Here is a 57671-nt window from a genome sequence, read left to right as displayed (position 1 = left end):
AAATGTTTGGGTCGAAAATAATGTCATTGGGATCAAATCCAACTTTTTCTGTCAGCACTTTATAAGCGCGCGTACAGATTTCGACTTTACGGTCTGCTGTGTCAGCTTGCCCGACTTCATCAAAAGCCATAACGACCGCTGCAGCCCCATAAGACATGACTTTGCGTGCTTGTTCGATGAATTGCTCTTCGCCTTCTTTCAAAGAAATCGAGTTTACAATCGCTTTCCCCTGAACACATTGAAGGCCAGCCTCAATCACGTGCCATTTGGATGAGTCAATCATAATCGGCACACGCGCAATATCAGGCTCCGCCGCAATCAAATTAAGGAATGTGACCATGGCCTTTTCGCCATCAAGCATTCCTTCATCCATATTAATGTCGATGATTTGGGCACCGTTTTCGACCTGCTGACGCGCCACTTCAACAGCAGCAGCATAATCATCATTCAGGATTAATTTCTTAAAACGTGCAGACCCAGTGACGTTGGTTCGTTCTCCAACGTTGACGAAAGTTGCTGTTGTTTCAGTCATATTTATTTCTTTTCAGTTTCGTCGTCTTGGTCTTCATAACGCAGGACAGCTGGCAACCCATCAATGCTCTGCGCATTCGTTTTTAGACGTTTTTCTTTCCAGTCTTCAAACGGCATAACACCAACATGCCTACGCAATTGGTCACGTTCGGACTGAAATTCATAAAATGGTACAGACCATCCACAACTGTCTGCGATGCGAGTAACTTCTATTTTGATAACACTTCTTGCGCGTTCAATATCAGGGAATGATTTCATTGCTTCCGCAAATCCAGGCTCGTTAAACTGCGTCACTGTCGCCTTTCCATAAAGACGAAGGATCAAAGCAGCACCTTCAAATGCACAGAACATTATCGTAATGCGTCCATTATCTCGAATGTGGGCAATCGTTTCCGCACCAGAACCACCCAAATCGCAAAACGCAACTTCATTCGGCCCAAGTATAGCGAAACTATCATACCCCTTGGGCGACACATTTACATGCCCCTCATGAGTCAGAGGCGCAGTCGCAACGAAAAACATCTTTTGACGCTCAATAAATGAAATCAGCTTATCATTAAGCGCATCATATTCCTTACCCATCAGAATCATCCTTTTTAGACGTATTCTCAGTGGAAGCTTGGTTTTCTGGGCCGTAATTTCCAAGAGCTTGGATGAATGAAATAACTGCCATCACCGAAGCAAAACCTGCCAACAAAATGCGCATTGTGTTTGAAATTTCAAATTGCTCAGAGTTGAAATAAACAATCCAAGCAGCAAAACCCCACGCAACGACAAGCGCCATGCGGAGAATAAACCTCCCCATTTTCGCTTCGCCGGATTGAAGGTTTGATTTATCTTCTGACATTACTAAGCTCCTTAGCCTAGAACAAACGGTTCCAAACCTGATAAACGCATCGCTTCATTCACTTCAGGCACTATTCGTGGCTTGCTCGATTTCACGGATTTGGCAATAGCATCAATATGAGAAGGTGTCGTTCCGCAACACCCACCTAAGACATTTACGATACCATCTTCAGCCCAACCTTTAAGATGCTTTGCCTGCTCTTCAGGGGTGACATCATATTCTCCAAATTCATTGGGAAGTCCGGCATTTGGATAGGCCAACACGCGGGTATCAGCGACCCGTGACAATGCAACCACATACTGCCTCATCAGATCAGCACCAAGAGCACAGTTTAGGCCTACCGCCCATGGCTTAGCATGCCGCACTGAATACCAAAACGCCTCTGTTGTTTGCCCTGATAATGTGCGACCAGATTGATCTGTAATCGTACCTGAAAGCACAATGGGACGGCTCTCCCCACTTTCGAACTCCCAATCTTTTACCGCCTTAATAGCCGCCTTAGCATTGAGCGTATCAAAAATAGTCTCGATCAGAAAAACATCCGAAAACTCAGCCATTGCAGCTATCTGCTCTTTATAAGCTTCAGCGACATGCTCAAATGTAACTTCACGATAACCAGGATCATTTACATTTGGAGATAAAGACAAAGTTTTGTTTGTTGGCCCTATTGCCGCCCACACTGCTTTAGGTGAGTCTTCTGTCTCGAATTCATCAGCAACTTCGCGCGCGAGCTTTGCACCTTCCCGCGCAATCTCGGCCGCTAAAGACTCTAACGCATAATCTGCCTGCGCAATTGTTGTTGCAGAAAAAGTATTCGTTTCTGCGATATCTGCACCTGCTTTAAAATACCGACGATGAACCTCTTTTACCACATCAGGCTTTGTCAGATTTAAAAGATCATTATTGCCTTTCAAAAAAGAATTCACATCCTTGAACTGCTCACCTCGAAAGTCTTCTTCAGTCAGCTTAAAGGTCTGCAATTCCGTTCCCATTGCACCATCTAGAATAATTACTCGTTCATCGGCAGCTTGGGTTAGTTTTTCAAGTCTCTGTTCGCGGTTCATGCTTGCGGTCCTTTAACAGGCTTTACTCCAAGAAGACGACATGTCGCCAACGACAATCCGGCACGGTTCATTGTGTAGAAGTGGAAGTCCTTCACCCCCTCTTGTACCAGTGAATTACAAATCTCGGCAGTTAAGTGTGCTGTTACTAAATCTCTTGTTTCCCAATCATCATCGAGGCCTTCATAGAGTTCGGCATACTTCGGCGGTAAATAGGCTCCGCACATCTCAGCCATTCTCGATAGTCCTTTGAAATTCGATTGAAGCATAATACCTGGCACGATTGGCTTATCCATTCCAGCTGCCTGCGCCTTATCACGAAAACGAAGATATGTTTCCGGTTCAAAAAAGAACTGGGTTATCGCACGGTCAGCACCAGCATCAAACTTTCGTTTCAGATTTGACAATTCGTCGGACATACTTCGAGCTTCGGGGTGGCCTTCAGGGTAACACCCAACCGATATATCAAAGTCGGCAATTTCCTTTGCCCCTTCAATCAAATCTGACGCATAAGAATACCCATCAGGGTGCGGAATATATTTAGCACCAATACCTTCAGCAGGATCGCCCCGCAAAGCCACAATGCTCGTCACGCCGCGGTCCCAATATCCCTGAAGAACGCTGTTAATTTCGGATTTGCTAGAACCTACACAAGTAATATGCCCTGCCGCCTTGATTGAATTGGACGTGTCAGAAGCAATACGACCCACAACATCAAGTGTGCGTTCACGAGTCGATCCTCCCGCACCATAAGTGACAGATACAAATTTGGGCTGGAGAGGAGACAGTCTTTCAACTGAATCCCAAAGGCGTTTCTCTACCGCATCTGATTTTGGCGGAAAGAACTCGAAAGAGATATTTAAATTGCTCACACGTTTAATTCCTTAGAGTCCGGTTTATTAGGGGTCAAACTCGGATTGTTAAGTCAGTTAGTTTTCTGTGCAGTCCAGATATTTACTGCTATTCCAGCCTGCTCAGTTTCTATAGTTTTGGCCGGCGCATCAAATTTTTCATGTGGACCGACTAATAGTCCCGCACTGTCGCACCATTCCTCGAAGTGTTGATCAGCAAACCCGAGGTGACGGTGCGCTTGGTCTGTTCTGAGATACTCTAGATTATGAGGAGCAAAATCTACGACCAGCAGTCTTCCACCCGCTTTTAACAATCGATTTGCTTCTAAAATCGCTCGCTCAGGTTCATCTAGAAAATGCAAGACTTGATGAATGATGACAACATCCGCACTCTCATCTTCAAATGGGGTATTGATCGCATCACCATGACGCACATCCACATGCGCATATTGCTCTGCAGATAAATTCGATCGAGCGATGGTCAGCATTTGATGCGAGAGATCAATTCCATCTGCTGACTTGGCGAAGGGCGCAATAAGAGACAGCATCCTGCCGGTTCCTGTCCCCATATCGATGACACGCTCAAAAGGGCCTTTGCCTAGTATTTTAAGAACAGCCGTTTCAATATCCGCCTCTGGATAATGCAACGCACGTATAGCATCCCATTCTTTGGCAGAACGTTCAAAAAATGCTCCGGCTTCCTTCTGACGAAGCTGTCGAATTTCATCCAATCGCTGGAAATCTCTCTTCAACGCATTATCGTTCAAATCAACTAAGGATAAAACTGTATCCACGAGTTCACGCCCAACTCCTTTGCGAGGAAGCTTGTAAAATACCCAAGCTCCTTCAGGCATGCGTTCTACCAAACCAGCTGATGTAAGATATTTCATATGACGAGAAAGTCTTGGCTGGCTCTGCCCCAACACTTGAGCAAGCTCACCAACGGACAGCTCACCGCGGCTCAACAACGCCAGCACGCGCGCACGTGTTGCTTCACCAGCAGCACGCAAACTATCAATCATCTCATCTATGTTAATTTTTGTCATATCACCATATAAACATATCTTTATATGATTTTTCAAGGTGAAATTATTGAATTTATTTCCCTAAGGCCCTCATTAACTATAATTATGGTAAGAGACTGCTGACAAAAATGAACATTTTCAGCATTTATAGTGACCTTTTTGAAACAACACAAAAAGACTTAATCAAACGTCTATTGTAAATCGATAAAGTCAGACTCATATGCATGGCTAATGTGAGGGAAAAATCAGGTTATGAAAAAAATCGCAAGTATTTCTGCCCTGGCAATTGTTGGGCTCACCGGCTGTGCATCCACTAGTGCAACTTCCGAAAATGCAAATGATCCTTTCGAAGGCTTCAACAGACGCATGTTCGCAGTTAACAACGCATTGGATAAAGCAGTTCTAGAACCCGTCGCCAAGGGATACAGAACAGTTACAACGGACGATATGCGTGAAGGCGTTTCAAATGCTCTTGCAAATTTGAAAGAGCCAGTCACATTCGTCAATGAAGTCTTACAAGGTGAACTCGTTTCTGCTGGTCACACTGTGGGACGTTTTGCTATGAACTCGACACTTGGTGTTGCAGGATTGGTAGACGTTGCTGGACACCTAGGCGTCGAACGCACCAAAGAAGATTTCGGACAAACCCTCGGAAAATGGGGTGTCGGCGATGGCCCCTATTTAGTTCTACCTGTTATCGGGTCTACAAATCCTCGCGATTTGCTCGGGTCCGGTGTAGATAGCGCTTTCCAACCTTTAAATTATGCTCAATTTGAAGGAGACACAGAATTTAGAATCGGCCGTTCGGTACTGGGAGTTGTCTCAGGGCGCGAAAAGCTGATCGAAACTGTGGAAGAATTACGCGAGCAACAAGCCGACCCGTATACAGCTGTAAGGCGGATTTATGGCCAAACTCGGGACGCAGCAATCAGAAATGGGCAAGAAGACCCCAATGCCTACGAAGATTTGCCTAGTTATGATGAATACTAACAATACACACTGTTGAAAAAGGGGCCTCTAGGAGGGCTACCATGAATATTTTAAAGAAGATTGCCACATTTACATTGGCTGGCGCATTGATCACCAGCACAGCTTGGGCGGATGAAAAATCTGAGGCTTATGTCGAAGAAAACGCCAACACCGTACTTAATACATTAAACCAGCCCGACCTTACTGAAGCCGATCGCACTGCTCAATTCAACGAGTACATGAACACTTTCGCCAATATGGATAAAGTGGCGCGCTTTGCTGTTGGCCGTTATGGACGTCAATTCACTAAAGATGAGTTTGAAGCCTACTCCGACGCCTTTATTACATATGCACTTGCTGTTTATGAAGTTCAGCTTGACCGCTTCCGTGGTGAAAAAATCGAAGTTGTTGGATCCGTAGACCTCGGACCTGGCGATTCAGTGGTGAAGACCAAAATCTTAGCCCCTAATGCCGGCAAAAAATTCAATGTTGAATGGCGCGTACGCTTGGACAAAAACTCAAATGAGTACAAAGTTTTAGATGTCGCTTTAAACATTGACGGCAGCCAAATCTGGCTAGCTCAAGAGCAACAAGCCCAATTTGTATCGCTTTTGGATCGCTCCAATGGCAGCGCTAAAGTTCTAATAGAACGCATAAACGCAATGACAGCAAAACTGCAAAGAGAGAAAGAATTGGCGCAGAACAGTTTAAACCTCTTTGAAGAAGGCTAATATTTGCCGCCATAAACAAACTAGAAAAAGCCTGCTTTATATTCGAGCAGGCTTTTTTATTGGCTAAACATCTAAATAGACATTGTCTCCGCCATTAGACTTCTTTTTTGCGGCGGACGGGAGCTGAATAAATTTCTCGCCATATTTTTCTTTTTGCTCTTCGAGTGCGTGACGACAAGCGGCCAGCATTTCATCTGCCCCATATGGCTTAAAGAGCAGTGCATTAGCACCATGATTTTTGGCAGATTTCAGCTCACGGCCAGCAATATCAGAACCTTCCGTACCACCCGTCATAGCGACTATCGCCACGTGCGGCCAAACATCACGAACAAGTTTGATAACTTCGTGCCCATCAGTATCAGGCATAAACAGGTCTGTAATGACTACATCGACATGATCATAACTCAAACGCGCAATTGCATCTTGAGCATTGTCAAATACTGTCACGCGGTAGTTATTGGGTCTTAATACTCCTGCCGCGACTTTCCCGCATGTCCGGCTATCGTCTATTACAACAGCATGCAGAAGCGTTGCGCCTCCCGCCTTCAATGACGCAACATCTTTGACCGCAGCTTGCGCTTCTTCGACACCAAATGGTTTGCGAAGTACAAGTTTAATTCCACGCTCTCTAGCCTTTACAAGGCCACTATAGTTATCCGTGGAATCTGCTGTCATCACGCCAACCACAGCATTTGGCCATCGTTTTTGAACATCATCAATGAGTTCTAATCCTGAAACGCCACCGTAATTGATATCAATCAAAACAAGATCAAATTCAGCGTCAAACAGTTCTGGCTTGCCCTTATATTCCCTTACGGACAACGCAATCATACACTCACAGCCAACTTGCTTCATGATCGAAGACATGATCTTGGCTTGTGTAGCACTATCTTCCAATAATAAGCACTTCAGCACTGGCATCGTTTTGCCCCCAAAACTCACACAAAATAGCTTGTTGGCGCTGGATACTAATCAAATAGCCCTAATATACCCCTAACAACATCTAGAAAATGATACTCCATCAGTTGAAACATCTTTCTTCTAATAAATGTCAGAGTAATCAGACAACGTTAACATTAAATACTCAAGTAATCATACTGACCTTTACTCAACTGGCCGCGTTTGAATAAAGCTTGCACGTTTCTTTATGCGACTAAACCAATTTGAAAGCTCGTTGCGCCCTGCCATCCAATTTAAATCAGGCATCCTAAGTTCAATAAAACCAATAGCTGCAGCGAATGCCAATTGCCCCAGATCGATGACCTCACCCGCATCTGTGATCCTGCTTTCCATAGCATCCAATGAACGAAAAATGCTCTTGGTGTGTTTTTCCACCAATGTTCGAGGAAGCTCTTCACCAGAGTGTTTTTTGAACGCGACAATAGCAATCACCGCGTCCAGAAGACCGTCTGCGAGCGCCTGGTTTGTAAGAACTTCAAATCGACTTTGTTTTTCGGCAGGGATTAAAAGTGTGGAATGATCGAGCAAATCAATAAACTCACAAATGACCGGGCTATCATATAAGACCTCTCCATCCGACAAAACCAGCGCTGGAATTTTTCCCAACGGATTTACCCCTCGAATAAACTCCGCATCTTGCAGAGTATTCACCTGATAAAACTCAAAATGATCAACGAGCCCTTTTTCAATGATCAACATGCGTGCTTTCCGCGCATATGGAGAAGTCGTGGAATAAATCAATTGCATAGAAGCCACCAAAAATGAGAAATTGCGTGAATTTCCTACACATTAAAAAAAATCAAAAGTCGAGTAAGAGTCTTTCTTTTTATATCTGTTATTCCGCTGAATGATTAACCAAAAACTTCTATTTATTAACCCTCTGTAGACAAAAACAGGAATAACACTGAATGCACCTAGACAGGCACGAAATGCGTAGTCCATAAAAGACAAAACGTTCAGGAGACGCCCCATATGCAACACGCAGGTCAGGAAGTCCTGATAAAAGATACAATCGTATTTCTATTTGCTGCAGGCTTAGTTATCCCAGCACTACGATATCTGCGTGTTCCACCTGTTCTCGGATTTATTTTAGCTGGAATTGCTCTCGGCCCCATCGGGCTTGGGGCTCTTGTTCATGATTTCCCGCTTTTAAGCCTATTTACAATGAGCGACGCTAAAGCCGCAGCTCCCTTTGCAGAACTTGGAGTGTTGTTCTTATTGTTTCTATTGGGATTAGAACTATCATTTAAGAAACTGTGGCAAATGAGACGTCTGGTCTTTGGCGCCGGAGCAATGCAAGCCAGTGTCAGCGCCCTGCTTATAGGAATTGGAGCCTACTTCATAGGCTTAACAGCCCCTGCTGCTACTCTTGTTGGATTAGCCCTAGCCCTATCTTCTACAGCTATCGTCATGCAATTGCTGATAGATGATCACAGAGCAGCGACCCCGGCAGGCAGAACCGGACTTAGTGTTCTTCTATTTCAAGACATTCTTGTCGCGCCGATCCTAATCCTTGCAGGCTTTCTATCAAGAGACGCGACGCCAGCACTTTCAGGCGCTATTTTTCAAGCCGCCTTTAATGGGTTTGCCGCCCTAGTCGTGATCTTGTTCATTGGCCACTTTTTACTACGCCCTCTTTTTAGATTAGCAGCAACAACTGGCGGCCGAGACTTTCTTATAGCCACGACTTTTCTAACCGTCGTCGGCGCAGCAGTCATAACAGCTAGTGCAGGTTTATCACTTGCCCTAGGTGCATTCCTCGCCGGCCTGATGTTGGGTGAAACAGAATTCAAGCACCAAACAGAAGTTGATATTGAACCATTTAAAAGCCTCTTACTCGGTCTGTTCTTCATGACCGTAGGAATGGGATTGGACATCCCGACAATGTTTGCACATTGGAGCACCGTTCTGCTTGGATTGATCGGCCTGCTCAGCATAAAACTAATTGTAGCCATTATCGCATGCCGAATATTCTCCGGAAAACTCTCGACAGCACTGGAGGCTGCGTTCCTTCTTGCACCCGCGGGTGAATTTGCTTTTGTCGTTCTAGCAGCAGGCGCGGATGGAAATGTTTTATCCGAAAAGGACATCGCCCTCATTACTGCGATCGCAGGGCTTTCCATGATGATCACGCCCCTCATGTCAAAGATCGGGCAAGTTCTGGCAGCAAAAGTTGAAGCTGGAGAAGACGAGGAAGAGCAAGCTCAAGGCATTAATAATTATTCCGACCTTGAGGGCCACGTCATCATAGCTGGGTTTGGCCGCGTCGGCCGCACAGTTGCAAGAATTCTTGAATCAGAATCAACAGAATTCGTCGCGCTTGAAAGTAGACCTAAACGCGTGAACCTCTCTCGAGAAGAAGGTTGGCGTGTCTATCTCGGGGATGCCGCTCGCAAAGAAATTCTAGAAAAAGCCGGCATCGAAGGAGCCGCTATGGCAGTTCTCACTCTAGACGATGCTGGTTCTGTAGAATCTATTGTGCGCACTATGAGAAACCTTCGACCACAAATGCCGATCATTGTACGCGCCAATGACGCCATTCATGCAAGAGATCTGTATGAAGCCGGAGCGGATTTTGTTGTTCCTGAGACCATTGAGGCTGGATTACAGATGGCCTCTCGAACGCTTCAAGAATTTGGTTATGACGGTGAAACAAGTCGAGGCATCATCGCGCACGAGAGAGATAGAGAATACAAGCTGGCAACACAAAAAAAAGAATAGGTCTGTAACATGCAGGATGTTCCAAATGATATCGTAGAGTACTTTAGAAGCTACGCAGAAGCTTTTGGTAAATTCGATGCCAAAGCAGTTATGGACCATTGGAATCTTCCCGTTCTTGTTTCAACGAAAGAAAACTCCGCGTCATTTCATGAAGATCGAGATTTTGAGACCAACATACAGAAGCTGTTTAAATTCTATCAGTCTTTAGGTACGGATTCACTGATTGAAAACATCGTTTCCTACAATGCAATTTCCGAAATATCGTGTTGTGTCACTATCAATTTCAAAGCCTTAGATGAAGAGAGAGCACCAATCCTTGAGTGGCAGCAATCATACATTCTCAAAAATATAAATGGAGAATGGAAGACGAAAATGACAATTGCCGATACTGAAGTCACTAAATGGGCAGTCAAAGATACTTCACTCCACGTATCTCCAGCCAGCAAAGACAACATTTATCTCGACTAATGATTCATCCAATAACTATTCCGCAAGATAATTGCGGGTATGCTATTGTAAACAACGGCACCCATAGAAACATCAGGTGTCACAGCCAATGAGAACTAGTTTTATAGATGATGAAAGCATAAGACATGACAGAGGCCAAAATTCCTAATGGCTCTTTGATTACGCCAGAAGCTAAAACTGAGATTCACAGCTTTTTCGACAAATATGCTCTAGCATTTTCAAACTATGATCTTGAGACGATTTCAAACCTTTGGTCTTTTCCTTGTTTGATAAGTTCAAATGAACAAAGCCTCCCTTTTTTTGATAAAGTTGAATTCACAGCGAACCTCAAAAAGCTCTGTGATTTTTACAAATCAGTCGGCATGGAAAAAGCTCAAAAAGTTGTTCTCGACATTCAACCAATGACATCAAATTCTGTGAGTGCAAAAACACGCGACACAGCTTTCAACAAAGATGGAGATGCAATTGTCAGCTGGGAGCAAGCTTACGTTCTCCATTTTGAAGGCGGAGAATGGAAAGCTCTCACAACTCTCGCAGATGGTGAAGTTACCACTTGGGCAGCAAAAGGGACTCCACTGGCTGCACGGCCTGCCTCATCTGATAACTTATATCTGGACTAAGACGTCCAAATCATGCAGCTGGAAACTCAACACTATACGAAAACCGCTGGGTTTCTTTTGCCTGAAGAGTGAAAGTCGACGGACGAGCCATTATATCTGTGCCCTTGCCATCAACTCCCGCCATTCCGTGCCAAGGCTCGATGCAAATGTAAGGCGCTCTGGGTTTTTGCCAGAAGGCTAGATTTGGCAGGTTCTCAAATTCAAAATGAAGTTTGGGGCCCACATCGGTGCCGTAACTCAATTTTGTGCCTGCACCTTCTGGAAACACCATTGCGTCATCAAAGTATTGAGAATGATCTAGCTGAAGCTTTCCGTCTTTAAACGGAGATGGCAGAAGTTCTTCTGAAAACAAAGCTGTCTCATTCAACCGCATCATTGCTGGTTCTGCGCCATTTGCAAGATCTATGAAGTGTGGCTCATCGGCTTCTGCGCCCGGTAATGGCCAATTGAACGCGGGATGGAAGCCAAAACCAAACGGCATCTCCTGATCGTCCTGATTCACAATCTCAACGCTGTTTGTTAGTTTTATCCCATCCAAAACATAGGTGACACGCATAGAGAATTTAAATGGGTAAACTGCCAAAGTAGCATCAGACCATTCAAGCTCAAATGTACAGCTTAATTCTGTCTTCTCAACTAAATTGAACTCGCTCTTTCGCGCAAATCCATGACGCTGAAGTGTATAATCTTGCCCTTTTACAGAGACGGTATCATTTAAAGACCCACCGACAATCGGAAACAAAAGTGGCGCGCGGCCGCTCCACCATTCCTCGTCGCCATTCCAGAGCCATTCCCGTCCATCTTTAGACGAGATAGACTGAAGCTCAGCCCCGAATGTCGAGACCTCAACAACAAGCGCTTCGTTTTCGATTTTTATGAGATCAGAGACCACGCAATTTCACCCTGTTGCATCTTCAGTTTTATTGTTTTTGTTGCATTTTCGCTTTGAACTTCCAAACTTCCGCCTCGCATACCCACAAATCATTAGTCATAGCTACTTGATTAGATTGCAACGAGTGAACAATCGCAAAAAAACTCTGAATTTGGGTTTGGTTTTTAGGGTCAATCAAGAATAAAAACTCACTATCAAGGACATACAAAAAAAGTCCCTCAAGATCGGGAGTGCAAGCTCCTTCCATCAATGGCCACGCCAGCGTAATTCCATTTACAGAGGAAATAGCCGTTAAATTCTCGTAAGTCTCAATTCTTACTTTACCAAACAAATCAGGAATATTCTTAACAGCAATTTTATAGGCTTCTTCTGTGGTTAAACCTAAGTCGCTTAGCATTGTTGTAGAAACAGTTCGTACTGCTGTATCTGTGTCTAGAAACAAAACAATATCCAGATCGCCTTCTGTTGCATAAAACACATGTGAACCGTCAGCCCCTGCATATCTTTCAATTTTGTTTGCAACTTGACCGACGTAGTCATCTGGACGCAACATCACAACCAATCGACTTAAAAAATCTTCCTTATCTGCATATACTTCAGCGTCAACTTGAAGAAAAACCGACAAAAACTTATCCAGAATATGTTCTAAATTAGAAGGTTCCGCGAGATATTCATTGTAGGCATTTACGACATCAACAACATAGCCGCAGTCATTCTCAGCACCGTATTCAAAACTCTCATCATCAGCGACCTTAAGACAATTTGGTTCCAACTCTTTGTCGACCAGTTGCATATAAGCGTCTCTAAACTCTACCAAGCTCATTAGAGTTTGCTCCGCAGATGCATTGAATGCAAAACAGATGACAGCCAAAATCGGAATCAAATTCATAGTATTCATTTCACTTCCCCCAAAGTAAAAAAGCCTCCAGTGGAGGCTCTGAAACTTAGTCTCTTGAGAACTTCTGGAAAGTTGGTCGCTTCGGCGCAGCTCCGTCTTCACCCAGACGCTTCTTCTTGTCTTCAAGGTAAGAGGAGAAATCACCCTCAAACCACTCCACGTGTGAATTACCTTCAAATGCTAGAATGTGCGTACACATGCGGTCAAGGAACCAACGGTCGTGCGAAATAATAACGGCACAACCAGGGAAGTCATCCAAACCAGCTTCAAGCGCTTGAAGTGTTTCCACATCAAGGTCGTTTGTCGGTTCGTCGAGCAGGAGAAGGTTTCCACCCTCTTTAAGCATTTTTGCGAGGTGAACACGGTTACGCTCACCACCAGATAGCTTGCCGACAATTTTAGACTGATCAGTTTTGCGGAAATTAAACGCAGACACATAAGCACGCGAAGACATCTCCACACCGCCAATGTCGATATAGTCTAACCCGTCAGAAATTTCCTGCCAGACATTGTTTTCATCATTCAAGCTGTCACGGGATTGGTCGATATATCCCATCTGAACAGTCTCACCGACTTTGAAAGTCCCCTCATCTGGGCCCTCTTTACCAGTGATCATTTTAAACAGTGTTGTTTTACCCGCACCGTTTGGCCCAATCACACCGACGATCCCACCCGGTGGCAGACGGAAGCTTAGGTCTTTAATCAATAGACGGTCGCCAAAGCCTTTGTGTAGGCCTTCAGCTTCCACAACAACACTACCCAAACGCTCTCCCGGTGGGATGCGAATTTGCGCTGTTGTGATTTTTTCTTTTTCCGCTTTTGCCGCTTTTTCTTCATAAGCAGACATACGCGCCTTAGATTTTGCCTGACGCGCTTTGGGAGATGATTTTACCCACTCAAGTTCTTTAGAAAGAGAGCGCTTACGGCCAGCTTCTTCGCGAGCTTCCTGCTCTACACGTTTAGCTTTTTGTTCCAACCAGCGGGAATAATTACCTTCGTATGGAATACCTTGTCCGCGATCCAGCTCAAGCATCCATGTTGTGATCTGATCCAGGAAGTAACGGTCGTGCGTTACGAGGATCACACATCCCGGGAAATTCATCAGATAGTTTTGAAGCCAGTCAACTGTCGCTGCATCAAGGTGGTTGGTAGGTTCATCCATCAATAGCATGTCAGGCTTAGATAGTAGCAGCTGACAGATTGCGACACGGCGTTTCTCACCACCAGAAAGCGGCGCGACTTGCGCATCACGTGGCGGACAACAAAGTGCATTCATCGCCATTTCGATCTTGGAATCAATATCCCAAGCATCCATCTGATCGACCTGCTCTTGTAGAGCTGTCATCTCTTCCATCAATTCGTCTGAGTATTCCTCAGCCATTTTGTTGGAGATCTCGTTGAACTTATCGAAGGCTTCCTTTTCAGGACATCCAACAATCACATTTTCCCAAACAGTGTCACCTGCATCAAGTTGTGGTTCTTGCGGCAGATATCCAACCTTCACCCCATCAGCGGCACGCGCCTCACCACCAAATTCTTTATCAACGCCCGCCATGATGCGCATAAGCGTTGATTTACCGGCACCATTGGAACCAACAACACCGATTTTCGCATCCGGCAAAAACGACAAGTGAATGTTTTCAAATACTTTTTTGCCACCCGGATACGTCTTCGACAAACCTTGCAGCTGATAAATGTATTTAATGGACATGTGCGCTGATAACTCTTCTAAATGGGGGATAATTTCAGAACAGAGTTAATGCAGGAAATGAGCTGGGATTGCAAGAACGAATTCCGTTTACCTAACGCGCCAACACAGAATTGAATGCTTCCGACCACAACTCAAAACTGCAATTTTGGAACTTTATTAACATATTTTAGGTCAACATTAGCAAATTCATCCCAAAGGTTTGCACGAGCATCTACTATGGAAATTCAGAATTATTCCGAAAATGACCACCAAATCCTACAAGCGATAAGAGGTTCTCAAGCCCTTCTTGTTCTGGATTTGGAAGGGAATATCCACCAAGCTACAAGCAAGGCTGAACAGCTTTTTGAATGCAGTGAAAGTTATCTAATTAACAAATCCATCACAACAGAATTAGCTACTCGCTCTTGCGAAGAAAATACGCGTTTTCATAACGCTTGGCAGCAAATATCAAAGGGTGAATCTAATACTCATGAGATACTTTGCAATACTGCAAACAATAAGACGGTTTGGGTAAGTGCAAATTTTTCTGCAACCTTAAAGTCCGATGGCACCATTTCTCAAGTGACTGCGCTTTTATCTGACATATCTCAACAAAAGCACCTTGAGCTAGAAACTAAACAGCTCCGAAAAATTGCAAACGGAACCCAAAACTCCGTTGTAATGACAGATCCAGAGGGTAAAATTGTATACTGTAATCCGGGTTTCACCAAAATGACCGGCTACCTACCAGAAGAAGTTATGGGAAAGAAACCCGGGAGTTTTTTGCAAGGTGAGCATACATCCCAAGAGACAATTCAGAAAATTCGACAAAAGCTGGCAGCTCGTGAAGCGTTTTATGACGAAATTCTCAACTACCACAAGGATGGTGAACCTTATTGGATCTCATTGGCGATCAATCCTATTTATGACGAAAATAATGAGGTTTCTAATTTCATATCGGTCCAAGCCGATATCAATGCCACAAAAAAAGCTTCCCTTGAGCATGATGTAAAATTACAAGCAATTAGCCAATCAATGGCCATGGCAGAATGGGAACCGGACAGCACCCATGCAGTAATTAACGGTCTTTTGATTGATGCCAATGCTGAGAGCAATGTCAGCATGCAATCCTTATTGACAAATGCTGATTGGGACCAAGTTTATAACGGAGAGACCGTGTCTGGAAATGTTCAATGGCCAGTCAACGGCGAAGAGCCTATGGAACTAGATGCAACTTTTGCAGCCGTCCGCCAAATTGACGGTTCGATTACAAAAATTCTAATGGTCGGTATCGATGCTTCAGTACGTCGACGCGCGGTTGTTCAAACACAGCGAACAATGCAAGATGTTCTGGCCTCCTCTCAAAAAATCGCGGACAGCACCAGGATCATTAACGACATTGCAACCCAAACAAATCTTTTAGCTCTAAATGCTACTATTGAGGCTGCACGCGCAGGAGATGCAGGACGTGGTTTTTCTGTTGTCGCCTCTGAAGTTAAAGATCTCGCTGGACGATCAGAAAGCGCAGCGAAAAGTATCGTCGACATTGTTCAAAACAACGAAGAAACTATCAACAAACTAAATGAGCGCTTGCAAAAATTGGCTGGATAACACACCCACAATGTCATAAAAATCGCCATTAACCATAACTCTCACGCTTCTTTTTAACCTGATTTCAAACTCATTCTCACATAAGGACTTCAAACTCTAAGCGGGATTGAGTTTTAAGTGGGGAATTCAGTTTAATGTCGAAGACGCAACGTGGCTTTTTAATGGCCAGCATATTTATCGCGCTGGGCGTCGCTCTTGTAACTTGGGCGATGAGTGCACCAAAAAAATATGAAGAACCTGAATTTAGTAGCCAATACTTTTACAAGCCCCCAGAGGTACAGCCAAACTGTTACAGCGAAGAAGGCTGTGCTCGCGAAACGCGCCTTCCAGACTGGCTTCAAAAACACCTCGGCATCGAAGAAAGACAAGCTGCAACCCACCAAAACGAGTATAATCAACAACTCAGCCATGCTGCTGTGATCAGTGTGTTCTACGGCATTTTATTCGGGGGGATACTTTACGGGTTAATGGCGGGCTTGCATTATTTTTATCGCTCCTTCATCAAACAAGAAACTCCCCTGCAAAAACGCTCAATCGCCTAAACCAAATCACACCGTCTCCAACTTGGCGCATGAGTTGGAATTGGTTCAATAATTTCCAACGACACTTGTTTTATATCGAAAATCAATATATTTAGATTGCAATTCGATAAAAACAAGGACCAATCATGTCGTCTGGCACACCCGTTAAATCAACGAGAATGAAAACGCTCAACCTTGCGGCGAGCGCCTGGTATGCCCCGGTGTTCATCGGACAATGGATTTTCGGTGCCTATATAATATACACTTATGGGTTCGAGCTATTCGGAGGCGACATCAATGCTTGGAATAAGCATTTATCACAAGCCTATGTTCCCAATAGAGACATCGGAAATGCTGCTGTTTTCGCGCACCTAGCACTTGGAATTGTCATTCATATTGGTGGACCATTGCAGCTCGTCCCCTCATTCCGAAAACGCTACCCCGCTCTGCACCGTTGGATAGGACGCGCATTTGTAGCAGGCGTTATAATTGGTGTCGCTAGCGGTGCCTACATGCTTGTTGTGAGGGAAATTGGTGCTTGGACGCTAAGGGCCGGCTTCATCATTCAAGCAATATTGGTTCTTTGGTTTACATTTTATACAGTTCGCCACGCAATGCGCCGAGAGATCAGCACACACATGCGTTGGGCAACACGTCTGTTTCTCGCCGCAAGCGCAGTGTGGTTCTTCCGTGTTTTAATAATGGTTTGGTTTGTGATGACGGGAGGAATTGGCATTGATCAATCCAATGGCACCGGTCCATTTATTGATGCCATGTCTTTCCTTCAATTCTTGCCATTGGTGTTTTATGAAATCTATTTGAAAGTCAAAACAAAGGGCAGTCCGACTGCACGTTTGGGTTTCTCAGTGTTTCTGTGGTTCTCTGCAATCGCGATTGCAGTGGGTGTAACGCTTGCAACACTTGGAATGTGGTTCCCCGTTCTATAGGAACCACGCTCTGTCTATCTGCCTCCGCCTACGAAACCTGTTTGATGGCTTTCTTCAAAGCAGCTTTCATCTCGTTCGGTGAGAGCTTGACCGTCAATTGTCCTACTATATCTCCGGTATCTGCATCCAAGAGCAGTGTATGTCCTGTACTACCTTTATACTGCTCATATGCCGCTGCAAAGTTATGCTCTTCTGCAATCTTAGTAAGCCCGCTTCCCTGCCCCAGGCTGAAATCTAGCTTCACAAACTTCACAGGCCTATTTGCAAAGTCTGGTGCAACTTCAGCAAGCTTGGGTTCTAGTATTTTACAGGTTGAGCACCATGCAGACGAGAAAGTCGCTGCAATTATCTCTGGCTTACCTTCATGGATATATTCAGATTCCGAAGCTGTTTTTGAGAAAAAACCACTTCCGTTGAAGGCTACAAATCCACCAACGGCCAATACCAACACCATCGTGAACCAGTGTTTTTTGAGCAAATTCATATCCAGACCTCTATTTATGTTTCTTTCCCCATACACGAATAGCGAATACATTCCCACAAAACTGAATCTCACAAATCTGTGTTCTCGCGTTCTAAACCAAGTATAGAACCATTTCACTTATACCTTGCGAGATCATCTGGTTGGGATATGTTACTTCAAAATCTGGAAATCACAGTATAATTTGGGGTTCAACTATCATTATGATGAAACATCTTTCTCTTCTTGCTGTCAGTACTATTCTGGCAAGTGCGTGTGCCTCAATGCCATTGAACAGTTCTTCAAAAACCATTGTTGAAGAAGAAACAAAACAAGCTAACTTGGCAGCTCAATCAGCTGATGAAGTAAAGCAGAAAATGAACCTTCTTACACCTGAACGCCTTGGCGCTTCTCCCTCTTTGACTGGTCCTTCCCCTCGTTCGGTCAAATTTTCTCCAGACGGCAGCAAGCTGACTTTCCTGCAAGCGCGAGAAGAAGACCGTCAGCGCCTTGATCTCTGGGCATATGATGTCACTATAGGTGATGCGACATTATTGGTTGATTCCAAACTACTTGAGCCAGATGATTTTGAGCTTTCTGAAGAAGAAAAAGCGCTACGTGAACGTAAACGCATAGCAGGTACTAAAGGTATCGTCTCTTATGATTGGGATACAAAGGGTGAGCAAATCCTCATCCCTATCGGTGGAGACCTTTATGTCGTTAAATTAGGCGGTAGCGAGCCAGAAGTTAAACAGCTAACTGCTACAGACGCATTTGAATACAACGCAGAAATTTCACCAACGGGTTCAAACGTCTCATTCATCCGCGATGGTGAGCTTTTCTCCATTGACCTAGCGACCGGTGAAGAAACTCAACTTTCACCGAACGCCGATCCTGACAATGCTATCACCTATGGTGTCTCGGAATTTGTCGCTCAGGAAGAAATGAGCCGTTATGTTGGCGCATGGTGGTCACCAGATGACAAGCACATGGCATATACGCGCGTTGATGAAAGCACTGTCGACATCATCCCCCGCTTTGATATTGCTGCAAATGACGTCACGGTCATCAACCAACGCTATCCGCGCACCGGCCGTCCCAACGCAATTGTAGATGTGTTCGTAAAGAACATGGAAACAGGCGAGGAAGTTCAAGTCGAGCTAGATGCATCTCCAGATTCTTATCTTGCGCGCGTCAATTGGGCGGATGCCAATACACTCTTCATTCAACGCGTAAATCGCGATCAAACACGCATTGAACTTCTGAACGTAGACATTAGCAGCGGCGACGTTCGTGAAGCTTATGTTGAAAAGCAACCAAACTGGATCAACCTTTCCAAAGACTTCCGTCCACTATCAGATGGCGGATTTTTGTGGTCGACAGAAGAAAGTGGTTTCCGCCACATCACACACCACAATGCTGACGGATCTAAAAATTATCAGGTCACTTCTGGCGACTGGGTCGTTCAATCGATCAAAGCAGTGGATGAAAAGAATGGCTATGTCTATTTCTCAGCCAATAAAGACACGCCGCTAGAAACAGGCCTATATCGCGCCAATTACAAGCAAGAAGGTTCTGACATTGAGCGCATCACAGAGCTTGGCGGCATGTGGTCCATCAATATGGCAAGCGATGCACAAAGCTATGTAGGCACATTCCAAACACCCAACCAACCACCACAAACTGCGCTGTATAAAGCAGATGGTGAAAGGATTGCTTGGGTAGAAGAAAACCCACTTGATGAAGACCACCCATATGCTGAATTCCTAGATGCCCACGTCACACCAGAATTTGGAACGTTGACCGCTGAAGATGGACAAACACTGCACTATTCAATCACCAAACCGCATGATTTTGACGAAACAAAAAAATACCCAGTTATCGTCGAAGTGTATGGTGGCCCACACGTTCAACGGGTTTCAAAAAGATGGTTATTATCTGACGTCATGAGCGCGCAAAAAGGCTATGTCGTCTTCCGTCTGGATAATCGTGGAACATTTAACCGCGGTAAGAAGTTTGAAGATGTCATATACCGCCTAACAGGTGAAATCGAAGTTCGTGACCAATTGCAGGGCGTAGAATTTCTGAAATCACTCCCATATGTCGATGAGTCTCGCATTGGAATTAACGGTTGGTCTTATGGTGGTTACATGGCGCTTATGACCACACTGAAGGCTCCAGAAGGCACATTTGCGGCAGCTGTTTCTGGTGCGCCAGTCACAGCTTGGGAGCTATATGACACGTTCTACACTGAGCGTTATATGGACACGCCTCAGGATAACCCTGATGGATATCTTGCATCATCTGCTTTCCCTCACCTTGAGAAACTCAACTCTCCAATGCTGATGATCCACGGCATGGCAGATGACAATGTAACGTTTGATAACTCAACGCGTGTTTATGCAGAACTGCAAAAACTGAAAAAGCCATTTGAAATGATGACTTATCCGGGCGAACGCCACGGTATCCGCGAAAAAGATATGGCGATCCATTTAATGAACACACGCTATGCTTTCTTGGACCGTTACTTAAAGCCAGGTGAGTAAAAACAAATAGTGCTGCTGCGTTCTGAAAAATTCTAGGAACGTAGCAACTCTTTCACATTGGTTGTCCGTATTCCGCCAGCAACTAAACCCGCATGCTTCTAATCATCGTCCTGACATCAATGGACAGGAATTTGAAGTATGCAATTACAAGACAAAGTCGCGATCATTACCGGAGCCAGCTCTGGTATTGGCCGCACAGCAGCTAAACTGTTTTCTAAACAAGGCGCATCAGTCGTTTTAAACGCTCGCCGAGAAAAGGAACTCAGCCAATTAAAATCTGAAATAGAAGCACAAGGCGGAAAAGCTGAAATAGTCGTCGGTGATGTTCAGCTAGAAAGCACCCACCAACAATGCGTTGAGACTGCAATTGAGCATTTTGGAAAGCTAGATGTTTGCTTCAACAATGCTGGATGGCTTGGAGAAATGAACAGTGTTGAAGATGTTTCTGTAGAAGGCTTCAATGAAACAATCGCCGTCAACCTGACAAGTGCATTCTTGGCGATGAAACATCAAATACCCGCATTGAAAAATAATGGCGGCTCTATCATCTACACAACAAGCTTTGTTGGCCCAACAATGGGAATGCCTGGCATGGCGGCATATGCGGCGGCCAAAGCTGGATTAAACGGTCTTGTACATGTCGGCGCGATTGAAGGTGGAGAGTACAATATCAGAGTGAATGCAATTGCAAGCGGCGGTGTTGATACGCCAATGGGACGGACAGTTGCTGATACACCAGAAAACAAGGCCTTCGTAGAAGGACTTCACGCTCTAAAAAGAATAGCTCAGCCAGAGGAAATTGCAGAAACAGCTCTATTCCTAGCCTCGGGCCAGTCCAGCTTTATTACAGGTGCAATTTTACCAGTTGATGGTGGCTTAACCAAAACAAAAGTGTGATGACAAAATTGAATGGCCAGCAATTGAGCCAAATTTTCTATTGCGGGCCATTCATGAATCAACGTTTAATTTTTCTGTTCACTTCAGAATGAAAAAGTTTGCCATAGGGTGGCCGCAACATTTGCAGTACATCGATTTTCGTCTGATGAAAAACAGCCTTCTTGTGACTAAACTCCAAGAAACCATCGCGACCGTGATAGCAACCAATTCCTGATGCACCAGTTCCACCAAAAGGAAGGTCTTGCTGCCCATTATGGAAAATCACATCATTTACCGTCACCCCACCTGACACCGTATTTTCGAGGATCGATCTTTCTTCGCGCTGATCAGATCCAAAATAATATAGTGCGAGCGGACGGTCTCGCTCATTGATATACCCCACTACACTTTCAATATCAGAATAGGTTTTGATGGGCAGAATAGGACCGAATATTTCATCCTGCATCACTTGCATATCATCGCTGACATTTATCAATAGTGTTGGTGCAATTTTACGATGCGGTTGCTGAGAAAAATCTTCGTTCTCAGGTGCCAATGAAATAACTGTTGCGCCCTTCTTTTCGGCATCTTCAATATAGCCATTCAAACGCGAATAATGGCGCTCATTAATCACAGAAGTATAATCATCATTGTTCAGCAAGCCTGATGGATGCATTGCTGATACGGCCTTTTTAATTTCTTGAATTAATTCATCCTGCTTGCCTTCAGGAACAAATACATAATCAGGTGCAAGACAGATCTGCCCAGCATTAAGTACCTTCCCTGCCATCACTCTCTTCGCAACCAGATCCAAGGATGCAGACTTGCCAATGACAACTGGTGATTTTCCACCAAGCTCCAGTGTAACGGGTGTCAGGTTTTCAGCAGCCGCGCGCATGACATGCCGCCCTATCGACGTAGCACCTGTAAACATCAAATGATCAAAAGGTAATTTCGAAAAGGCTGCACCGACTTCCGGTCCACCTTGAAAAACCGCAACTTCATCAACTGAAAAAGCTTGAGACAGGAGTTTCGCAGTTAATTCAGACGTTTTGGGCGTGAACTCTGATGGTTTGATCATTACTCTATTACCCGCCCCCAAAATACCCGCGAGCGGCGTAAAAACCATGCCTATCGGAAAATTCCAAGGCGTCATCAATCCTACAACGCCCTTAGGCTGGAACTCCACTTTAGAATTAGCACCTAGCAAACCTAGGGGAAAAACAGATCGACGCTTTTCCGCCTTCATCCAATTTCTTACATTGTCCCTAGCAAATTTTAATGCTCCAACAGCGGGCATAATATCACTAAATGCAGTGGCTTCATCTGAACGGTGGCCAAAGTCCTCAGAGACAGCCTCTTCAAGTTCTTTTCTATTATCTACAAGCAATTCAATTGCTATGTTGAGCTTATCAATTCTTGATCTTGCATCAGGTATTACATTTTGAAGAAATGCTTGTTTCTGAGCCGATAACGTATTTTCCATATGCGAGTTTATTCGATCTTCCACTGATGACATCTTCAAACTCCAAGGCATTTAAGTGACAAAAACCACAACATCGCATCATTAGATTGGGTCCCCCAATGTAACCACGCATTATTCATGTAATTATACATCAATTCACTAAAAAGAAAACAGAATATGTTTCTGTTTTGAGGATGCCCTCACATTGCTTCTTTCACCCCAAAGAGCAGCCCCCCAAACATTTGCTCACAGTTTTATCAAGTCAAATATCTAGAAAGATAGCTTTCCAAAACAACTATCGCCTCATTATACAACTCATCTCGAATTTCGGGAGTTTCTTTGAGTCTCAATAGTTGAATTTGAATAGAGCAATTTATCTCCACTATTGTTCTAGCAACCGCGTCAGGATTTCCATCAGAAAACCCATCAAGACCATTCCGCCACCGCTCGGCCAAATGACATGCTAAACGATGATTCCACTCATCGCGCACGGCCGAAAATTCTGCACTGGAAAAAGTATATTGAAACACTATTGAATAGGCATCATTGCTTTCTAGAAGCGCCGACACTTTGCCAAATGTAGCCACTAAAGTCTGCTTCCATTCGCCATCTACGGTATTCGCTAAAGCAAGTTCAACAATTTCATCAGCTTCTTTTTTGAATTGCTCAAATATAGTTACATATATCGCATAAATATTTGGAAAATAACGATAAACCGAGCTGATCGGGATATCCGCCTCTTTCGCAATATCGCTGGTTGTGATGGATTGAGGTGCATGAAATGCAAACAATCTCTGCGTTGCGTCCAATATCTGTTGAATACGCTCCTGAGATCGCTTTTGCTGAGGTGCAGCTCTTCGTTCTAAATTGACCGTCTCATTAGGTATGCGTCGACTCATTTAAAACCTATACATCTTCTCAATTACGGCAATCACACCATAAAATGTCGGAACTGCCGCTAGACAACTAATAGCTTAGCACACAATCCCTCTAGCTTCTCTTTATCGATATCATCAAACGCTGCATGCTGCTCAGAATCAACATCAAGTACAGCAGCCAATTTTCCATCTTTATCAAATACAGGCACAACAATTTCAGAATTGGAGCGACTATCACAAGCGATGTGCCCCGGAAAAGCGTGCACATCCTCCACCAATTGCGTTTCACCATTCGCGGCGGCAGCCCCACACACGCCTCGGCCAAATGGAATACGCAAGCAGCCCAATGTTCCCTGATATGGCCCTACCACCAATTCATTTTCCTTGAGTGGATCAACCACATAAAAACCAGTCCAAAAGTAAACTGGCGCAAATGCTTGCGTCAGCAAACATGAAGCTGTCGCATATCTTGCAGTGATACTTGTCTCACCAGCCACAACAGACAGAATTTCCGCAATGACTTCATCATAACGCGTGGCTTTGTCATCGGAATATTGAATAGCGTCATGAGACATGAATTTACATCCTTAAGTTTGATAAGCGATGTACATAACAACTCTGCTGTAGAATCCAAGATCTGCGCACCATCTTGCCATCAACACGCCGCATTCTAAGCTAATGGTTAACCAATTCCTGCTTTTAGTAAAATTAGTTAGAGTTTTTGCAGTTAGGGCTTAATAGCATGTCGATCTTTAAGAATGCCGTTTTTGTATCTGCCGGATTGGCATCAATTATGGCTTGCGCATTGCCCGCAGCAACAGCTCAATCACTGCCCGTTCCAATGCCAATTGAAGAACAAAGAGAGCTGGAAGATGCTAGAATGCGCCAACAATTCAGAGAAGAATTTGCTGGCACATCCGCAACTTTCCAACAGGGCATTCCCTTGGGAAGATCATCCGTAGCGGCTCAACAGCAGCAACAAGCCTACCAACAAACATCCAATAAACTGCAAACACTCGCTCCAGATGCAAATGGATACACTATAAAAGCGGGTTCTTTTCGTTCTTTTGAAAATGCGCAACGTCTACACGCGAAACTATATTCTATAGGCTCGGCACGCATAATTCCTCGTCAAGCAGATGGCATGGACTTTTACGGTGTTTATCTCGGTCCATGGGCAACAGAAAAACAAGCCTTTCAAGCCTATACCCTCGCAATGGACGCTGGCATGCAAGACGGTCAGATAATCGATCCCAAATAATTCGGCTTATTCTGTCTCGAGCTTCTCACATATTGTTTGCAACGATGATTGAAGCGTATTCTGGTGCTCTTCAGGTAAAGCTTCTATAATCTTCTCCAATCGCAGCATCGGGTCATTTTCCAATATACTTTGTCCTTCAGGAGACAGAGTCATTTGCCGTTTCCGTCGATCGTCAGCACGTACTTCTCCGATAACCAATCCTTTCTCTTCCAAAGCCGCTAAGGCTCGTGAAGCAGGCGCAGGAGTTATACCCAAATGTGCCGCGACTCCATTGAGGTCTTTTTGATGATCCTTGGCGGATGCTAAAAACCGTAAAACAGCCCATTGCCCTGGATGAATAGAACGCGGCCCGCGTTCTTTATAAATTCGACGCGCAGAGTGTTCCAACAATTTGGCAATTTCCAAAGGAGCCAGTTTCTGACGCTGCGTAACCATGACAACTCTCACACTCTTCTAACACGATTGTGACTATGCATTTGAAATATCGTCACTTAAACACATTCTATGGATGAGATTCGCTATAGCCTCAAGAAATTCGATGACCCGCGCCTTACAGCCAAAGGTGAGCGACGTGCTGCCGTACCCTATTCTGGTACTAAAACGCTTTGGTTTAACACAGGCACATTATGCAATATCGAATGTACGAATTGCTACATTGAAAGCTCGCCAACCAATGACCGGTTGGTTTATCTAACACTCGCCGACATTTTACCCTATCTGGATGAACTAGAAGATGCAGGCGAAACTCAAATCGAAATTGGTTTCACCGGTGGAGAACCTTTTCTAGCACCACAAATGATTGAGATGTTGGAAGAAGCTCTTGTTCGTGGGCACAATGTTTTATTGCTTACCAACGCCATGCAACCAATGATGCGTCCCCGCGTAATGGATGGATTGATATCATTGCGAGAGCGTTTCAATGATAAGCTAACCATTCGAGTAAGTCTGGACCATTTTTCAGCGAAGGTGCACGATCAAGAACGCGGAAAACAAAGCTTTGAAATCGCGATGACCGGTCTTCGTTGGCTTGCACAAAACCAATTCCACATCACAATTGCTGGCCGAGCATTGTACAATGAATGCGAGGAAACAGCGCGATCAGGGTATAGCGCACTCTTTGTAAGTGAAAACTTCAGCATAGATGCAAATGACCCAGTTTCACTCGTTCTTTTTCCGGAAATGTTACCCAATTCAGATCCACCTGAAATCACAACAGAGTGTTGGGGAATACTGGATAAATCACCTTCCGAAATTATGTGTTCCAACCAACGTATGGTCGTTAAGCGCAAGGGGGAAAAACTACCCACCGTCATCCCGTGCACTCTTCTACCCTATGATCAACGCTTTAACATGGGCCAGACACTAAAAGAGGCACGTAAAGCTGTGCCTCTTAATCACTCATATTGCGCCACTTTTTGCGTATTGGGCGGTGGTTCCTGTTCGGCTTAGAAATTATTCAGCAGCTTCTGAAGCATTCTCTGTATCTTCGAAAATCTTTTCGATTGAAGTTTCAAAAACTCTCGCAATTTTAAAAGCCAGCGGTAAAGACGGATCATACTTCCCTGTCTCAATCGCAATAACTGACTGACGGGATACATCAAGCAATTCAGCCAGTTTCGCTTGGCTTAAGCCACGTTCGGCCCGCAAAAGCTTCATACAATTCTTCACGTTTCAATTTCTTTCTTTTCGACCAGACTTCTTCCCAGTTGCACCATCCCCATGAGAAAGAAGAATAATGGTCCCGCCCAGAACGATGTAATGTGCGGCACTATCTCTGCCATTTCCAGAAATCCCCAAGTCACGCACAACGACAGAGTAATTCCTCCCGCCAATAACAATACTTCAGTCTGCCTCAGCCGGGTGTATTCATCTGTTTCTCTTAATAATCTGCCCATAAGCACAAATACAAAGATGACTGGTATTGATGAAGCCAATGCAACCAGAGCCGAAACCCACACTGGCGGCGTGTCAAATGTTTTAAGAAAAAAGGCCCCACCTATCACAGCTACAACATAGACCACCATTGTAAGGGCAAAATCGCGACGATATCTTTTGTTTGCTAGTCTAACAGATTGACCTGCCATAACTCACCTCCATGTAAAGCTAACCTTACATGTAAAGCTTCATTTACACCAAGTCAAGCAAGCTTGACATTTATTTTCCTTCAAAGTGTTTGGACAGCTTCAATCCTTGTCCTTGATAGTTGGAAAATGATCCGGCTGCTCCATACGGTACTTTAGGTGCCATCGTCATAGGTTCAAACACGAGACGTCCCATAGGTTGGCCGTCTGTTAGGATAAATGGAACTTCTCTGGAACGCACTTCCAGCACAGCTTTTCCTTCTATTCCATCAACGCCAAATCCCGGATCAAAAAAACCAGCATAGTGCGCTCTAAATTCACCAAACTCTGGCGCAATTGGAGCCATTTCCGCTGCTTCATCGACAGGGATCACCACTTTTTCTTTGGACGCCAGAATATAAAATTCACCAGGGTCAAGAACCAAAGCGCCATTATAAGGCCGCACAGGCTCCCAAAAGTCATCGATCATATGCCCATTCACATTCTTCAAGTCGAGGACACGCGAGTGACGTTTCGCGCGATATCCTGCGATGTCATCATCACCCGGTTTCAAATCTATGGAAAAGATTTCATCGCGAACGGTGTTTTGCGGACCATTGCGCAGACGTAACTGCAGAAGCCTGTCGCCTTCTCTTGCTAGAATAGAAAATGTGCGCGGAGAGATTTCGACATAGAGAGGCCCCTCATATCCAGCACGCGCCGCATCAAATCTATCAGACCCATTCGCAATCATGCGTACAAAAACGTCAATTCGGCCTGTTGAACTTTTGGGGTTTGCAGCTCCTGAAAGACCTTCAGGTAAATTAAGTACTTCCTTCAGAGGCACCAGATATACACAGCCGGTCTCTAATACTGCACCTTGAGTGAGGTCTAGCTCATGCATCACCAGATCATCATTGAAAAAATCAGATACGTCTTTACCCAATCCCGGCAAAAAACTCGCTCGCATACGGTAAGCTTTGGTCCCTAGACGCAAATCTATTGATGCTGGTTGAATCTGATCCTTCTCTAATCCACCCGCAGAAGATATCACTCCAGCATCACAAAGAGCCCGAATTTCAGTGTCTGGTAGCACACCAATTGAATTTTTTTCGTTTTTGCGTCCGGTCATGACTTGACCCTTTTCAATTATCGCGATCCCTATGCAGACCAAGAAACTAGGAAAGACCCCTCCCTATGGCCGACAAGAACGAACAGTCAAAGCGTGACTCTACAAAACTTGCAACTAATTTAGTGCATGGTGGGCGTATTCGCTCAGAACATTGTGAGACATCTGAAGGCATGTATCTTACGTCTGGCTATTGCTATCCAGACGCCGAGACTGCTCAAGCACGCATGGCTGGCGACGAACCGGGATATGTATATTCGCGTTATGCCAATCCAACAATCAAGATGCTCGAAGATAAACTGGCAATTATTGAGGGAGCTGAAGCATGCCGCTGCACAGCCTCTGGCATGGCCGCAATCTCAGCAGCCTTAATTGCGCCATGTCAGCAAGGTGACAGGATTGTCGCCGCCAAAGCATTATTTGGATCATGCACATGGATTTTGAAAAACTTAATGCCCAAATTTGGCATTGAAGCTGAATTTGTCGATGCCAACGACATGGATGCCTGGAAAGAAGCTTTGTCAAAACCCACTCGGCTTGTGTTGATCGAAAGCCCATCCAACCCTCTGCTCGAAGGTGCGGACATTGCTGCTATTGCAGAACTAACACATGCTGCCGGTGCAGAGCTCGTCGTAGACAATGTCTTTGCAACGCCATTGGGTCAAAAACCCTTAGAACTTGGTGCTGACTGGGTCGTCTATTCTTGTACGAAACACATGGATGGTCAGGGACGCGTTCTTGCTGGCGCTATTCTTGGAAAAAAAGAAGCCATGGATGATATTTTCGATGGCTATCTAAAGCATACTGGCCCAGCAATCTCTCCATTCAATGCTTGGGTTGTCCTTAAAGGACTAGAGACATTGGAACTTCGTGTGGACCGTATGGCAAGTACTGCCGCTAAAGTCGCTGACTTCATCGCGGATCATCCCGCTATTGCTGAAGTGCGCTATCCTGGGCGCAAAGATCACCCTCAATATGAGATTTTCCAGAAGCAACAAGCAAATGGCGGAACGCTAATCGCGCTATCCTTTAAAGGCGGAAAAGAAGCCGCGTTTAAAGCGCTGAATGCACTTCAACTTGTGACTATCTCCAACAATCTGGGGGACGCAAAGTCTTTGATCTGCCATCCAACAACCACAACGCATCGTACCTTGTCCGACGAAGAAAAAGCAGAAGTTGGCCTCGATGATAGCTGGGTGAGATTGTCTATCGGGCTGGAGCATCCTGAAGATTTGATAGAAGACTTCAAACAAGCACTAGATAAAGCACTATAGAAACCAACTATTTTGTGCTCGTATAGAGAATTGCAAGCATTTGCATGGCATGACTAATGCAGTGCTATTTTAAGATATTTACTTGTCAGGAGCGGCAAAGGCATGAGCCAAGCCCACACATATGAGAGAGAAACAAATGGCGTCATCGTTCGGGTGACCCCAAGATTTCTTGATGCTGAATCTTCCCCTAGAGATCACAGATATGTCTGGGCCTATGCGATTGAAATTGAAAACCTTAATGATCATGCCGTGCAACTCATGACGCGACACTGGAAAATCTCAGATCGCAATGGCGGTATGCAGGAGGTTGAAGGTGATGGCGTTGTTGGTCAAACGCCCACAATTGAACCTGGCAAGACATTTCAATACTCTTCCGGTGCGCCACTGACTGCGCCATCTGGCATAATGCAAGGACAATTCACTTTTTCAAATGGGTGTGGAGAAGACATGTTTGTCGACATTCCAGCTTTCTCACTTGATAGTCCTTACGATTCCTCACGCCCTAACTAATCGGCAAACCTCCTCATGAAGCTTCGGCCTATATTATACGCCACGGGATTGATGACATTAGGGCTTGGCCTCTTCATGCTCCCCTGCGTCGTGGCGGATTTGGGGGCTGACCGCAGCGAATGGCGAATTTTCTTTTTGCTGTCGATTATGTCCATCACCATTGGCGGTGTGATGGCGCTTTCCTCTCGTCATGAAAATATGGAAATACGGACGCATGATGCGTTTGTATTGACCGTTCTATTGTGGGTATTCCTTGTCCTCGTTGCTTCCGCTCCATTCTTTATTGGTTTTGGAATGAGCTTCACCGATGCATTCTTTGAAAGCATGTCGGGCCTGACAACAACTGGCGCGACCATTATGACAGGAATTGAGGATTATCCGCCTAGCCTCCACTTGTGGCGCTCTCTCCTCCAATGGATTGGCGGCATCGGTATTATTGTTACGGCGATCGCAATTCTTCCATCGCTACGTATCGGTGGGATGCAGCTTTTCCAATTAGAAAGCTCTGATAACTCTGACAAATTTCTTCCACGTATCGGCGAGATTGCTATTCAGACGGCCTATGTCTATCTGGGACTTTCGGTAATTTGTGCAGTCCTTTATCGTACCACTGGAATGAGCGCCTTTGACTCCATCACAATGTCGATGACGACAGTGGCCACCGGTGGGTTTGCTGTATCAGACGCTAGCTTCGCACCTTATGTAGCAGGCGGAGCCGACATTATCGCCATAGTCTTTATGTGCATCTGCTCCCTGCCTTTTGGCATTATGGTGCTAACCCTTCATGGCCACTGGCGCGCCATATTCAGAGACCCTCAGCCAGCCGTTTGGCTGGTCATGGCGGCTACCGCTACAGCTCTCATTACTCTTTATGTCATGAACCAGCCCAATGCCGAGATAGGTGATGAAGGGGCTCTGCGAATGGTGGCATTTAATGTTGTCTCGATATTGTCGGGCACCGGATATGGAACAACAGATTTTGGTTTATGGGGACCATTCGCTTCTGCTATCTTCATATTACTAATGTTTTTAGGTGGAACGGCGGGTTCCGCATCATGTGGAATTAAAACATTCCGCGTGCACATCGCATTTAAAGCTATGATCACCTACACGAAACAAATGATCAGGCCCAATCAAGTGGCCCATGTGCGCTATGCTGGTAAACGCGTCACTCAGAACACACTTCAATCAATCATGATTTTCATGTTCCTGTTTCTGGCGTCTTTTGCTGTTCTAGCCTGCGGGCTAGCGATGACAGGTCTTGATCCAGTCACCGCGATTTCAGCAGCAGCCGCATCAATTTGTAATGTTGGCCCAGGGCTTGGAGAAATAGTCGGTCCGGCAGGAACTTTTCAATCCCTGCCAGATGCCGCAAAATGGATGTGTAGCTTCGCAATGTTATTGGGAAGACTAGAGCTCATCTCTGTCTTTGTGATCATGTCTCCAGCTTTTTGGAGAGACTAAGACTGGAGCTTCAACACGTCCTCAGTCGGAATGCGATATATGCGTCCACAGAACTGGCAATCGGCCACTAATTCTGCTTCTTCATTAGCAAGATCAACTATCTCAGCCTTAGGCATACCAGCCAAAGTCTTGATAAAACGATCTGCTGAACAAGGGCATTTGTCGATTAGCTCCAAGGGCATTTCTACACGAACGCCTTCTTCATGGAAAAGACGATACAGAAGATCCGAAGACGTGACATTTTCCGATGTCAGCTCATCATCTGAAACAGTATCAAACAATGCACGCGCTGTATTCCAATCCTCTTCCGTATCGGAACGCGCATCATCATTGGCCACTTTTTGAATGACCATACCACCGGCACGCCAACGCACTGTGCCGCCATCCTCGGGAATTTGTTCAACAGCCAAATGTACACATGTTGGGATCTGTTCTGACTGATTAAAATAATGCTGTGCACACTCAGCCAGAGTATCCCCCTCAATAGGAACGATACCTTGATAAGGCTGTGTGTTTTCCTGGTCTTGGATGATGATCAGCCCCATCACTCCTGCACCAATCAGTTCAGGGATTTTAGGCTTTTTATCCTGATGAGTCTCAACAAGCTTAGCCCATTTTTCATCGTTCAGGCGCACATAACCACGCATATGCCCATCGGTACGAGCTTCCGCCACAAGCAGTTTTATCGGCCCATCGCCCTCAGCTTGCACCATAATACGGCCCGCAACTTTTACAGTTGCAGCCGTCATAACAGCTAGAGCCAGTGCTTCACCTAGAACTTCAGCTGCCCATTTGGGATAGTCATGGCGTTTCAGAATACTGTCGATGGTCAAATCACCCAATTTGGTCACACGCCCACGCACTGTGGCATTTTCCAATTGGAAACTTGAGACGACATCCATGTCGCTAGATCTTGATGCGATATTTGTAGAAGAATTTTGTGTCATGCAGGGCAGATAACACTTCACCCGCCCCTTTTGCAGGGGCAGGACGATATTTTTTTACAATTATGGTTAAACGTCAGGTGTTTCAAACAACACTGTAGAGAGGTAACGCTCTGCAAATGAAGGAATAATCACAACAACAGTTTTCCCCTTCATGTCTTCACGCTTGGCTACTTCTAAGCCCGCTTTAACAGCTGCACCCGATGAAATCCCCACAGGAACCCCTTCAAGATGCGCTAAACGGCGCGCCATTCCAAGAGCATCTGCGTTGGCAACTTTTACAACACCATCCATGTGCTCGGTTTCCATATTACCTGGCACAAAACCAGCACCAATACCTTGCAATGGATGTGGCCCCGGATCGCCGCCTGATAAAACAGGACTGGCCTCTGGCTCAACAGCAAACATCTGCACGCTTGGCTTTTGCGATTTTAAAAAACGCGCACATCCGGTGAAAGTACCACCCGTTCCGACACCAGACACAACAGCATCAACAGCACCACCCGTATCACGCCAGATTTCCTGCGCAGTGGTTGCTTCATGAATAGCTGGGTTTGCTGCATTATCAAATTGGCTTGGCATGATTGCACCATCGATTGTTTCCACCAATTCCGTGGCCTTAGCGATAGCACCGCCCATCCCTTTTTCTTTTGGAGTCAAAACGATTTCAGCGCCAAGAATAGTGAGCATTTTACGGCGTTCAATCGACATGCTTTCAGGCATTGTCAGGATAAGGTGATAGCCTTTGGATGCAGCCACAAAAGCAAGACCAATCCCAGTATTCCCAGAAGTAGGCTCAACCAATGTCATTCCCGGCTTCAGTTTGCCTGTTGCTTCCATATCCGTGATCATGCCAAGGGCGATGCGGTCTTTCACGCTAGCCATCGGGTTGAAGAATTCAAGCTTTAAGAGAAAGTCACACTCCAAGCCCTCAGCTTTTGAAAGTGACGGCACCCGTACAAGCGGCGTGTTCCCAACAGTTTCAAGGATGGAGCCGTAAATACGGCCACGGCCTGCTTCATCCAAAGTAACGCCGTTATAATCGCGTGTGCCTGTCATGGAAATCTCCTCACTATCAAGAAATAGGTGATGTATATTTGATGCAATTTAACCTGAATACAACCACCTGAACAGGGCATTCTAGTAAAGTCAGCCATTAGGGAAAATGCCATAAAAAAAGCGCCGATCTCTCAGCGCTTCTTCTTACTTAATTGTGCAGTTCAACTAGCTGGTCAAACACCACTCCAGCACAGCTTTTTGAGCATGCAGACGATTTTCAGCTTCGTCAAAGACAAGAGATGCAGGACCATCAATCACATCCGCTGACACTTCCTCGCCGCGGTGTGCAGGAAGACAGTGAAGGAATTTAGCACCGCCATTTGCTTTATTCATCAAGTCTTGTGTCACTTGGAATGGCATCAAATCATTTAGACGCTTATCCGCGTCAGTGTCACCCATGGAAACAAATGTGTCTGCGACAACTACATCTGCCCCAGCTACAGCTTCAATCGGATCATTATAAAGATCTATGCGACCTTGCTCTTGGCGACCACGTTCTACATCAATCTCGGGCAGCTCATAACCTTTAGGTGTACCAACAGCGAGCGAAAAACCAAATTTAGGGGCAGCATGTGCAAAACTTGCCGCCACATTGTTTCCATCGCCTACCCAAGCAATACGCGCACCTTTAAGGTCCAGTCCATGCTCTTCCAATGTTTGAAGATCAGCCATGATCTGACAAGGATGCGATGTATTTGTGAGGCCATTTACAACGGGTACATCAGATACTTCTGCAAAAGCGAGCACATCATCATGATTATTCGCACGGATCATCACAGCATCCACCATACGAGAAAGAACACGTGATGTGTCTTCAATCGTCTCACCGCGCCCCAACTGCATGTCAGCAGCGTTTAGCACGATAGAAGTCCCGCCAAGCTGACGAATACCCATATCAAATGATAAACGTGTACGCGTTGAGCTTTTTTCAAAAATCATAGCCAAAGTGTGACCCACCAAAATGGCATCGCCATCTACCGCCCCTTTGGGCTTTCCCAAGCGAGCTTTCTTACGCGTTTTAGCGGTATCAAGAATGCCACGAAGCTCTGATGAAGGAAGAGGGAAAATATCTAGGAAATGACGGATACTCATTACGAACTCTCCTTTTGTGTTTCAGCCTGAACATCAGCCAAACACTCATCAATAAGGCTCACAGCCTTCAAAACATCTTCATCTGTTGCAATTAAAGGCGGTGCCATACGCAGCACATTCCCACCTGCAGTTCCTACCAATAAGCCTTTTTCCAAAGCCTTCTTGCGGATAATCATTGGATCAATTTTCAACGCAAGACCACGCAATAAGCCCTTACCACGAAGACCTTCAACAAGATCTGGATAACGATCAATCAAGCTGGATAATGATTGCGTCAAAACACCCGACACACGCTGTACGTTTTCTAAAAAACCGTCGCTAGTGAGTTCATCCCAAACAGCATTTCCAACAGCCATAGCCATTGGATTTCCGCCGTATGTAGACCCATGAGATCCCGGCTTCATACCTTTAGAGGCTTCTTCAGTTGCCAAACAAGCACCAAATGGAAAACCACCACCAACACCTTTAGCAACAGCAACAATATCTGGCTCTACATTTGTGAACCATTCATAGGCAAATATTTTACCTGTACGCCCCGCACCACATTGCACTTCGTCATAAATCAGCAAAGCACCCACTTCATCACACTTTTTGCGTAGAAGCTTTAGGAACGCCTCAGGCACTTCACGGCAGCCGCCCTCTCCTTGAACAGGCTCGATCAAAACAGCAGCCACATCATCGCCCATCGCATCATTAAATGCATCGACGTCATCAAATGGAAGGTGCGTAAAGCCTTCCATCGCTGGGCCAAACCCTTCGCGGTAATTTGGGTTAGCCCCCGCATTTACCGCACCGAGCGTACGCCCATGAAAGGAGCCTTCAAAGGAAATGATCCGATATTTGTCCTCTTTACCGGAAACATATTGATATTTGCGTGCAGTTTTTATTGCACATTCGATCGCTTCTGTTCCCGAATTGGTAAAAAATACGCGATCTGCAAACGTATCTGCTGTATATCTTTCAGCAAGACGCTCCCCCTCTGGCACACGAAACATGTTTGATACATGCCAAAGTTTTTCAGATTGTTCTTGTAGTGCTTTTACCAATTTTGGATGTGCGTGGCCCAAACAGTTCACTGAAATACCTGCAATAAAATCAAGGTATTCTCGGCCCTCTGATGAGTATAGTCGCAAGCCTTCGCCGCGTTCAAAAACGACTTCAGGAGGGGCGTATACAGGCATCATTGCTTCACGCATTGGAGGGTCCTCTTTGTGTTTGGAGGGATAAAACCTACGGAAGCTCATGGTCTATGAGGCTCCATAGGGGATCTGTCAATGTTTGATTTATGGAGTTAATTTAGGCTTTCATCTTGTAGCCAGATCGGAGCACAGCCCAACAAGCTCCACACAGTGCAGCAGCTATGATCAAAGATACACTCGCCCCTACCAAAAGAGAGCCTTCAGCTTGTCCAGTGAAGGCATATCGGAAGCCATCAATTAGATGAAAAAACGGGTTAAAATGCGATAGAGTTTCAAATGGTTCAGAAAACACAGTTATCGGATAAAATGTTCCAGATAACATAGTCATTGGCAGAATTATAAAGTTTGTCACCGCAGCCAAATGATCAAATTTCTCGGCCCAAATACCACCTATCAGCCCAATTGCTGCCATCATAAAGGATGCAATAATGGAATAAAACAAAAATGCCGGAATTGAGTGCACAGAAACATTAGCCACACCCAAAACGCCAATACATATCATGGTCACCAGACCAACCAATATGCCCCGCGTCGCACCGCCGGCCAAAAAGCCTAGTGCCAATTCCAATGAAGAAAGAGGAGCCATAAGGAAATCTGTCGTGTTGCCCTGCACTTTGGCGATTGTGATCGAAGAAGAAGTATTCTGGAATGCATTGTTCATTATAGCCATCATAATGATACCCGGAGCGATGAAGTCGCCAAATGCAATTCCTGCAATATCGCTGCGTTCTGGGAATGCCAGTTTAAATATAGCCATAAATAACAATGCAGACACGACGGGTGCCAACAAGGTCTGCATACCAACTTTTAAAAACCGGTTCACTTCTCTTTTATAAAGTGTTTTCAGCCCTAAAAAGTTTACGCTTCCAAATTCGCGAGGACGTACAACATTAAAATAAGCGGTGTTTTCAGACGAGGAATTCCCCTCATCCTTAGAATTTGCAACCTGATCTATCATAACACAACGCCTCCCAATTCTATCCATTTAGAAACAGTTTCAGCTTTTGGAAGCCCCAAATGTAAAAAAACATAGAACAAACAGTGAAAATATGATTTATCCCCATCTATATCTTGAATCAACTGTGAATAAACCCAACGAGATATTGTGTCTAAGGTTTTGTTAACTACAATATGTGGGAGACAAGGGTGCGGTATAGGCGAGTGAAAACAAGATCTTGATTCACTTTTACCGCTTGGGCTGATGGAGAATATAAATGGCGTGGACAGAAGAGCGTGTAGCTGAGCTTAAAAAGCTTTGGGCCGAAGGTCATAGCGCAAGCCAAATCGCAAAACAGCTTGGCGGGGTCACCCGTAACGCTGTGATTGGTAAAGTACACAGACTCGGCCTTTCTGGAAGAGCCACACCTTCGCGCCCAGTGAAACGTCCGCCGCGTTTGGCGAGACCAAAGCCACAAGTTACCCAACCAGCGGCAGCGAGCGCAAAGCCTGCAGCAGCTGCGGGCTCCAACAAAAGAAAACCCGCCAAAGAGGCTGCTTCTGGCAATCTTTCACCTAGCATGGCACCAGTTGCCAACGTTAAGCCTAAACGCCTAAACAATGGTGACATGGTTACAGTGATGACCGTATCTGACTCCATGTGCAAATGGCCTGTTGGAGACCCTACAGACCCAGACTTTGGTTTCTGCGGACACTCAACAGATGGCGACTCTCCATATTGCGCCGAGCACGCTAAATTGGCTTATCAGCCATCGCGCAAGAAACGCGAGCGTTCAGCGACATCCATGTACGACCAAGCAAGACGCATGGCTGGCTAGTCCAAATTTAAGAATCTTACCTAACTAAAAAAGCGGCACTCATTTAATTGATGTGCCGCTTATTTTTTATCCGATTTTGGAAGCTTGCGAACTCGCTCTAATTTTTGCCTTCAGCATTTAAAGCATACCCAGCTGAGCGAACGGTACGGATCGGGTCTGGCAATCCCTCGACCTTAAGAGCCTTACGTAAACGCCCTACATGCACATCCACAGTTCGCGCCTCAACATATATATCCGATCCCCAGACTGCATCAAGCAAACGCTCTCGCGAGAACACGCGCCCAGGGTGCTGAATAAGATAATCCAGCAATCGAAATTCAGTCGGTCCCAAGTGAATTTGCTTTCCAGCACGCGCAACCTTGTGGGCAGTGCGATCGACTTCCAAATCGCCAACAATAACCTTATCTTCCGTAAGCCCAGGACGGATGCGCCGCATGACCGCGCGAATGCGTGCCTTCAATTCCGTCATTGAAAACGGCTTAACTATGTAATCGTCTGCACCGGTATCAAGGCCGCGAATGCGATCCCCTTCCTCTGTGCGAGCGGTCAGCATAATAATTGGCAAGTTGCCGGTCGTGTCGCGACTACGCAAACGCCGACACACCTCTATACCTGACAGCTTTGGCAACATCCAATCAAGCAATACGATATCTGGTTGACGCTCCTCAACCATCAACAGAGCCAACTCACCATCCATCGCAACGCCAACCTCATAACCCTCGCTCTGAAGATTATATTTCAGCAATTGCACCAAAGCTTCTTCATCTTCCACAATTAACGCATAAGGCGTGGTTGAAGAGTTTTTGCTACCTGAAGATTTTGTGCTTTCGGAATAATTATACGTCATCGACTACCGGCCTTTCGGTTGCAGGATATTCTCCAGTTGCAGCATAATGAATTATTTCTGCTATCTGAGAACAATGATCACCTGCTCGCTCGAGTTTTTTGGCCATAAACATAAAGTGCGCACACGCACTTATTTTTCGACCATCTTCAATCATATAAGTTACCATGATGCGGAAGATTGAATTATAAAACTCATCAACTTCCTCATCTCGTTCACGCACATCAAGCGCCGTTTCGTAGTCCTGTTCACCATATGCATCAAGCACACGCTTCAACTGCGACGACACCAAGCGCCCCATACGATCAAGAGATTTTGCCTGATCCGAACGTTCGTAATCTTTTAAATGGGATGTGCGTTTAGCTATACTACGTGACAGATTTCCGATGCGGCGCAATTCCACTGCCACCTTCATTCCTGCAAGCGCCTGCCTTAGGTCTTGCCCCTTAAGTTCGCGACGCTCAATCAGATCAAAAATTGTATGTTCAATTTTACTTTTCAGCTCGTCGAGCTGACCATCACGATCCACAACCTCAAGCGCAAGCTCTGCATCATAAGTGACGACAGCGGCCAACGCGTCGCTGAGCATGTCTTCCACGAGACCGCCCATGCCAGCGATTTCACCTGTAAGCAATTCCAATTCGTTGGAAATATTCAAGACAGTCTGACTGTTCATATTACTCTTAGCACAAATTTATGACGTTCAAACAAAACACCAAACACATGCTTGGATCATTTTCACACTAATCACGACCATACACAAAAATCAGTATACTGAAAAATTGATATAGGTTTCTTTATCTCGCGTTACCATGATTTTACGACGGTTTTGTTGCACTTTTCACATTAAGTTCAAACTAAGCATTTCTTATCGTAAATTGGCATCCAAAATTAAGACTACCACCTCCACCAGCAAGCGCATCAAACGCTCTAAGCTTCTTTAACCTCATCAGAATCAATACTTTTTCTGAAAGCTCTTTCCTCAAGCAATTGATCAAGGTCTGATTGCTCTTTGTCTTCATAAGAAACTGGGAACAGAACACCAAACGCCGTTCCAACGCCCAACTCACTTTCAACAAGAAATGCACCGCGGTGACGATTTACAATGTGCTTTACAATAGCCAACCCCAAACCGGTTCCTTTTTTTAGACCCCGCCCGGGATCAATTCGATAAAAACGCTCAGACAGCCTTGGAAGGTATTTTCTATCCATGCCAGGTCCATTATCGCGAACACGCAAAACAGCGTATTTGGTTTCAGCAGCACCTAAACTATTGGCAATCGAAAATTGAGGAGCATTTTCCATACGTCGTCCTGCTTGCTCCAATGCCTCTTCCTGCCCCAGTCCCGTCAATACTTCCACTTCCACAACATCTTCAGGTTCGGAATATTTAATGGCGTTATCAATCAAATTTTGCGCAACTTGAGCTAGCTCATCCCTCACTCCCATTACCGCAACCCCTTTGGCAGGACCAGAAATTCGAATCTTTACTTCCTGACCATCCGCAACAGGCTCCAAAGCGGCTCCAACTTCACTCACTACAGCGGCCAGATCTGCATTCGTTGAAGGACGCCTATGTTCACTCAATTCAATTCGCGACAACGACAACAAATCATTGATCAGGCGACGCATTCTTTCGGCTTGCCCTTGCATTATTTCTAAAAAGTGATCCCAAGCCTCGTGATCATCTTTTGCGGGGCCTCGCATAGTTTCAATAAATCCCGCAAGCGAAGTGAGAGGTGTACGCAATTCGTGACTGGCATTGGCAAGGAAATCTGCACGCGCCAACTCAGCACGCTTAACAGCTGTAAGATCTTCCATAGTTATTAGAACACCCAACCCAGAATTCGTCTTCACAGGTGCCGCCACGCAAGCATACGTGCGGTCATATTCACCCCGCTCGACAAATGCAAAATCCTGCGGCTCTTTTTCATTCAAAGCATCTTCCACAGCAGCCAACATTTCAGGCCGCCTTACAACTGAAGATAAAACTGGAGCATCTCCGCGAAATCTGAAGTTTTGTTTTGCAGCTTCATTTGCAACTTCCACTCGCCCCTCAGGATTCACAAACAAGCAAGGCTCACTCATCGCATTCACAATAACGGACCGAAATTCCGCATTTGTAAGCTCGCCATTAATTTTCTGCTTAGTGGGTAAATTCTCGTCATTTTGAAGATGCGCAAACAGACCACGCCCCAAAACCACACCGCCAAATGAACACACGCCCACGATAGCGGTCATCACTCGCAGTTCTCCCAAAAGACACATAGCGCCGAGAATTACAATCGCGGCTCCACACACCCAAAAGAATGCAGGACGCTGCGCGCGCCAAACCTGAGCCAAAACTTCTATTTTATTCATTTTATGCTTCCCAACGCCTCAGGCATTCTAGCTTTTTCTTCAAATGCCCGAGCCTCAAAGCTTCCAACGCAATTTTGTATGCATGTATAAAGAGAATCCGAAAGTTATTTCCTCAAACCTTCACAATCTCAATACTTTCTCATGATATCTCCAACGTAATGTCACTTTAATGTCAGTCATCAAAAAAACCTAGCCAATCACTCAATTATTGTTTTTCGATAATTATTTGTTGACTTTCGTGACATAATGACAGATATATACTTCACGCTCAAACTCTCATTTTGAGCACATACCAAAAATTATGGAATCAGATCGCATGAAACATTATTCAGCTCCTGCAATTGCAGTTTTGGCCACAGGCTGCGCCAGTATTGGCGGCGGCGATATTGCGACTGATCTTCAATTGGCAACAACCAATATTCCCAATGAATGGGCAGTGACATTACCTGCACCAGCAGAAGAAACTGATTGGACCGCCCAATTCAATTCTGAACGCATGAACGCACTCATACAGGAAGCAATTTCAGCGAACCCAAGCCTTTTGGCCGCTCGTGCACGCGCCAGTGCTTCCTTCGCAACTTCTCGTGCAGCCCGCGGAGATAGAATTCCTTCTCTCAGCGCAGGTGTTCAAGGTGGACGAATAGATTCAGGATCATCAACTGACCCAAGTTACCAAGTTTCTCTTTCTTCAAGCTGGGAAGTAGACCTTTGGGGCCAAGTGTCAAAACGAATTTCCGCTTCTGATGAAGACTTTAAAGCGAGCGAAGCAGAATTAGACGATTTACGTTTATCTATTGCAGGACGCACTGCAAACGCTTGGATAAATCTATCGAATGCACGCGCTCAATTGTCTCTAGCTGAAGATGAACTACAAGCTCGCACACGCGCTAAAGAGCTAACAGAAAGACGCGTTGCTACCGGTCTTGCAACAACTTTGGATGTAAGATTATCCCGTTCAGCTGAGGCTAGCGCAAAATCCTCAATTTCTCGCGCTCAGCTCGATGTCGAAAATGCAGCACGCTCTCTTGAAGTTCTTCTAGGAAGATACCCAGCCGCTGAAGTCAATGCACCAGAAACCCCGCCTGTTCTTGGCCCAATGGCGGACACCAATATTTCTCCAACAGACATGCTAGCGCGCCGTCCTGATGTTGCAGCTTCTGAAGCTAGAATGGCGGCCGCAGGACTTCGCGCAGACTTAGCACGAATTGCAATGCGCCCATCGCTTAGCTTAAGCGCATCGGGTTCTATCAACAGCAATACAATTGAAGATGTACTAGATGTTGATCAGCTCGCAGGTCGCATCCTTGCAAATCTGACAGCACCCATATTTAATGGTGGAAGATTGGCTAATCAGGCAAAAGCAGCTCGGTTAAACGCTGAAGCAGCCGCTGCAAATTACGCCAGTACAGTATTGGCTGCCTGGGAAGAAGTCGAAGGTACTCGTGCCGCAGACCTTTCACTAGAGCAACAACAGTTCGCACTACAAATTGCCATGTCAGAAGCTGAAGCCGCAGAAACAATTGCGGAAAGACAATACCAAGAGGGCTTGATTACGATCTTTGACCTCATCAATGCGCAGACGCGTCGTATCAATGCAAATAGTCAATTGATAGCAACCCACGCCTCACGCGCAGTCAACAGAATTAATTATCATCTTGCGTTGGGCGGCGGAGACGCGCCTGCGATCAACGCCCCAACAGGAAACTAAGACCATGAAATTCAGTACGATATTAAAAGTTGCAGTGCCCCTCATCATTCTCGCCGGTGGTAGTCAAATTATCGGCGTACTTGGCGCAATGAAACCTCCACCGGAGGTCAAGAAAAGAGGCCCTGTTGGTCTTGCTGTTCTTTCAGAACCAGCCGTTCTGGCCAATGTATCCTTGTCAGTGGAAGCGCAAGGTGCTGTTAGGCCCAAAAGACAAGTACAATTATCCCCTCAAGTTTCAGGTCGTGTGAAATATGTTTCTCCAAACCTAGAAAACGGTGGATTTGTTAAAAAGGGTGAAGTTCTAATTCGCCTGGAAGATGCTGACTACAAATTATCTGCAGTTCGCGCAGAATCTACAGTCGCAAGCGCCCGCCAAACATTAGCAACAGTGATTGCACAGGCCGAAGTTGCTCGCACCGAACTAGAAGAATTAGGAATTGAAAACCCAAGCCCTCTAGCGCTTCGCGAACCACAACTAGCTGAAGCACGTGCAGCACTAGCTGCAGCCGAAGCTCAAGCGGAAGACGCAGCTCTACAATTGCAACGTACCGAAGTTCGCGCCCCATTTAATGGGCTGGTTGAACAAAAAAGCGTTGATCTTGGACAATTCGTTTCACCAGGCAGCCCAATCGGAGCTGTATTTGCGAAAGATGCCGTTGAAATAGAACTCGCTATTCCAAATGATGAGTTAGGTGACTTGGGACTACCAATTGCTTTTAACGCCACAAGAGCAAACCCAGGACCGAAAGTTGCTCTAACCGCTGATGTAGGTGGTCAGGAGCGTAATTGGGAAGGCTATATTACTAGAACAGGTGCATCGGTTGATACACGTACACGCCTTGTTTCAGTTTTTGCTCAAGTTGATGATCCATTTGGTAAAGGTGCTGATGGTGACACTCCACTAGCCCCTGGATTATTCGTGAATGCACTTATTGAAGGTCGGGTACTCAACAACATTGTAAGAGCCCCGCGTTCAGCACTTCGTGGACTTGATACTGTCTATGTCATCAACGAGACAGAAGAAGAAATCGAAGACCGTGACACACGTCTTGAAAATGAAAAGCAAGAAGAAATAGCTGAAGCTCGCCAAGCAGCGAAAAAGACTCAAGAAGAGCTTGGATACACTATTCCTGAAGAAGCTATGGAAGAGAAAATAGCCAAAATCGAAGCTAAATACGAAGAGATAGCTAAGAAAAATAAAGAAGCGGATGAAGCCAAAGCTAAAGATCCATTAGCGAAAAAAGAAACAGAAGAGACAACACGGATTGTGCAATCTCTAGAAATTAAAACCGTAGAAGTTCAAAGAACTACAAAAGAATATGTCTATATCGCTTCAGGCCTAAATGAAGGCGAATTGGTCATCACAACACCGGTTCAAGCAGCAATGACAGGCATGCGCGTGCGTACTTTTGAAACGGATCAGAACGAGCAAGACACATCGGACGGTGATGATGTCATCGCTCTTGCCTCAGACTCAGCGATCGGAGCAAACTAATGGGTGGTATTATCTCATTTTGGGCGCGCAACTCAGTTGCCGCCAACCTATTGATGATCTGCTGTGTTGCCGGAGGACTATTCGGCTTTAGCAGACTTGAACAAGAAGTTTTCCCTGGTGGTGAATTTGCTGGTGCCTCTGTCACTATCGCGTGGCCTGGTTCATCTCCTCAAGATGCAGAAGAACAAATCGTTGTTAGAATTGAAGAAGCTGTTGCCGATGTAGATGGCATCGAACGCATGACTTCCATCGCTTATGAAGGCGGCGGAACCGTAAACATTAAAGCACTAAACTCGGTCGACACTCAAAAATTCCTTGATGAAATCAAATTACGCGTTGATTCAATCAATAACCTCCCCCCCTCATCATTCCGCCCACAAGTTCAACAGTGGAAGAATAACAACGAATATTTCGGTTTAGTTGTTGCCGGTGACATAAGCTCGAGAGAACTTAAGCGCATTACTGACGAAATTCGTGACGAGATTGCCAGAATACCAGGCGGAGAGCTAGCGCGTGTTCAAGGAACATTATCCGAAGAAGTCACGATTGAAGTTTCTGAAAGTGCAATGCGCCAATATGGTTTGACATTTGATGATATTTCGACAGCCATTCGTAGCAGCTCATTGAACGGTAGCGGCGGACAGGTTCGCACTGAAACTGGTGATGTTTCTATTCAAACAAGAAATCTTGCTGACACAGCTGAACAGTTCAATGACGTAATCATTCAGCAAACTGAAAATGGTGGAATAATTCGCGTGGGTGATGTTGCTCGCGTTATCGATGGGTTTGTCGACGCTGACCTGAGCACTTCATTTGAAGGTCGGAAAGCTGCTTTCATTATGATGGCACAAACCGAAAAAATGAACTTGCCCAAATATTCCGAGGCCATCAAACAATATATGGAAGAGAAAAACGAAACTCTTCCCGAGTCTGTTACATTGAATTTGTTGTGGTCTGACCACGACTTTATGAGCAAACTTATCTCAATCATATCCAATTCTGCTGTCACAGGTACTCTGCTGGTTCTGATCGTCCTCTTGCTATTCCTTCGCCCAATTGTGGCTTTCTGGGTGGCTATTGGGATTATGACAGCATTTGCTGGTGGTTTCTTCCTCCTTCCAATCATGGGAGTATCACTCAACATCCTCTCATTGTTTGCCTGCCTACTGGTGATTGGAGTTGTCGTTGATGATGCTATCGTAATCGGTGAAAGTATTCACACCGAAGTTGAGAGCGGACGACGTGAAGGCGTTGAAGCAGCTATCCACGGTGCAAAAGCTGTTGCAAAACCAGTGATGTTTGGTGTGATCACCACAATGATCGCATTCGCACCCTGGGCCCTAATTTCAGGAGGTGCGCGTCAGTTCACGCAGAACTTTACACTCACCGTGATTGCTGCTCTGACCTTCTCTCTTGTAGAAGCATTCCTGATCCTTCCTGCTCACCTTGCTCATTTGAAAAAGCAAAAAACAGAAGGTGGCAAATCACTCAGCTCAAAAGTTGGTGCTGGATTTACAAGATTCCAACGTTCAATTGCCGACAGTCTTTTGTGGGTTGCCCGCACGGTCTATAAACCAATTTTGATCTTCGCGATCAAAATGCGTTACGCCACAGCTGCAGGATTTATCGCTCTATTTATGCTCGCGATAGGTCTAGTACAACACGGTTGGGTACCTTTCAAATTTGAACCTGAAACTGAAGGTGACTTCATCTTTGTTCAAATTGACATGCCGAATGGAACCCCCTTCTCACGCGTATCACAGGTACAAACTCAACTTAGCGCCGGTATTGATGCTCTAAAAGATTCACAAAATGAAAAATGGAGTGAACTAGATTTTGATATTGTCCGTGACGCATCAATGGTTGCTTCCGAAGGACAAGTTATGTCTTGGATTGCTCTTGCAGCTCCCGAGATACGCCCAAGAGAAGTATCAACCAAAGCGCTGGCAGAAGAGCTTCGTGAACTAACTGGTGAAATTCCTGATGCTGAAGATGCTCAATTTGCGTTCTCCTTCAACGACGGTGACCCACGCCTAAGATTTGCTCTAAATCACCCAGACCTAGAGGTCCTGCGTCAAGCAGCAGAAGAGCTTCGTATCCACCTTGGAACATATGCTCAAGCTCACAATGTAGGTGACAATTTCTCTGCTGCGGCACAAGAAATTCGTCTCACAATGAAACCTGGTGCTGAAAGCCTCGGCCTGACCTTGCGTGATGTATCTCGCCAAGTTCGCCAAGCATATTATGGTGAAGAAGTCCAACGCCTCCCACGCGAAGGAGATGATGTACGGGTCATGGTGAAGCTTCCACGCGAAGCTCGTCGTTCGCTGGACAGTTTGAACCAATTTCGTATTCGAACGGTTGATGGACGCGAAATTCCATTGATGGAAGTTGCCAACGTGGAATTTGCACCAGGCATCAACCGTATCCTACGTCGTGAACGTCAGCGTTCTGTCTCCGTCTTCGCAGATGTTGCAGGTGAAGCTCAACGCGACATCATCAGCACAATAAACCAAAACTTCATGCCAGGTCTAAAAGAAAAGTATCCAGGTCTGACTTCAGGAGCACTAGGTTCTGCTGAACAGGAAGCTGAATTCTTTGCAGAAATTACAGGGCTGCAATTGGGTGCTTTCTTTGTGATGTACTGTCTCTTGGCCATTGCATTTAAATCCTATGCACAACCCCTGCTTATCATGTCGGCCATTCCATTTGGTTTTGCGGGGGCCGTATTTGGACATGCATTACTTGGAGTTCCAATGGCCATGTTCTCAATATTTGGTATCGCTGCGGCGGCTGGTGTTGTGATCAATGATAACCTCGTGCTCATCGATTTTCTAAATAAACGTCGTGCACATGGTGTTGGAGCTTTCCAAGCTGTGGTAGAAGCTGGTGTATCTCGTTTCCGCCCAATATTGCTTACTTCGGTAACAACATTCATCGGTATTCTGCCAATGATTTTGGACCGCTCTATGCAGGCTCAATTCCTGAAGCCGATGGTTGTTTCTTTAGGTTGTGCGGTGATCTTCGCTCTTTTCCTAAGTCTACTTCTTGTGCCGTCTCTATACGCAATTGGAGTTGAAATTGGTCGCCGTATGTCATGGTTAAAGCAGGCAATGCGTTGGTATTTTGGAGGACTACGTCCAGACAAAATCCAACCACTTGGCCAAACATTTGACGATGACACTCTCGACACTTCAGGTGATGCAGATGCTGACAGATTACCTGCACCCGCAGAGTAGTTAGCTCATGAAATCAAACAAACGTACAAAATGATCTTGTGCGTTTGTTTACATTCTGTAGCGGAACCTATTAGCTATTCCTTATAAACGGGAGATTTTCATGCTTAACAAACTAAAATTCGCAACTTCAATTGTCGCTCTGTCCTTAGCAACAGGTTGCGCAACTGTGGACACCAAAACTGAAGATCAAAGCTCAGCAGAAGTTGTCACAGAAGCAGTAGCAGAAAAAGTTGTTGAGACCGCTACAAAAGTTGCTCCTAAAGAGGCAACTTTAGAAGAATTATACGGCCCCTACGGGCTAGACCTGTCCTCAATGGATAAAGATGTCGCTGCAGGAGACGATTTCTTTCGGTATGCGAATGGAAAATGGTACGATACATTTGAGATTCCAGCAGACAAGTCCCGTTACGGGTCCTTCACTTTGCTCAGAGAGAATTCTGAAAAGCGCGTGCGCAAGATAATCGAAGAGCTTGCCGAAGCCGATGCTGATCCTTCTACCTCGTCAGGAAAAATTGGTCTTTTCTACAAAACATTCTCTGATTTGGATGTCATAAACCAAGCTGGGCTTGCACCCGCACAACCATATCTTGATCGTATAAATGCAATTGAAAATATGGACGACCTAGCGAGCACATTCGCTGCAGCAGGATATGCCTCTCCTTTTAGCGGATATGTTTTTGCTGACCCAAAAGAAACGGACACATATATTTTCCAATCCAGCCTATCAGGCTTGGGGCTACCGGATCGTGATTACTACACTAAAGACGATGAAAAGTCTGTTGAACGCCGCGCCAAATATGTAGAGCTTTTAACTTTCTTACTAACAGAAGCAAAAGACCCCACTCCTGCTGACACAGCAGCCAAAATTATGGCGCTAGAAACCAAGATGGCAGCGACGCACTGGGATCGCGCAATGAGCCGTAATCCTGAAATCACCTACAACAAAATCTCGATGAATGATTTGGCCGGCATGGCAAACTCATTCCCAGTAAAAACCTTTATGACTGGATTGGGTTTAGGAGACGAAAAGCAGCTAATCGTAGGTGAAATCCCGCCGACATCGGAAGAGCTCGCTTCAGCTGGATTGACAGAAGAAGATGGACAAAAACTCGGTGGTGGTTTCCCAGCAATGTTCAAAATCATCGAGGAAACAGATCTTTCTGTCTGGAAGGCATATCTGACGGTACATTTCCTGTCTGACCATTCTTCCGTACTTCCCACAAAAATCGATAAAGCGAACTTTGATTTTTACGGCAACACGCTTCGTGGAACACCAGAACAACGCGTGCGCTGGAAACGCGCAGTTTCTGCTACAGAAAACATTCTTGGAGAAGCAATCGGAAAAGAATTCGTCGCGCGCCACTTCCCTGAAGAAAACAAAGCCGCAATGGATAAACTGGTTTCAAACCTCCGCTTGGCAATGGCTGACAACCTTAAAGAGCTAGAGTGGATGGGCGATGAAACGCGCGGCAAGGCTAAAGCTAAACTTGATACATTCAATCCAAAAATCGGTTACCCTGAAGAATTTGAAACTTATGACAGTCTTGAAGTTTCAAATAACGCATTAAGCAATAAGATTGCCGCATCTGATTGGCAGTGGAAAGATAACATTTCACAACTGGGTACAGAAATGGACCGCAATGAGTGGTTCATGACACCGCAAACAATCAACGCTTACTATAACCCGCTATTCAACGAGATCGTTTTCCCGGCAGCAATTCTGCAACCACCATTCTTCAATATCAGCGCAGACCCAGCTGTGAATTACGGTGCAATCGGCGGCGTGATTGGCCATGAAATCGGACACGGATTTGATGACCAAGGTTCAAAGTTCAACGCTGACGGTTCTTTATCTAACTGGTGGACTGAAGATGACCTAACAAGCTTTAGAGGTCTGACAAAAGAACTGGTTGGCCAATATAATGGTTTCTGCCCGCTAGATGACGGTGAAACCTGTGTAAATGGTCAACTCGCGTTAGGAGAAAACATTGGTGATCTTGGCGGATTGTCACTTGCATATAAATCTTACAAACTTTCATTAAACGGCGAAGAAGACAAAGTCATAGACGGCCTAACAGGAGATCAACGCTTCTTCATGTCTTGGGCGCAAGTCTGGCGCTCAAAAAGTCGAGATGAAGCTCTGAGATCCCATCTGATCACTGGCCCTCACTCACCACCTTATTTCCGCGTAAATGGTCCTGTTCGTAACATTGATGCTTGGTATGAAGCATTTGGTGTGACCGAGGACCATGCACTTTATCTACCGCCGGAGAAACGCATCAAAATCTGGTAACAGAAAGCACTCACCTTCTTCCAATAACAGCATCATTTGGAAGAAGGTGCTTAAATCAACAGGATAACAATATGTCATCTATAAACACCTTTCGGTCCTGCATGGCAGGAGCCGTCGCCGCTATCGCTTTGTCTGCTTGCAACCCTATAGAGCAGCAGGAAAGCATTTCCATGGACGTTGGCAAGCCGTCACAAATTTCCTTTGGCAGCACGGTCAGTGAAATTCAAACGGCCTTAAATGGGTATTGTTCTTCTGTAGATGTACGTCAGATCGATCCTCCTAGTATCCCAAATGTAGAAAGTCAGTGGCAGATTGATTGCCAAGGCTTTGGATATTTTGGAGATAAACGCCTGGCCGAATTTGTTTTTGTAAATGATGCTCTCATGCTGACATGGATACTCGTTGAAGCAGATGAAATTCCGGCACTTGAAAAAGCATTTACAGCTAAATTTGGTGCTCCCACGACCAGCAAAGACACAATCCTAGCTTACGCAAACAACTTCGCCGCTGTGCGCAACGACACCCCCGAAGCACTGTATTACAGCGAAACAGCTGCCCCCTTCGTTATGGACCGTATCAACAAACTGCCTGACCGCGATTAACGAAAAAGCTGCCATTGCCTGATATGATAGCTCACAAAGGCAATCGGCACTGGAGTCGCAAATGGCATCGGTTAAATCAATTCGCAAACTCTCAACTATAGCAAGTGCAATATTGTTCGTGTCCGCATGTGGCGGCCCATCTGATCCGATGTCAGTGGAAAAACCGTCCTATATTGAGTTTGCCGCACCTCTCAAAGCAGTTGAGCAAAAGCTTTCAAGTAAATGCGATACACTTGAAAGCTATATTATTGATCCACCGCAATTTGCCAGCATTGAAGAACAAGCCCAAATAGACTGCACTGGGTTAGAATTCTTTGGAGCAAAGCGGGAAGCTGAGTTTGTGTTCGTAGATGGCGCACTTGCTATAGCGCATATCAATATCTCGCCAGGCGAAGTTCCAGCCGTTGAAAATGCCTTCATCCAAACTTTCGGCACCCCAACCTATTCCAAAGACACAGTGTTGGCATTCAAGCTTCAAAACGCTGCTGTTCGCAATGATCCTGCGCAGGTAACCTACTTTGCGGCCTTTGCTGCGGGTTCGCTTATGGATAGCGTGAGTATACGTCCCGATAGATAAAGTAACTCTTTCAATCTAACCGAATTGACTTGCCACCCTGTGAGCGATATCGCCAGCTCATGACCCCTGAAATATTTTTCTATTTATGCGCCGCATTCGCCGTTATTGTCACTGGATTATCCAAAGGCGGATTTGCAGGTATAGGCGCGCTTGCCATGCCCATCATGGCACTTGGGGGAGATCCAGTCGCCGGGGCCGCAATCCTATTACCCATCCTCATCTGTCAGGACGCAGTGGGCATTTGGTCCTATCGCAAAACAATAGACAAGCGCGTTACGCTCATCATGCTCCCCAGCATGAGCCTAGGTGTATATCTTGGATACCTATATGCAGATATGTTGTCCAAAGATGCCATTATGGGGGCTGTTGGCGCGATCTCGCTAATTTTCGGTGCACGCAATCTTTGGCAAACATTCCACAAAAAAGAACATCCCCCTAAAAAATCCAATATCGGATCAGGGCTCTTTTTCGGCACGATTACTGGTTTCACAAGCCAAATAGCTCATGCCGGAGGTCCGCCCTTTTACATGTGGATACTTCCACAAAAACTACCCAGAGACCTGCTCATCGGCACAAAATCCATCGTGTTTGGCTTTGTAAACTGGATCAAAGTACCGGCATTTTTAGCTCTTGGACAAATGACCATTCCCAATCTAAAAACATCCGCCATACTATTGCCTCTGGCTATTCTAGCCACCTTGGCTGGCGTGATGATTGTAAGGCGCATTGAAACCGCCCGCTTTTATAAATTCATCTATGTCATGATGTGTGTATTGGGCGCAAAATTGATATTTGAAGCGTTTTACTAAAACACACTACTAGTTGCTAAATACAATTTAGCGCTTAAAGTCATGCAAATGAAAGCATCTCTTCCAATATTGTGTCTCGCACTGCTTCTCACAGCTTGTCCAGATGAGGAAACGCGTCAATCTGAACTGAAAAAATTTGAGTATTATAGCGGCGTTCAAAATGCCACTGCTATATGTATCGTTAAACTAAAGCACGAAGATGAATTTGAATCTTTTGCGGGATCCGCTGCTGACTTCAATCGTAGAAATTCAGACTTCATTACAAAGCTTGCGGCAGATATATTGGTTTCCCCACCATCACAAACAGAGAAAAATGCATTCAATGCAGCAGCTCTTCAATACGCATATGAACTTATTGGATCAAAACACCCCACTAAGCGTGAATGCATGGATTTTGCTAAACGTTTGGAAAAGAAAGAACTAGACCTATAAACACAGAAACACCCCGTCAGGTCCCGAGCCAATCATTCTGGCCAAACCCTCTGTCGGGGTGCATATTGGCTTTTTGTTTCCCATCGGATGTGACTTGTAAGCAAGCCCTACTTCTCACCTTAGTAGGTGGGCACTGGCGATAGCGCCTTCAGATATCCGACCAAGCCAATGAAGACTGTTGTCTGTATTTTAAAAGATTAACACACTTATCCACAGGCTGGAAGCGACTTAGAGGTGTGCGAATTTGAATGGTTGAGATAGCTGGGTGGTATATATTGGCCCTTTAACGGCCGGTTAGCTGTAGACATGCTAGCAGCTGGTATGCTGACAAATCGGACGTTACCACTAAACAACTCAATGGCTGTTTAGGGGTGCCAGCTCACTTCTCAGTTCCGCAAGTCTGTCGATGATAGCACTGCGCTTTTCGTCAAGTTCTGCTCTAAGCCGGTCGATATGTTCAAGCTTTTCGGTCAACCTTTCAATGCCGCCTTCGCAAGGGCCAGCTCCGTCATCCGAAAGACATGCGCTCATGGCGCGGATTTCACGGGTTGAGAATCCGGTTGCGATAAAGTCGCGGATACGGCCAGCTCTTCTCAGATCAGCGTCGCTATAGCTTCGATAGCCATTTAGCGTTCGGCTGACTTCCAAAAGGCCTTTTTTCTCATAGTGGCGCAACATACGCTGCGTTATCCCGAGCCGCTCCGCAGCTTCTTTTGCTTGCATACCAAATTCTCCAACAACCTTGATATATATGAAAGGGCTGTAAGTAGAAATCAAGTTTGGGCCGGGTGCAGTCGCCTGCAACCCGGCCTGTGAATCAAGATCGCAAGGACCAACCACCATCAACTGTCAGAACTTGGCCCGTGAGCCATTCGTTTTCGGTGCTTCCAAACCGTAAAATCCAAGGCACAATATCAGATGTCACGCCCCGGCGACCCAATGGCACTTGTGCCGCTTCCTGTGCTTCGACCTGTTGGGCCATTTCTTGCGGCAACCCCATGAATCCGGTTAAAGCACCGGTCTTTACTGGGCCGGGCGCAATAGCATTCACGCGAATACCATCCTTTGCCAATTCTACGGCCCAAGATTTGGTCAGATGCTCTAGGGCCGCTTTGGTCGCCCCATAGTGTGCCAACAACGGCGCGGCATTGCGGGATACCGCTGTGCCAATGTTTACGATTGCACCCTTGCTCTCCTTCAACGCGGAGTAAGCCGCCTTCACAAGTTGTGACGGAGCGACGATGTTGACCGCAGAGATTTTTGCAATGACTTCTGCATCGTATTCTCCCACAGGCAATAGCTGGCCTGCGCCTGAATTATTTACAATCAAATCAATATGCCCCCAACGCGACATCGCAGCTTCAACGATTTGCTGTCCGCTGGTTACATCGGCGCTGTCGATCTGTAGTGTTTTAATTTTGTCGTCGGATGCTGCGACTTGGGCCAGCTTGTCCGCTCTGCGCCCCGTAATAAGTACATTTGCACCACTCGCAACAAGTTCGCGTGTTGTCGCCAACCCGATTCCAGAGCTACCCCCGGTAACGATTGCAACCTTCCCTTGCCATGTATCGCAATAGGTCATGATGATGTGTCTCCAATCTTCCATCTTTGATTGGAGACTCTCTTAGAGCATTGACACTAACGTCAGGGTCAAGGACCTCTTTGTGCTGAATAGAAAATTTCTAGAATAACCAAGCATTCATAAGAAACGCAGCATTTGTTACTTTGGGCTCAAATCAGTTGTTCGCCGAAGAGACGAAGAATGACTGCTTCTGGCGAGAAATAGTCATTCAAGAAATATTTTCCGCGCAAGCTCCCTCATATTTCGGGATAAACCCTTTTTAATCCCCCTCCCTCACAATCCTCCCCATACTGATCCCATCTTCTCATCGCATTGTGTGGGCGGAAAATGCGCGACCGACTTGGCATTTCTGATGAGAGGACTGATATCCTGAAGGGACTCGCCGGTCTTTAGCTTTGGTAGACCGGAAAGAGCTTTTGGGCGCTGTACCAGAAAGGGAACCAGAGGAGGTTCGCCTCCCTGGCTGAGGTTCATGGAGCCTCTGTAAGACAGGTCTTCACTGCGGACAAAATATCAGGTGAGGCGTTGCCAGAGGCAGCTACTTATACTGCTGGAGCGATCCAGCTATCCTTATCGCTGTTAATGGCAACGCCTTGCAGCCCATTTATGCATACTCTCGCATCGACAATCGGTGGCGGAGGTTTTGGTGTTGGGTTAAAACACATGCACTTTTGTCATCCCCGACACGCCCGTGTCAGGGGATCCAACTCCCGAAATTGCACCGCTTGCTAGCATTGGAAAAATTCGAGATCGATGCCCTGACGCTTCGCGTCGGGCATGACAGGAAGAAAAAACAAACGGCCCTCAAATGATATAGGTTTATTTTCCTTTTCGTTTAGTATATAGTCCTCACATCTCGCGATTACAGGACATTTAACACATGAGACATAGCGATATCTGGAATGGTATTGATGCGCTGGCGGCGCGTCATGGATTGTCTGTATCGGCCTTGGCAAAGTCGGCTGGATTAGACCCCACCGCCTTTAACAAATCCAAACGCACGAGTGCTGATGGCAGCAAACCGCGCTGGCCCTCCACAGAAAGTCTCTCCAAAGCTTTGGCCGCCGTGGGCGCTGGTTGGGAAGAGTTTGCGGACCTCGCCCAAGGGCGTCAGGGGCGCACTATCCCCCTAATTGGCTTGGCGCAAGCGGGTGATGGCGGTTTTTTTGATGATGCTGGTTTTCCCGTCGGCGCAAGTTGGGATGATATCCACTTCCCCGATATGGGCGATGAAACTGTCTATGCGCTGGAAATTTCGGGCGATTCCATGTTGCCGGTGTTTCGTGAAGGTGACCGCATTATCGTTGCTCCCGGCATGGATGTACGCCGCGGCGACCGCGTGGTTGCTAAAACAAAGTCAGGTGAAATACTCGCCAAACTTCTGGGGCACATGTCTGCCAGCCGCGTAGAATTAATCTCCGCTAATCCAGACTACCCGCCCCGCGAATTTGCCGCCAACGACATTGAATGGATCGCCCGTATTTTGTGGGCTAGTCAGTAAAAAGCCCGCCAAATTTCTCTAGCGGGCTTCTCTAAATTAGATTTGAGATCAGCTCTTAGCCAAGTTCTCCAGCAAGACCTTTGCGAACGAGAATTGCTGTTTCTTTGACACCATAAAGCGCGGCAAATCCACCAAAGCGCGGGCCTTGAGATTGACCAAGCAGCACTTCATAAATGGCTTTGAACCAGTCGCGTAGATTTTCAAATTCATGCTCTTTACCGATGCTGAACACGAGAGATTGAAGTGCTTCACCCGTTTCTTCACCCTCATACCCTTCAAGCTTAGCGGCTAAATCTTCTAGTGCTGCGCGCTCTTGGTCAGTTGGTGCACGATATGTTTTTGTTGGCTTCACAAAGTCAGCAAAGTACTCCATCGCAAATCCCACAAGATGATCCAACAATGGAGCATTTTCAGGTGTCGCTTCAAGTGCATATTTTGAGATAAAGCCCCACAACACATCCTTTGTGTCTGCATTGGCCGCCGACACTAGATTTAGCAACAATGCAAACGAGATTGGTGATGTTTCCTTGGGCGGATTTCCTGAGTGAATGTGCCAAACAGGGTTTTCCACCTGACGTGCTGGCTCTTCTTCTGGGAATTTTGCCAAGAATGTCAGATACTCATCCACAGCTTTTGGGATGACATCAAAATAAAGCTTCTTGGCAGCGCGTGGCTTCTGGAATTGGAATAACGCCAAGCTTTCTTGCGGTGCATATTTCAGCCACTGCTCCACTGAGATTCCATTCCCTTTAGATTTGGAAATCTTCTCGCCTTTTTCATCGAGGAAAAGCTCGTAGACATATTGCGTCGGTGGCTCATTGCCCAAAATTTTACAAATACGCGAATAGATTGGCGCATTAGCTTGGTGGTCTTTTCCAAACATTTCAAAGTCCACACCAAGAGCCGCCCAGCGCATCCCAAAGTCAGGCTTCCACTGAAGCTTCACATTCCCGCCAGTCACGGGAATTGTCACATCAGTTCCGTCTTCATCCTCAAATGTGATTTCGCCTTTTTCAGCGTTCACATTCTTCATCGGTACATACAGCACGCGTCCTGTCTTTGGCGAAATTGGCAAGAATGGTGAATAAGTTGCCTGACGCTCTTCACCTAAAGTTGGCAACATCACTTTCATGATGTCATCAAATTTTTCTGCTGCTTTTAAAAGCGCAGCATCATAGTCACCACCTTTGTAAAACTTAGTGGCGGAATGAAATTCATATTCAAACCCAAAGCTATCCAAGAATGCACACAAACGAGCATTCATATGATCGCCATAGCTGTCATGCGTACCGAATGGATCAGGAATGGCTGTCAGAGGCTGCTGCATATGCTGCTCTAGCATTTCCTGCTGCGGCAAATGCGGAGGTACTTTGCGCATACCATCCATGTCATCTGACACACAAATTAGTTTGGTTTTGTATGCGCCAGCAGTCAGTTGCTCAAACGCAGACATGACCATTGTGGTACGAACAACTTCACCGAAAGTTCCGATGTGAGGTAGACCTGATGGACCATAACCAGTTTCAAATACAACTGGTTGGTCTTTAGAACGTCCCTGTTTGTCCTCTAGCTTCTGGATACGTTTAAGCAAAGCGCGCGCTTGCTCAAATGGCCAGGCTTTAGCCGACTCTGCGAGTGGCGTGAGGATATCTGCTGATAGAACAGGGTTTGTCATTTACATATTTTCTCCGGTTTAAGCAGGCCAGTTAGCCTTGCTATACGCGCGGGTCAATGTTGAGGCCCTATATTAAGCGCCTCACAATCCAGTGAGTGAATGATTGTGACTTTAGAGTGCCAGCTTATGCAAGCGAGTTGTCATATTGTGATAAATGGATTGAGCCACTTTATTGAAACCTAAACGCGCAGCGATCGCAGCAGGGAAAATTCCAAATCCCCAAGTACGTCGCCATATTTTCTCCGCATCCGGACGTGCATTGATGTTGTCCACAATCCTAGGCGCAATCTCATAATAGGTTTCAACCAGTTTGCGACCATCCTGAGTTGGTTTTAAAATCTTATCTCTAAAGCGCCGCAGGGTTTGCAATTCCCAACAATCGTCAGCAAGACCTATTGCTCCAACGGTAGCCGTTGTAAGGAAGCACCCTTCTTTTTCTGGTGGTAGAAAATCGGGCTCAGAAGGAATACGGCACTCCATACCATCTTCTGCCAATGCTTTCACGCGCTCTTCAGCAACTTTTACGGCAGCTTCCAATCCTGGTTGATCTACCATATTCCCTATCGCGATGGCATTTTGATCAGACCAGTTCGGAGCATATAGCTCCAACCTCAAAGGTGTGTGTTTATGTGCAAGCGAATAGGCAAATGCCTTTGCGATCTTAGGCTTTTTCAACGCCATTTTTGTGCTGAATTCACCATCGGAAGGATACCAGAATTCGTTTTTTTCAACCCAATAACGACGGGTCCCAAAGCCCACAGTGCGATGGTATGAATGCCCGAGCGTATCTCCAAAAACTGTATATTCCGTACCGTGGGATGTTGTCAGCGGCACCTCTGGAACATTGTACCAAACCTTTGTTTCATCCTGATATCGATAGCCACCTGCTGTGCGACGCTCCTTATTTACTTCAATAAAGAACCCAGTCGTCACCACTTTTTCCATCGTCGTGGCAATCATCCACTCAATCTCGGTTGAGTCACTCATAACACGCCATGTGGAAGCGTCATATTCAATCAACCAGGAACCTACCAATTCCTTTCCACACGTCAGCACATCACCTTCTGCTTCAGCCGCTTTGTCATCGCCCTTTTCCTCTTTCGAAGGACCCGCAAATGCTGCAGGGCTAACACCAGCCAATAAAAGTGCTGCAACAAGACGACGACGATTAGAAAATGTAGACACGTGAAGGTCCCTTTGTACTCAGAATGACTTGTT

At 45.7% G+C, this 57671-nt stretch carries 56 protein-coding genes (1 of these 56 only partly in view); 25 read left to right on the top strand and 31 right to left on the bottom strand.

Translation table 11 applies throughout. The annotated features are described in order from the left end of the window. The 6 genes in view from metH to F551_RS0111885 are tightly spaced (at most 53 nt apart) and all read right to left on the bottom strand, a layout consistent with a single transcriptional unit that may run on beyond the window. Positions 1-532, bottom strand: partial view of a methionine synthase gene (gene metH, locus F551_RS16690; RefSeq protein ID WP_018997738.1) — the 5' portion only. It extends 2123 nt beyond the left edge of the window; the window shows 532 of its 2655 coding nt (coding positions 1-532); its start codon is at positions 530-532; its stop codon lies beyond the left edge, outside the window. 2 nt (positions 533-534) lie between these two features. Next, a complete protein-coding gene (locus F551_RS16685; RefSeq protein ID WP_018997737.1) occupies positions 535-1113 on the bottom strand; it encodes a pyridoxamine 5'-phosphate oxidase family protein in 579 nt (192 codons plus the stop codon). Continuing rightward, positions 1106-1378, bottom strand: coding sequence for a hypothetical protein (locus tag F551_RS0111900; protein WP_018997736.1), 273 nt, complete (start codon positions 1376-1378; stop codon positions 1106-1108). The genes F551_RS16685 and F551_RS0111900 overlap by 8 nt, the downstream gene beginning before the upstream one ends. 11 nt (positions 1379-1389) lie before the next feature. Continuing rightward, complete coding sequence (locus tag F551_RS0111895) at positions 1390-2442, bottom strand: homocysteine S-methyltransferase family protein (RefSeq protein WP_018997735.1); 1053 nt, start codon at positions 2440-2442, stop codon at positions 1390-1392. Further along, entirely contained in the window at positions 2439-3311 is an 873-nt protein-coding gene (gene metF / locus F551_RS0111890; RefSeq protein WP_018997734.1) for a methylenetetrahydrofolate reductase [NAD(P)H], read from the bottom strand. Before metF ends, F551_RS0111895 begins: the two co-directional genes overlap by 4 nt. Positions 3312-3364: 53 nt before the next feature. Beyond that, the gene (locus tag F551_RS0111885; RefSeq protein ID WP_018997733.1) at positions 3365-4336 is read right to left on the bottom strand and encodes an ArsR/SmtB family transcription factor; all 972 of its coding nucleotides are present in this window, start codon (positions 4334-4336) and stop codon (positions 3365-3367) included. Between the two features lie 231 nt (positions 4337-4567). On the opposite strand from F551_RS0111885, the gene F551_RS0111880 reads away from it, so the two are divergent. Further along, positions 4568-5305, top strand: coding sequence for an MlaA family lipoprotein (locus F551_RS0111880; protein ID WP_018997732.1), 738 nt, complete (start codon positions 4568-4570; stop codon positions 5303-5305). Between the two features lie 41 nt (positions 5306-5346). Further along, a complete protein-coding gene (locus F551_RS0111875) occupies positions 5347-6015 on the top strand; it encodes an MlaC/ttg2D family ABC transporter substrate-binding protein (RefSeq protein WP_018997731.1) in 669 nt (222 codons plus the stop codon). Between the two features lie 63 nt (positions 6016-6078). Here the strand turns inward: F551_RS0111875 and F551_RS0111870 are convergent, their stop codons facing one another. After that, positions 6079-6936, bottom strand: a complete 858-nt coding sequence (locus F551_RS0111870; RefSeq protein ID WP_018997730.1) for a response regulator — start codon at positions 6934-6936, stop codon at positions 6079-6081. A gap of 183 nt (positions 6937-7119) precedes the next feature. Beyond that, a complete protein-coding gene (locus F551_RS0111865) occupies positions 7120-7722 on the bottom strand; it encodes a glutathione S-transferase N-terminal domain-containing protein (protein WP_018997729.1) in 603 nt (200 codons plus the stop codon). A 225-nt stretch (positions 7723-7947) separates the two neighbouring features. Between F551_RS0111865 and F551_RS0111860 the strand changes: the two genes are divergently transcribed. From F551_RS0111860 to F551_RS0111850, 3 genes are all read left to right on the top strand, one after another. Continuing rightward, positions 7948-9696, top strand: a complete 1749-nt coding sequence (locus tag F551_RS0111860) for a cation:proton antiporter domain-containing protein (protein ID WP_018997728.1) — start codon at positions 7948-7950, stop codon at positions 9694-9696. Between the two features lie 9 nt (positions 9697-9705). After that, positions 9706-10164, top strand: coding sequence for a hypothetical protein (locus F551_RS0111855; protein ID WP_018997727.1), 459 nt, complete (start codon positions 9706-9708; stop codon positions 10162-10164). A 125-nt stretch (positions 10165-10289) separates the two neighbouring features. After that, positions 10290-10784, top strand: a complete 495-nt coding sequence (locus tag F551_RS0111850; protein ID WP_018997726.1) for a hypothetical protein — start codon at positions 10290-10292, stop codon at positions 10782-10784. A gap of 10 nt (positions 10785-10794) precedes the next feature. On the opposite strand, the gene F551_RS0111845 is transcribed toward F551_RS0111850, so the two are convergent. The 3 genes from F551_RS0111845 to ettA are packed head-to-tail and all read right to left on the bottom strand — an operon-like array spanning position 10795 to position 14285. Then, positions 10795-11676, bottom strand: coding sequence for an aldose 1-epimerase family protein (locus F551_RS0111845; RefSeq protein ID WP_018997725.1), 882 nt, complete (start codon positions 11674-11676; stop codon positions 10795-10797). 28 nt (positions 11677-11704) lie between these two features. Further along, positions 11705-12574, bottom strand: coding sequence for a hypothetical protein (locus F551_RS0111840; RefSeq protein ID WP_018997724.1), 870 nt, complete (start codon positions 12572-12574; stop codon positions 11705-11707). 46 nt (positions 12575-12620) lie between these two features. Then, the gene (ettA, locus tag F551_RS0111835; protein WP_018997723.1) at positions 12621-14285 is read right to left on the bottom strand and encodes an energy-dependent translational throttle protein EttA; all 1665 of its coding nucleotides are present in this window, start codon (positions 14283-14285) and stop codon (positions 12621-12623) included. Between the two features lie 216 nt (positions 14286-14501). Here ettA and F551_RS17565 point away from each other — a divergent pair, with 216 nt between their 5' ends. The 3 genes from F551_RS17565 (at position 14502) to F551_RS0111820 (ending at position 17343) form a co-directional block, all read left to right on the top strand. Continuing rightward, the gene (locus F551_RS17565) at positions 14502-15875 is read left to right on the top strand and encodes a methyl-accepting chemotaxis protein (protein ID WP_018997722.1); all 1374 of its coding nucleotides are present in this window, start codon (positions 14502-14504) and stop codon (positions 15873-15875) included. A 134-nt stretch (positions 15876-16009) separates the two neighbouring features. Next, positions 16010-16417: a DUF7239 family protein gene (locus F551_RS0111825; protein ID WP_018997721.1), complete on the top strand. Its 408-nt coding sequence runs from the start codon at positions 16010-16012 to the stop codon at positions 16415-16417. Between the two features lie 125 nt (positions 16418-16542). Further along, on the top strand, positions 16543-17343 hold the full coding sequence (locus F551_RS0111820; RefSeq protein WP_018997720.1) for a DUF2306 domain-containing protein: 801 nt from the start codon (positions 16543-16545) through the stop codon (positions 17341-17343). A 28-nt stretch (positions 17344-17371) separates the two neighbouring features. Here F551_RS0111820 and F551_RS0111815 read toward each other — a convergent pair whose 3' ends face one another. Continuing rightward, positions 17372-17827 (bottom strand): TlpA family protein disulfide reductase, encoded by a 456-nt coding sequence (locus F551_RS0111815; protein ID WP_018997719.1) that lies wholly within the window; start codon positions 17825-17827, stop codon positions 17372-17374. A 200-nt stretch (positions 17828-18027) separates the two neighbouring features. On the opposite strand from F551_RS0111815, the gene F551_RS0111810 reads away from it, so the two are divergent. Beyond that, positions 18028-20349, top strand: a complete 2322-nt coding sequence (locus F551_RS0111810; RefSeq protein ID WP_018997718.1) for a S9 family peptidase — start codon at positions 18028-18030, stop codon at positions 20347-20349. 138 nt (positions 20350-20487) lie between these two features. Then, positions 20488-21246 carry an SDR family oxidoreductase gene (locus F551_RS0111805; RefSeq protein WP_018997717.1) on the top strand — a complete coding sequence of 253 codons (759 nt, stop codon included), beginning with the start codon at positions 20488-20490 and terminating at the stop codon, positions 21244-21246. Between the two features lie 58 nt (positions 21247-21304). Here F551_RS0111805 and F551_RS0111800 read toward each other — a convergent pair whose 3' ends face one another. From F551_RS0111800 to F551_RS0111790, 3 genes are all read right to left on the bottom strand, one after another. Next, positions 21305-22744, bottom strand: a complete 1440-nt coding sequence (locus tag F551_RS0111800) for a coniferyl aldehyde dehydrogenase (protein WP_018997716.1) — start codon at positions 22742-22744, stop codon at positions 21305-21307. A gap of 203 nt (positions 22745-22947) precedes the next feature. After that, positions 22948-23589, bottom strand: coding sequence for a TetR/AcrR family transcriptional regulator (locus tag F551_RS0111795; protein WP_018997715.1), 642 nt, complete (start codon positions 23587-23589; stop codon positions 22948-22950). A gap of 59 nt (positions 23590-23648) precedes the next feature. Further along, complete coding sequence (locus F551_RS0111790; protein ID WP_018997714.1) at positions 23649-24143, bottom strand: GAF domain-containing protein; 495 nt, start codon at positions 24141-24143, stop codon at positions 23649-23651. A gap of 167 nt (positions 24144-24310) precedes the next feature. Here F551_RS0111790 and F551_RS0111785 point away from each other — a divergent pair, with 167 nt between their 5' ends. Then, positions 24311-24829 (top strand): SPOR domain-containing protein, encoded by a 519-nt coding sequence (locus F551_RS0111785; RefSeq protein WP_018997713.1) that lies wholly within the window; start codon positions 24311-24313, stop codon positions 24827-24829. A 6-nt stretch (positions 24830-24835) separates the two neighbouring features. On the opposite strand, the gene F551_RS0111780 is transcribed toward F551_RS0111785, so the two are convergent. Beyond that, positions 24836-25264: a MarR family winged helix-turn-helix transcriptional regulator gene (locus F551_RS0111780; protein ID WP_018997712.1), complete on the bottom strand. Its 429-nt coding sequence runs from the start codon at positions 25262-25264 to the stop codon at positions 24836-24838. Positions 25265-25333: 69 nt separating this feature from the next. On the opposite strand from F551_RS0111780, the gene F551_RS0111775 reads away from it, so the two are divergent. Further along, positions 25334-26278, top strand: a complete 945-nt coding sequence (locus F551_RS0111775; RefSeq protein ID WP_018997711.1) for a radical SAM protein — start codon at positions 25334-25336, stop codon at positions 26276-26278. Positions 26279-26281: 3 nt separating this feature from the next. Here the strand turns inward: F551_RS0111775 and F551_RS0111770 are convergent, their stop codons facing one another. From F551_RS0111770 to F551_RS0111760, 3 genes are all read right to left on the bottom strand, one after another. Then, positions 26282-26485, bottom strand: coding sequence for a helix-turn-helix transcriptional regulator (locus tag F551_RS0111770; RefSeq protein ID WP_018997710.1), 204 nt, complete (start codon positions 26483-26485; stop codon positions 26282-26284). An 8-nt stretch (positions 26486-26493) separates the two neighbouring features. Continuing rightward, complete coding sequence (locus F551_RS0111765; RefSeq protein WP_018997709.1) at positions 26494-26913, bottom strand: hypothetical protein; 420 nt, start codon at positions 26911-26913, stop codon at positions 26494-26496. 70 nt (positions 26914-26983) lie between these two features. After that, on the bottom strand, positions 26984-28021 hold the full coding sequence (locus tag F551_RS0111760) for a 2'-deoxycytidine 5'-triphosphate deaminase (protein WP_018997708.1): 1038 nt from the start codon (positions 28019-28021) through the stop codon (positions 26984-26986). Between the two features lie 65 nt (positions 28022-28086). On the opposite strand from F551_RS0111760, the gene metZ reads away from it, so the two are divergent. The 3 genes from metZ to F551_RS0111745 all read left to right on the top strand — a co-directional run bounded on the left by metZ (position 28087) and on the right by F551_RS0111745 (position 31266). Further along, a complete protein-coding gene (gene metZ, locus F551_RS0111755; RefSeq protein WP_018997707.1) occupies positions 28087-29292 on the top strand; it encodes an O-succinylhomoserine sulfhydrylase in 1206 nt (401 codons plus the stop codon). A gap of 102 nt (positions 29293-29394) precedes the next feature. Then, positions 29395-29802: a Co2+/Mg2+ efflux protein ApaG gene (gene apaG, locus F551_RS0111750; RefSeq protein ID WP_018997706.1), complete on the top strand. Its 408-nt coding sequence runs from the start codon at positions 29395-29397 to the stop codon at positions 29800-29802. A 15-nt stretch (positions 29803-29817) separates the two neighbouring features. Further along, the gene (locus F551_RS0111745) at positions 29818-31266 is read left to right on the top strand and encodes a TrkH family potassium uptake protein (protein ID WP_033405019.1); all 1449 of its coding nucleotides are present in this window, start codon (positions 29818-29820) and stop codon (positions 31264-31266) included. On the opposite strand, the gene hslO is transcribed toward F551_RS0111745, so the two are convergent. The 5 genes from hslO to F551_RS0111720 all read right to left on the bottom strand — a co-directional run bounded on the left by hslO (position 31263) and on the right by F551_RS0111720 (position 36518). Next, the gene (gene hslO / locus F551_RS0111740) at positions 31263-32213 is read right to left on the bottom strand and encodes an Hsp33 family molecular chaperone HslO (RefSeq protein ID WP_018997704.1); all 951 of its coding nucleotides are present in this window, start codon (positions 32211-32213) and stop codon (positions 31263-31265) included. The genes F551_RS0111745 and hslO overlap by 4 nt on opposite strands. Before the next feature lie 66 nt (positions 32214-32279). Further along, entirely contained in the window at positions 32280-33269 is a 990-nt protein-coding gene (gene cysK, locus F551_RS0111735; protein ID WP_018997703.1) for a cysteine synthase A, read from the bottom strand. 165 nt (positions 33270-33434) lie between these two features. Continuing rightward, a complete protein-coding gene (gene argF, locus F551_RS0111730) occupies positions 33435-34361 on the bottom strand; it encodes an ornithine carbamoyltransferase (protein WP_018997702.1) in 927 nt (308 codons plus the stop codon). Beyond that, positions 34361-35557, bottom strand: a complete 1197-nt coding sequence (locus tag F551_RS0111725) for an aspartate aminotransferase family protein (protein ID WP_018997701.1) — start codon at positions 35555-35557, stop codon at positions 34361-34363. The genes argF and F551_RS0111725 overlap by 1 nt, the downstream gene beginning before the upstream one ends. Positions 35558-35657: 100 nt before the next feature. Beyond that, positions 35658-36518, bottom strand: coding sequence for an ABC transporter permease (locus F551_RS0111720; protein ID WP_018997700.1), 861 nt, complete (start codon positions 36516-36518; stop codon positions 35658-35660). A gap of 256 nt (positions 36519-36774) precedes the next feature. Here F551_RS0111720 and F551_RS0111715 point away from each other — a divergent pair, with 256 nt between their 5' ends. Continuing rightward, positions 36775-37335, top strand: coding sequence for a GcrA family cell cycle regulator (locus F551_RS0111715; protein ID WP_018997699.1), 561 nt, complete (start codon positions 36775-36777; stop codon positions 37333-37335). Positions 37336-37432: 97 nt separating this feature from the next. On the opposite strand, the gene phoB is transcribed toward F551_RS0111715, so the two are convergent. The 3 genes from phoB to F551_RS0111700 form a co-directional block, all read right to left on the bottom strand. After that, positions 37433-38182 (bottom strand): phosphate regulon transcriptional regulator PhoB, encoded by a 750-nt coding sequence (gene phoB / locus F551_RS0111710; RefSeq protein WP_018997698.1) that lies wholly within the window; start codon positions 38180-38182, stop codon positions 37433-37435. Continuing rightward, a complete protein-coding gene (gene phoU, locus F551_RS0111705; RefSeq protein WP_018997697.1) occupies positions 38172-38855 on the bottom strand; it encodes a phosphate signaling complex protein PhoU in 684 nt (227 codons plus the stop codon). The genes phoB and phoU overlap by 11 nt, the downstream gene beginning before the upstream one ends. Positions 38856-39109: 254 nt before the next feature. Beyond that, positions 39110-40540 carry an ATP-binding protein gene (locus F551_RS0111700; protein WP_018997696.1) on the bottom strand — a complete coding sequence of 477 codons (1431 nt, stop codon included), beginning with the start codon at positions 40538-40540 and terminating at the stop codon, positions 39110-39112. 316 nt (positions 40541-40856) lie between these two features. Here F551_RS0111700 and F551_RS0111695 point away from each other — a divergent pair, with 316 nt between their 5' ends. From F551_RS0111695 to F551_RS0111660, 8 genes are all read left to right on the top strand, one after another. Continuing rightward, a complete protein-coding gene (locus F551_RS0111695; RefSeq protein ID WP_033405066.1) occupies positions 40857-42248 on the top strand; it encodes an efflux transporter outer membrane subunit in 1392 nt (463 codons plus the stop codon). Between the two features lie 4 nt (positions 42249-42252). Continuing rightward, a complete protein-coding gene (locus tag F551_RS0111690) occupies positions 42253-43743 on the top strand; it encodes an efflux RND transporter periplasmic adaptor subunit (protein WP_018997694.1) in 1491 nt (496 codons plus the stop codon). Beyond that, the gene (locus F551_RS0111685; protein WP_018997693.1) at positions 43743-46982 is read left to right on the top strand and encodes an efflux RND transporter permease subunit; all 3240 of its coding nucleotides are present in this window, start codon (positions 43743-43745) and stop codon (positions 46980-46982) included. Before F551_RS0111690 ends, F551_RS0111685 begins: the two co-directional genes overlap by 1 nt. A gap of 100 nt (positions 46983-47082) precedes the next feature. Continuing rightward, entirely contained in the window at positions 47083-49275 is a 2193-nt protein-coding gene (locus F551_RS0111680) for a M13 family metallopeptidase (protein WP_018997692.1), read from the top strand. Positions 49276-49346: 71 nt separating this feature from the next. Then, the gene (locus F551_RS0111675; RefSeq protein WP_033405015.1) at positions 49347-49877 is read left to right on the top strand and encodes a hypothetical protein; all 531 of its coding nucleotides are present in this window, start codon (positions 49347-49349) and stop codon (positions 49875-49877) included. A 61-nt stretch (positions 49878-49938) separates the two neighbouring features. Beyond that, the gene (locus F551_RS0111670) at positions 49939-50454 is read left to right on the top strand and encodes a hypothetical protein (RefSeq protein WP_018997690.1); all 516 of its coding nucleotides are present in this window, start codon (positions 49939-49941) and stop codon (positions 50452-50454) included. Positions 50455-50513: 59 nt separating this feature from the next. Next, positions 50514-51263: a sulfite exporter TauE/SafE family protein gene (locus F551_RS0111665; RefSeq protein ID WP_018997689.1), complete on the top strand. Its 750-nt coding sequence runs from the start codon at positions 50514-50516 to the stop codon at positions 51261-51263. Positions 51264-51305: 42 nt separating this feature from the next. Beyond that, on the top strand, positions 51306-51695 hold the full coding sequence (locus F551_RS0111660; RefSeq protein ID WP_155825972.1) for a hypothetical protein: 390 nt from the start codon (positions 51306-51308) through the stop codon (positions 51693-51695). Positions 51696-52049: 354 nt separating this feature from the next. Here the strand turns inward: F551_RS0111660 and F551_RS16675 are convergent, their stop codons facing one another. Further along, a complete protein-coding gene (locus F551_RS16675; RefSeq protein ID WP_018997687.1) occupies positions 52050-52538 on the bottom strand; it encodes a MerR family transcriptional regulator in 489 nt (162 codons plus the stop codon). Beyond that, complete coding sequence (locus F551_RS0111650) at positions 52513-53277, bottom strand: SDR family NAD(P)-dependent oxidoreductase (RefSeq protein ID WP_018997686.1); 765 nt, start codon at positions 53275-53277, stop codon at positions 52513-52515. Before F551_RS0111650 ends, F551_RS16675 begins: the two co-directional genes overlap by 26 nt. Before the next feature lie 880 nt (positions 53278-54157). Between F551_RS0111650 and F551_RS0111640 the strand changes: the two genes are divergently transcribed. Beyond that, positions 54158-54778 (top strand): S24 family peptidase, encoded by a 621-nt coding sequence (locus F551_RS0111640; RefSeq protein WP_018997684.1) that lies wholly within the window; start codon positions 54158-54160, stop codon positions 54776-54778. Between the two features lie 55 nt (positions 54779-54833). Here the strand turns inward: F551_RS0111640 and F551_RS0111635 are convergent, their stop codons facing one another. Together F551_RS0111635 and F551_RS0111630 are read right to left on the bottom strand one after the other, a co-directional pair. Beyond that, the gene (locus F551_RS0111635) at positions 54834-56453 is read right to left on the bottom strand and encodes a lysine--tRNA ligase (protein ID WP_018997683.1); all 1620 of its coding nucleotides are present in this window, start codon (positions 56451-56453) and stop codon (positions 54834-54836) included. A 111-nt stretch (positions 56454-56564) separates the two neighbouring features. Beyond that, entirely contained in the window at positions 56565-57638 is a 1074-nt protein-coding gene (locus F551_RS0111630) for a CFI-box-CTERM domain-containing protein (RefSeq protein WP_018997682.1), read from the bottom strand. Positions 57639-57671 lie beyond the last annotated feature (33 nt).

Source organism: Hirschia maritima DSM 19733 (assembly GCF_000378345.1).
Classification (GTDB): Bacteria; Pseudomonadota; Alphaproteobacteria; order Caulobacterales; family Hyphomonadaceae; genus Hirschia; species Hirschia maritima.
The sequence above is the reverse complement of the archived record's forward strand: the minus strand, read 5'-3'. Positions and strand labels throughout refer to the sequence as shown.

Excerpts from the sequence above, each read along its gene's own strand:
- F551_RS16675 (WP_018997687.1), bottom strand. The coding sequence starts at position 52,538 with ATGGTGGTTGGTCCTTGCGATCTTGATTCACAGGCCGGGTTGCAGGCG.
- F551_RS0111900 (WP_018997736.1), bottom strand. The coding sequence starts at position 1,378 with ATGTCAGAAGATAAATCAAACCTTCAATCCGGCGAAGCGAAAATGGGG.
- F551_RS0111770 (WP_018997710.1), bottom strand. The coding sequence starts at position 26,485 with ATGAAGCTTTTGCGGGCCGAACGTGGCTTAAGCCAAGCGAAACTGGCT.
- F551_RS0111775 (WP_018997711.1), top strand. The coding sequence starts at position 25,334 with ATGGATGAGATTCGCTATAGCCTCAAGAAATTCGATGACCCGCGCCTT.
- F551_RS0111805 (WP_018997717.1), top strand. The coding sequence starts at position 20,488 with ATGCAATTACAAGACAAAGTCGCGATCATTACCGGAGCCAGCTCTGGT.
- F551_RS0111840 (WP_018997724.1), bottom strand. The coding sequence starts at position 12,574 with ATGAATACTATGAATTTGATTCCGATTTTGGCTGTCATCTGTTTTGCA.
- phoB (WP_018997698.1), bottom strand. The coding sequence starts at position 38,182 with ATGACGTATAATTATTCCGAAAGCACAAAATCTTCAGGTAGCAAAAAC.
- F551_RS0111885 (WP_018997733.1), bottom strand. The coding sequence starts at position 4,336 with ATGACAAAAATTAACATAGATGAGATGATTGATAGTTTGCGTGCTGCT.
- metZ (WP_018997707.1), top strand. The coding sequence starts at position 28,087 with ATGGCCGACAAGAACGAACAGTCAAAGCGTGACTCTACAAAACTTGCA.
- F551_RS0111850 (WP_018997726.1), top strand. The coding sequence starts at position 10,290 with ATGACAGAGGCCAAAATTCCTAATGGCTCTTTGATTACGCCAGAAGCT.
- F551_RS0111810 (WP_018997718.1), top strand. The coding sequence starts at position 18,028 with ATGATGAAACATCTTTCTCTTCTTGCTGTCAGTACTATTCTGGCAAGT.
- F551_RS0111715 (WP_018997699.1), top strand. The coding sequence starts at position 36,775 with ATGGCGTGGACAGAAGAGCGTGTAGCTGAGCTTAAAAAGCTTTGGGCC.
- F551_RS0111800 (WP_018997716.1), bottom strand. The coding sequence starts at position 22,744 with ATGTCATCAGTGGAAGATCGAATAAACTCGCATATGGAAAATACGTTA.
- F551_RS0111895 (WP_018997735.1), bottom strand. The coding sequence starts at position 2,442 with ATGAACCGCGAACAGAGACTTGAAAAACTAACCCAAGCTGCCGATGAA.
- F551_RS0111820 (WP_018997720.1), top strand. The coding sequence starts at position 16,543 with ATGTCGTCTGGCACACCCGTTAAATCAACGAGAATGAAAACGCTCAAC.
- F551_RS0111725 (WP_018997701.1), bottom strand. The coding sequence starts at position 35,557 with ATGCGTGAAGCAATGATGCCTGTATACGCCCCTCCTGAAGTCGTTTTT.
- F551_RS0111875 (WP_018997731.1), top strand. The coding sequence starts at position 5,347 with ATGAATATTTTAAAGAAGATTGCCACATTTACATTGGCTGGCGCATTG.
- phoU (WP_018997697.1), bottom strand. The coding sequence starts at position 38,855 with ATGAACAGTCAGACTGTCTTGAATATTTCCAACGAATTGGAATTGCTT.
- F551_RS0111860 (WP_018997728.1), top strand. The coding sequence starts at position 7,948 with ATGCAACACGCAGGTCAGGAAGTCCTGATAAAAGATACAATCGTATTT.
- F551_RS0111765 (WP_018997709.1), bottom strand. The coding sequence starts at position 26,913 with ATGGCAGGTCAATCTGTTAGACTAGCAAACAAAAGATATCGTCGCGAT.
- argF (WP_018997702.1), bottom strand. The coding sequence starts at position 34,361 with ATGAGTATCCGTCATTTCCTAGATATTTTCCCTCTTCCTTCATCAGAG.
- F551_RS0111680 (WP_018997692.1), top strand. The coding sequence starts at position 47,083 with ATGCTTAACAAACTAAAATTCGCAACTTCAATTGTCGCTCTGTCCTTA.
- F551_RS0111650 (WP_018997686.1), bottom strand. The coding sequence starts at position 53,277 with ATGACCTATTGCGATACATGGCAAGGGAAGGTTGCAATCGTTACCGGG.
- F551_RS0111815 (WP_018997719.1), bottom strand. The coding sequence starts at position 17,827 with ATGAATTTGCTCAAAAAACACTGGTTCACGATGGTGTTGGTATTGGCC.
- F551_RS0111695 (WP_033405066.1), top strand. The coding sequence starts at position 40,857 with ATGAAACATTATTCAGCTCCTGCAATTGCAGTTTTGGCCACAGGCTGC.
- F551_RS0111665 (WP_018997689.1), top strand. The coding sequence starts at position 50,514 with ATGACCCCTGAAATATTTTTCTATTTATGCGCCGCATTCGCCGTTATT.
- F551_RS0111760 (WP_018997708.1), bottom strand. The coding sequence starts at position 28,021 with ATGACCGGACGCAAAAACGAAAAAAATTCAATTGGTGTGCTACCAGAC.
- F551_RS0111870 (WP_018997730.1), bottom strand. The coding sequence starts at position 6,936 with ATGCCAGTGCTGAAGTGCTTATTATTGGAAGATAGTGCTACACAAGCC.
- cysK (WP_018997703.1), bottom strand. The coding sequence starts at position 33,269 with ATGACAGGCACACGCGATTATAACGGCGTTACTTTGGATGAAGCAGGC.
- F551_RS0111640 (WP_018997684.1), top strand. The coding sequence starts at position 54,158 with ATGAGACATAGCGATATCTGGAATGGTATTGATGCGCTGGCGGCGCGT.
- F551_RS0111690 (WP_018997694.1), top strand. The coding sequence starts at position 42,253 with ATGAAATTCAGTACGATATTAAAAGTTGCAGTGCCCCTCATCATTCTC.
- F551_RS0111855 (WP_018997727.1), top strand. The coding sequence starts at position 9,706 with ATGCAGGATGTTCCAAATGATATCGTAGAGTACTTTAGAAGCTACGCA.
- F551_RS0111780 (WP_018997712.1), bottom strand. The coding sequence starts at position 25,264 with ATGGTTACGCAGCGTCAGAAACTGGCTCCTTTGGAAATTGCCAAATTG.
- F551_RS0111745 (WP_033405019.1), top strand. The coding sequence starts at position 29,818 with ATGAAGCTTCGGCCTATATTATACGCCACGGGATTGATGACATTAGGG.
- ettA (WP_018997723.1), bottom strand. The coding sequence starts at position 14,285 with ATGTCCATTAAATACATTTATCAGCTGCAAGGTTTGTCGAAGACGTAT.
- F551_RS0111675 (WP_033405015.1), top strand. The coding sequence starts at position 49,347 with ATGTCATCTATAAACACCTTTCGGTCCTGCATGGCAGGAGCCGTCGCC.
- F551_RS0111795 (WP_018997715.1), bottom strand. The coding sequence starts at position 23,589 with ATGAGTCGACGCATACCTAATGAGACGGTCAATTTAGAACGAAGAGCT.
- F551_RS16685 (WP_018997737.1), bottom strand. The coding sequence starts at position 1,113 with ATGGGTAAGGAATATGATGCGCTTAATGATAAGCTGATTTCATTTATT.
- F551_RS0111785 (WP_018997713.1), top strand. The coding sequence starts at position 24,311 with ATGTCGATCTTTAAGAATGCCGTTTTTGTATCTGCCGGATTGGCATCA.
- F551_RS0111635 (WP_018997683.1), bottom strand. The coding sequence starts at position 56,453 with ATGACAAACCCTGTTCTATCAGCAGATATCCTCACGCCACTCGCAGAG.
- F551_RS0111720 (WP_018997700.1), bottom strand. The coding sequence starts at position 36,518 with ATGATAGATCAGGTTGCAAATTCTAAGGATGAGGGGAATTCCTCGTCT.
- F551_RS0111865 (WP_018997729.1), bottom strand. The coding sequence starts at position 7,722 with ATGCAATTGATTTATTCCACGACTTCTCCATATGCGCGGAAAGCACGC.
- F551_RS0111700 (WP_018997696.1), bottom strand. The coding sequence starts at position 40,540 with ATGAATAAAATAGAAGTTTTGGCTCAGGTTTGGCGCGCGCAGCGTCCT.
- F551_RS0111670 (WP_018997690.1), top strand. The coding sequence starts at position 49,939 with ATGGCATCGGTTAAATCAATTCGCAAACTCTCAACTATAGCAAGTGCA.
- F551_RS0111685 (WP_018997693.1), top strand. The coding sequence starts at position 43,743 with ATGGGTGGTATTATCTCATTTTGGGCGCGCAACTCAGTTGCCGCCAAC.
- F551_RS0111790 (WP_018997714.1), bottom strand. The coding sequence starts at position 24,143 with ATGTCTCATGACGCTATTCAATATTCCGATGACAAAGCCACGCGTTAT.
- F551_RS0111880 (WP_018997732.1), top strand. The coding sequence starts at position 4,568 with ATGAAAAAAATCGCAAGTATTTCTGCCCTGGCAATTGTTGGGCTCACC.
- F551_RS0111825 (WP_018997721.1), top strand. The coding sequence starts at position 16,010 with ATGTCGAAGACGCAACGTGGCTTTTTAATGGCCAGCATATTTATCGCG.
- F551_RS0111660 (WP_155825972.1), top strand. The coding sequence starts at position 51,306 with ATGCAAATGAAAGCATCTCTTCCAATATTGTGTCTCGCACTGCTTCTC.
- F551_RS17565 (WP_018997722.1), top strand. The coding sequence starts at position 14,502 with ATGGAAATTCAGAATTATTCCGAAAATGACCACCAAATCCTACAAGCG.
- apaG (WP_018997706.1), top strand. The coding sequence starts at position 29,395 with ATGAGCCAAGCCCACACATATGAGAGAGAAACAAATGGCGTCATCGTT.
- hslO (WP_018997704.1), bottom strand. The coding sequence starts at position 32,213 with ATGACACAAAATTCTTCTACAAATATCGCATCAAGATCTAGCGACATG.